This is a genomic window from Ancylomarina sp. 16SWW S1-10-2 (genome assembly GCF_009669305.1).
GTDB lineage: Bacteria > Bacteroidota > Bacteroidia > Bacteroidales > Marinifilaceae > Ancylomarina.
Genome location: NZ_SADB01000026.1, coordinates 1 through 53,621, shown reverse-complemented (window position 1 = coordinate 53,621; position 53,621 = coordinate 1). Strand labels below are relative to the sequence as shown.

Below are 53,621 nucleotides of genomic sequence, written 5' to 3'. Positions count from 1 at the left end.
TTGATGGAATAACAAATGAAAAAGTACAATGGGTTCAAGATAAACTAAATAATAGGCCTAGAAAGCGTCTAAATTACTTGACTCCAAATGAAAAATATAATTATGTTGTAAATAATCAAAAAGTTGCATTTGCAACTTGAATTCAGGACAGATTAAAAAGATAGATTACGAGAAAGAATATTTATGGAACGATTAATACGAAGCTGCACTTCCAGTGCGTATGGTAAATCCTTAACAAATCCCGAGACAAAGCCTCGAGCTAAATTTGTATGGGCTTTCAGCCCGCTAAAAAGAAAAAAATAAAAGTAGCATGCACCCTCCAGCGATGAGAAACCCGATAATTTAAACTATCGGGATTTTAATATACTGATTGGATAAGTTAGTCGTCACTTAACAAATTACTCCGAAATAATTCTATCCATTTTTATATCATGCTCATCGGTAGGAACTGATTGTAGCAGTTGAAAATCGAAACAAACACCTAATTTGTATGCTTTAAGACTTGAAAGTAACTTATCGTAGTATGCCTTACCTCTTCCCATGCGATTATTATCCACATCGAAAGCTACACCAGGTACAAGAATCAAATCGATATTTTCATAATTGGTAAACAATTCACCTGAAGGTTCTGGAATTCCAAAACTCTCACCTTCAATTAGATCTTCAACACCTCTAAACACACGTAAATCAAGATCACTGCCATTAACACAGGGTAGAATCACCGTTTTACTCGCTGCCCATCTTATTACAAAGTCAGATGTCTGCACCTCATCTTCCATAGCCCAATAAAGCATGACTGTTTTCGCCGAAGCAAACTCAGGTAATTGCTCTACTTTCTCTAATATAGCTTTCGAACGAATTGTCTTCTCTTCAAGAGACACAAGCCTCTTTAAGTCACGAATCTCTCTACGGATTCGTTTTTTTTCTTCATCAATCATCACAGAATAATAAGCTGTTGTTATTCACATTAGGCTTGGTAAGCCGATTCTCTCAATATGCTAGCATAATCATCATTTTGCATCAAATCGGGCAAACTAATTTCACCATGCTTTTCCATATACGATTTCACTATTTGTAATCCAATCCAAGTTCCAATACGCCCTGGCGAATCTGTAGGCATTCCAGCCGTAAAAGGCGCATCGTTTATATAATTACGGGCCATACTGCTATCTGTACTAAACAAATGCTTCTGTTCAATTATATAGGCCCACACGTGACTTTCATTATCTACGCACCACTTAAAATCCTCGCTACTATATTTTAAGATATCAGCTTCTCCCTTTTCGGGTAAAAGTGCCTGTAAAAAATACAAAATCTTCCCTTGATAAATCATTTGCTCCATCAGATTCTCCGATTTTGGCTTAAAGGGAAATTCTGTCAAAGCATAAGCCAACAGAATATCTTGAGCAACTCGATTTGGAGCCATATTCTTTCTCATATAAACAGGACGACCTAATAGAGCGTAAAAATCACAATCCTCACCTAAATATTTGTCTAAACTAATTCCAATTAAACCTTTATCAACAACGATAGATTGATTAAAACCAGAAATCTGTGAAAACACCCTAGGAATCTCAGCCTTAGGATAATAATATTTTAAATGTTTAAAACCACCCTCCAACTCTTCTTCTTGTACGTCAAGATTTGGGAAAACTGAGTCGACTCTATTCGCCACAAGATTCATTGTTGAATCCTTCAAAAATTTATTTAAGTTTTGGCTGTAATTCTGATCATCAACTTTCCCTAGTCCAATTACTTTTTCAGAATACAAGCCCAAAATATGAGGATATTTCTTTTCTAAATCATTAAGTGTACCTCCTTTATTAAGGTCAAAAAGCTGCTTCTCAAATCGATCTATTTTAATGTCCAAATCGATACCCGAAACATCAACTTTAAGTTTATTCGATTGGCATGCTACTAACAAACAAACAGTTAATAGAAGTAACCCAAATGTAATTTTTCTCATTCTTATCTATATAATTTAAACGAAAGCTTATTCCCCAATGTCTTGATTCTAAAATATTAAACAAAGAATTATTCGAAAATAAGATATTATCAAAATTACCAAAATAGGTAAACCATCAAAGTTAAAAGCTCATATTTATACCACAATTTTTTTGTTTAAGCATTAGCCGCTTGTACTTTAAAAGATTAATGATTTATCATTAACTTTGTCAACCGCCAAACAGTAGGCGATAAAACTTATTTGTCGTAAAATTATATAGAAATGAAAATTGCTTTAGCACAACTTAACTACCATATAGGAAACTTCGAAGTCAACGCCGACAAAATTATCGAAGCCATTAATAAAGCAAAAAGCGAGCAAGCTGATTTAGTTGTTTTTTCAGAACTAGCTATTTGTGGGTATCCGCCTAAAGATTTATTGGAACGAGAAGACTTTATAGAGAAAACGCTAAAAGCAATTGATCTTGTTGCTACGCATTGTGTTGATATTGCAGGTATTATGGGTGGTCCTTCAATTAATCCTAATTCAAAGGGTAAAAAACTATACAACTCTGCTTTTTTTATGTGCGATGGTAAAGTTCAAAGCATTCACAATAAAACCCTATTACCAACCTACGATATTTTTGATGAATATCGTTATTTCGAACCCAATACAACCTATCATCTAGTAGAATATCAGGGAAAGAAAATTGCAATTACAATTTGCGAAGACCTGTGGGAAAAACAGGCTGTTGACAATAATTTTGCAAAGGAAGAATTGTACACCATTTCTCCAATGGAGAAAATAAGCTTGTTAAAACCAGACTTTGTTGTCAATATTGCGGCATCTCCCTTTTCTCACAATCAAAAAAATATTAGAACAGATATTCTTCAATCGGTATCAAAAAAATATCATTTACCAGTAATCTACGTTAATCAAATTGGTGCAAATACCGAATTAATATTCGATGGAGATTCAATGGTTACAAACTCAAAAGGTGAGGTTGCACACAGACTAAATTACTTTGAGGAAGATTTTGGAATTATAGAATTAGACAAAATTGAAAATCAAAAGGCAGATGTAAAAGAAGTAGACTACATCGAAAAAATTCACGATGCTCTCGTTTTAGGTTTAAAAGATTATTTTGGAAAAATGGGCTTTAAGAAAGCAACTTTAGGGCTTTCGGGTGGAATCGATTCGGCAGTTACAGTTGTTTTGGCAGAAAGAGCTTTGGGTAAAGAAAACGTTCGTGTTTTATTAATGCCTTCTGAATTTTCTTCTGATCACTCAATAAAAGATGCAGTAGATTTAGCTGAAAACCTAGGTATACAATACGAGATTGTACCTATTCAAGATATTTTCAAATCATTTGAGACTAGCCTAGCACCAATTTTTGGTGACTTACCATTTAATGTTGCTGAAGAAAATATTCAAGCTCGAGTTCGTGGTACCTTAATAATGGGACTCTCAAATAAATTTGGTCATATTGTTCTAAACACCTCGAACAAAAGTGAATCAGCAGTTGGATACGGAACACTATATGGTGATATGAATGGAGGCCTTTCTGTTCTTGGTGATGTATATAAAACAGATGTATTTAAACTAGCATACTTCATGAATAAGGATGAAGAAGTCATTCCTTTAAACAGTATTGTAAAACCACCTTCAGCTGAACTAAGACCAGATCAAAAAGACTCCGATTCTTTACCAGATTACGATATTCTTGACGAAATCTTGTATCTATACATTGAAAAAAACATGTCACCTATCAAGATTATTGAACAGGGATTTTCAAAAAATATCGTCGATAAAATTATCAGGTTGGTCAACATGAATGAGTATAAAAGGTTTCAGACGTCACCAGTTTTACGCATTTCGTCAAAGGCTTTTGGCTATGGAAGAAAGATTCCTTTGGTAGCAAAATACTAAAATAAATTACAACACACTGATAATAACACCATTACATTGAAAATTCAATTACGGATAAATTTCTTTATTTCTTTTGCTATTACATTTGATTTTTATACATTTGAAGTGTTATAAAACATATTTGATTTGTAAATCCATACACCTGATTTGATCATGATAGAAAGTGATAAAAAAATTCGAGAACAAGTCTGCTTAGAGGTAATAAATAACCCTAATTCAATATTCAATTTCCTTAGTCAAGAAGAAAAAGAGAATTTGCGAGACAATATGACTTGTAGCTTTTTTAAAAAGGGTGAATTCATTTACAAAGAAGGAGAGAAACCTTTAGGTCTCATCTCTTTAAAACAAGGAAAAGTAAAAATATTTAAAGAAGGTGTTGGCGGTCGTGAACAAATTATTCGCATGGCTAAACCTATCGGATTTATAGGATATAGAGCTCTTTTTGCTGAAGAAAATAATATCGTATCAGCCATTGCTATTGAAGATTGTGTTACTTGCACAGTTAGTTATGATATGATTTTAAAACTCATCAAAACTAACCCAGAGATTTCTCTAAGCATTATTCGATCTTTTGCTGCAGAACTAGGCTTTTCGAATAGTAGAACTGTTACCTTAACTCAAAAGCATATTAGAGGACGTTTAGCTGAGTCTTTATTATTTCTTCGCGATACTTATGGTTTCGAAGATGATGAAAAAACGATTAAGGTTTATCTTTCTAGAGAAGATATCGCTAACTTATCAAACATGACAACTTCGAATGCTATTAGAACATTATCGACTTTCGCTGGTGAAGATGTAATTGCAATTGATGGTAGAAAAATTAAGATACTTGATAAAGTTAAACTAGATAGAATAAGTAAACTAGGTTAATCTCAATAAGACATATAAAAAAGGGAATTCAAAATAATTGAATTCCCTTTTTTAATGCCAACAACTAGCACTTACTTTTTGTCGCAATGTCGAGTACACTTGGTAACTAGTAAGATACTACAAAGTGCTTAAACTCGTATAAGCTCACTTAAGAAGTGAATTAGAGATTCATCCTTTTAGTATCATACCTAAAAGAAGTTAACTAATTAAAACAAAACACTTCGTGGAATATTTACAAGTCGACATGAAGCACTAAAATCAACTCAGTACTCATTTTATATAAACTCTAAATAAAAAAAACCTGAAAGGTATATTACCAATCAGGTTATTCTCAAGAGGTCTCCCTCAGTATATTTTTATTACTTAAGTAATTTTTCAATTTCAGCTTTCAACTTATCGCCAGAAATTTTCTGAGCAACAATAATGCCATCCTTATCAATAAGAACAGTAGCTGGAATACTATTTACACCATATAATTTAGCAGCTGCAGAATCCCATCCTTTTAAATCAGATACATGCTTCCAAATTAATCCATCGTCTTCGATAGCTTTTAACCACTTAGCTTCGTCATTATCTAAGGAAACGCCTAAAAATTCAACACCCTTAGAACTTAATTCATTATACATTTCAACCATATGTGGATTGGCTCTACGACAAGGACCACACCATGAAGCCCAAAAGTCGATAACTACAACTTTACCTTTAAGACTAGAAAGACTAAGAGGTGTACCTTCTGGTGTATTTAAAGTAAAATCAGGAGCTGGCTGACCAACTGCAACACTTTTCAAAATATCAAGTCTTGATTTGATAACAACACTACTTCTTGCAGCTTTTACATCTTCGCTAAAAGCATTATATATAGCTTCCATTTCAGAAACTTCAGCTTGACTTAGTAAACTTCTATAGGCAATAACAGAAGCTGCTACAGAGGTAGAATTATCCTTTATAAAAGTTTTTACAGATGCCATTTTTGCAGAATCTATAGCCTCATATTCTTTTACTGCTTTTTCGGCAGCAACTTCATCTTTATCAGCCATTGCTTTTTTATATACAGCAATAATAGGCTCTTGCTTCGTTTTATACTCAGCCATCAAAGCTTCAAAACTATTATAAACATCTTGAGATGCAGAACCTGTAATTTTAGCTTCTCTTAAATTATCCATATTAGCCTCAACAGTGATAGGCGCATTTTCAAGAAAAATAGAGATTGCACCTCTTTTATCGCCAACCTGTAAATAACATACATCAGGAACTGTTACGTTACCTTCTAGTTTAAAAACACCATTTACTATATCAGCAGAATCAATTTTAACAAGCTTTCTATCCTGTTCTATATTCAAATAGATTTTACCTTCTTGTTGACCTTCAATTTTTCCTGAAAGTTCATAAGTTTTTTTTGTATTGCAGGAAGCAAAAAGGACAGAAATTGCAACAGCTGCGAAAAGTAATTTTTTCATAATAACGACATTTTGATTAATATTCTGTTAAAGCTAATTATAAAATTTGAATTCAAAAATTTATTTCGACAAGTACACTCTATATACAATAAAGCACTTATTTAATCAGATTAACCTTTTAAACAGCTAATCATTTCCTTGCTTAACTTCGTCGTAATATGTATTTAACAACTTATAAGCAGCAACGAAAGAGCTTATTTCATCATTCAACACCTTATTTTCAAAATCAGGAATCATACCATTTATTTTACTATTATGGTAAAAATTATCGTGCAATTGTTCATGAATAGTTTCATACATCCAGTATTTTGCTTGTTCACTTCTATGCGTTTCAAAATAATTATTGGCTTTTGTATGCTTACAATAATCCATAATGTTAGTCCATATTTCAGCAATACCTGTTTCTTCGGTAGAAGAACAACTTAAAACCTTAGGCGACCAACCTGATGGTGACAATGGAAATAAATGTAAAGCATTTTCAAATTGAACTCTAGCTAATTTTGCCTTATTTATATTATTACCGTCACATTTATTAATAGCAATAGTATCAGCCATTTCCATGATACCACGCTTAATACCTTGCAACTCATCTCCTGCTCCTGCGATTTGAATCAACAAGAAGAAATCGACCATCGAGTGTACAGCCGTTTCTGACTGACCAACACCAACAGTCTCGATTAAAATTGTATCAAAACCTGCAGCCTCACATAGAAGCAAGGTTTCACGCGTTTTTCGTGCAACACCACCTAAAGAACCCGCTGAAGGCGAAGGACGAATATAAGCGTTAGGATCTATCGCGAGTCCCTCCATTCGAGTTTTGTCACCTAAAATACTTCCATTGGTTCTTTCACTACTTGGATCAATTGCCAAAACAGCAAGCTTATGTCCTTTTCCAGTGACATGCTGTCCAAAAGTCTCTATAAAAGTACTTTTACCGGCACCTGGCACGCCAGTAATTCCTATACGTAACGATTTACCAGAATGTGGCAAACAACGCTCAATAATCTCCTGAGCAATTTTTTGATGTTCAAATTTAGCGCTCTCTACTAAAGTAATAGCTTGGCTCAAAATTGTCATATCTCCATCTAAAATCCCCTTAATGTAATCATCAACAGAATATCTTTTACGCTTTCTATTCTTCATCCTTTCTACAACGTTAGGATTGATCGAAGGTGGTTGACTTATTCCTGGATTTACCTTTAAAGCTTTGTATGAATGACAATTCTCTATATGATGATGATCGTCTTTATCTACCATAATTATATTTTTTAAACAATAAGCATTTATAATAGAATGCTTATTTGAATAGGAAATTAAACAATTAGAAAATGAATTGATACAAATTTAAAAAAAACGGGCTTATCAATTCAAAAAATGAACAAAAACAATCGATTTGCTTTTATAAAAAAAAGGTTGCCGAAATTAAACTCGAACAACCTTTCTCAATATTTTCAATTATTGCAATAATTTTAATATCACTATTAAAACAACGATGTTTACTTAGGCATAACAACATTACCCATTACACGCAAATCAATACTTGAAGTTTTGGGTGCATTTGTTATTATGGTAACACGTTTATTCTGACGACCTCGTTTTCCTCTAGAATTAAAAACAACTTTCAATTCTGTCGATTCACCAGCTTTTATAATTTTTGATGCAGGAGATATAGCTGTACAACCACATGATGCTTTTGTTTTACGAATCAAAAGATCAGATTTTCCTGTATTCTTCATAATAAAGGTATGCTCAGTTTTCTCACCTTGAGTCAATTCTCCAAAATTAAAGACTTTCTCTTCTAGTTCTAACACAGGAGCATTCTCGAGTTCTTTATCAGATAATTTTGCAAAATCTTCAGTAATATTTGCACTAATAGTTAAACGGTTACGTGGCGCAAACTTTCCATTAACAAGTATATCTAAATAATCTGTTACAAAACCCCAATCATGTTTTTTAGATGCATCGTATACAGCAACTATCTTAGCTCTAGTTTTAGGAGCGATTGTTTCTGGCACAAGTTTGATATTCAAATGAGCAGGAATTCTCCTAAATCCAACAGTCATTGCACTATCTGTATCATTATATACTTCTAATTCAGCTGTTTTTATTTCATTATTTGTCACTTTAGTAAATGGCAAATGATTATTAGTCATTCGTAAGCCAGACATTAAGCGAGGAAAAGAATCTTGAACAGTTTTAACACGTGCAGTAACAGTACCCTTAATTCTAAGAATAGAAATGGCTGGATTTGTATTGGCAGTTATTGTAATTGACTTATTGAATGGTCCAGGGCGATTTTTAGGGTCATAAGTTGCTTTCACAAATCCCTTACTACCAGGAGCAACAGGTGCTTTACTCCAACTTGGAGAAGTACAACCACAAGATGAACGTACATTCTTTATAATAATAGGCGTTGTACTTTTATTAATAAATTCGAAAGAATAGACTTGTTTGCCTGCTTCCTCTTTGAAGGTTCCAAAATCGTGGACTTTTGAACTAAACTCCATTACCGGCTTCGAGTTTTGAGCACTAACTCCAAAACTTGATAACATTAGTCCAATCAATAAACAATAAAAAGATCTCATAATTTTTGTATTAAAACATTCCGATACTCATTTTAATGGGTAGTCGGAATTACAGTTGTAAAAAAATAAATTCAGATTTATCTAAATAAAGATATCCATGCAAAAATAATTAAATTTTAACGAAGCTACCATAATGTTCCGTTAAATACTTGTTAATGATTATTAAAAACAAAAATTTATGTATTAAATAACAAGCTTTTAATTACGCTGTACATAGGCTTTGCTTAATACAAAATCATATTACTTTCTATATCTCCAAATACTTTATTGCATCACATTCAATTTATATATTGATTCTTGAAATGAAATTTCTAATTTTACTTTATATATTTATAGACAATAAGCATACAAATTCTAGACCTATTACTTGTAAATAGTATTGATCTTAGTGCAAATTAGTTGGAAACGTATCGGCCTTAAAAGAAACGATGATTGCTCCAGCTCTTATGTTTTTGATGGGTATAACCAACATGTATCTCGATAAACAAACTTATATTTTTATATTACCCCTATTGGGATAATTACAGTTTCTAATTATTATAAAGAAGAACACAGTAGTATTAAAGTCAAGCTGATTTTAGAACACACATTTATTGTTGATAAGTGAATTGGCTCAAAATACCTGAAAACTATATTTAGATTCTAATATTAATTGTCGCAATCAAAATAATTTCAGAAAAACAAATACGTCATATATTAACCAGATTATAATAAAATTTATGGATCAAATCATAAATAAGATAAAAGAACTTAGCCACGAGTATCTTCAAGAAATTAAATCGATTAGAACCCATCTTCATCAAAATCCAGAATTATCGTTTGAAGAATTTGAGACATCTAAGTTTGTTCAACAAAAACTTGATTCTTATGGCATACCATACAAAAGTGGGTTCGTAAAAACAGGTATTGTAGGTAAAATTGAAGGTGTAAACCCGAGCAAAAAAATATTAGCTCTTCGCACCGACATGGATGCGCTTCCTATTTGTGAGAATGAGACTCACACAAACTGTTCAAAAAATGAGGGAGTTATGCATGCCTGTGGTCATGATATGCACATGGCTAGCTTACTAGGCACAGCCAAAATTCTGAATAAGCTAAAAAATGAATGGGAAGGAACTGTTTTACTTATTTTTCAACCAGGAGAGGAATTATTACCTGGTGGTGCCAAATTAATGATGGAAGAAGGTGCTCTTGATCCTGAACCAGATTTAATTATGGGGCAACACGTATTACCTGATATGGAATCGGGACATATAGGCTTCAGAGAAGGTATGTATATGGCATCGGGAGATGAAGTGTATCTTACAGTAAAAGGTAAAGGTGGACATGGCGCAATGCCTCACAAATGTGATGATACGGTTTTAATTGCTTCTCACATTGTTGTTGCTCTACAGCAAGTTGTAAGCAGGCACGCTGATATTAGAATACCAACCGTTCTTACTTTTGGCAGAATGATAGCCGAGGGTGCAACAAATATTATCCCCAGTGAAGTGAAGTTAGAAGGTACATTTAGAACAATGAATGAAGAATGGCGTGCAAAGGCTAAACAGCTGATTACTGACATTGCTCAAAGTACGGCAAAAGGCATGGGTGCAGAATGCGAAGTAGATATAAGACATGGTTACCCTTTTTTAGTCAACGATATTAACTATACGCGCTCTGCAAAAACGGCAGCAATCTCATTTTTAGATGATGAAAGAGTTGAAGATATGGATATTAGAATGACAACCGAAGACTTTGGTTTTTATTCACAAAAGTACCCTTCATGCTTTTACCGATTTGGTGTAAAAAAAGAGAGATCAAGTGGTTTACATACCTCTGGTTTTCAGGCAGAAGATAGCAGTTTAGAAACATCAATGGGTATAATGGCTTATTTGGCAATAGATTTCTTAAATAAATAAGAGGAAATTTATTGCGAAAAACCACGCCTTATAAGACTCAAAATGTTTACTTTATGACTGTTACATTTATATTATCACAAAGAAAAATTTGAATTACTATTTAATCTCTTTTAAAATAGTACATTTCTATCCCATTTTCTTTTTGTGTTTAAAATATGATATTACATTTGTATTAATATTAACACTATAAAAATAAAAACAATGGCTTATAAAATTAACGACGATTGTATCTCTTGCGGTTCTTGCGAAGGAGAATGTCCAGTTGAAGCAATCTCTATGGGAGATGAGCATTATGTTATCGACGCAACTCTTTGTACTGATTGTGGTACTTGCGTTGACGCTTGTCCTGTAGAAGCTATTCATCCTGAATAACCGTATATCTACAGATATTAAAAAAACCGATGATTAGATCATCGGTTTTTTTATGCTTATATTTTTAGACTTCTACTCAGGAAATTATTTACTCCTGAAAATAAATACGCTTTACTCTACGAGAAACGGTGGTTAATATTTCATAGGGAATCGTATCTAGCTTTTGAGCCATCTTACTTAAAGGATAGTCGTCTCCAAATATGGTCACAATATCTCCTACCTTGGCATCAATATCTGTCAAATCAATCATACACATATCCATACAAATATTACCAACTACAGGAGCCAAACTTCCATTAACCATTACCTCGCCCACGCCATTACTTAATTTTCGATTAAAACCATCGGCATATCCAATTGGAATAACCCCAATGCGACTTCTCCTATTAAGTATTCCTTTACGACTATAACCAACTGTTTGATCTTTCTCGACCCATTTAATTTGAGATATGTTTGTTTTAAGACTACTCACATTCTGTAACATATTCTGATTGGTTGAACTAACACCATAAAGTCCTATTCCCAAGCGGACCATTTCAAATTGGGCTTTGGGAAAACGTTCAATTCCAGCTGTGTTAAGAATATGTCTATCGATATGATATGAAAATGCCGATTGAATTTGATGACTCCACTTTACAAATTTGTTAATTTGTTCTTCGGTATATTCATCATGAATCGCTTCGTCAGCTCCAGCTAAATGAGAAAAAATTGATTTTATATGAAACTGAGGATTACCTTTAAGGTAAGCAATTAATTCCTCTAAATTAGAATCTTCGAAACCCATACGATACATGCCTGTATCTAATTTTACATGAATAGGATAATTATTCAATCCAGATTTTTTAAGGATAGATTCAAAGTTCTTTAAAACACTTATGCTATAAATCTCAGGTTCCAAGTTATAGTCAATCATCGTTTCAAAACTATGCAACTCTGGATTCATCACAATAATAGGCGTACTAATGCCACTCATTCGCAAATCGACACCTTCATCGGCTATAGCTACGGCCAAATAATCGACCCTATTATACTGAAGCAGGTTTGCTATTTCAGTAGAACCGCTTCCATAAGAAAAAGCCTTAACCATAGCCACAAGTTTGGTATTAGGCTGTAATAAAGATCTAAAATAGTTTAAATTATGCACCATAGCAGTTAGGTTAACCTCTAATATGGTACGGTGGGCTTTATATTGAAGTGCGCTTGAAATTCGCTCAAAACGAAAATCTCTAGCACCTCTTATTAACACAATCTCATCCTTAAAACCAATCGTTTCAATTTCTTTTAAAAAGCTTTCAGTTGTAGGATAAAAAATAGATTCCGTTTGAAATTTCTCAAATTGTGAAGAAATATTTTTTCCAATACCAATAATTTTATCAAGCTTATTTAAAGCTAATAATTCAGACACCTGAGTATATAAATCTTCGACTTTGAACCCCGATTGAAAAATATCTGAAAGAATAACTGTTTTCTTTCTTCCCTGGCTATGTTGATTCATCAAATCCAAAGCAATACCAAGAGATCCAAAATCAGAATTATAAAAATCGTTTATCAACAAACAATTATTTTGCCCTTCCTTCAGTTCCAATCGCATAGCAACAGACTGAAGTTTGCTTAAGCCATCTGAAATAAGTTTATCAGACAATCCCAAATGCAGCAGACATAACCAACAATGCATCGCATTCTCTATTGAGGCAATATCACAAAAAGGAAGCTTAATCTCCTTTTTCTCTCCTTTAAATAGAGCTGTTATATTCGTCGACTTTCCCTCTGATTTTTCTGATAAAATTTGTAGGCTTGCTTCTTGGGTTTTAGACCAACTTAATAATTGTTTACGCTCTTCATACATACAAACAATTTCCCTATCGACTAGGGTATTATCACTACAATAGATAATACAATCGCAGGATGAGAAAAGTTTGAGTTTTTCCAAAAGTAAAGATCTTGAATCTTTAAAATTTTCAAGATGCGCTGAACCTAAATGCGTAAATATCCCAATAGTTGGTTGTATAATATGTTGCAAGTGTTCCATTTCATTGGGCATAGAAATTCCAGCCTCAAAAATACCAATCTCATCCTCTTGACTCATTTGCCAAACAGAAATTGGGACACCTACTTGAGAATTATATGATTTTGGACTTCTAACAATACGGTAAAATGGATTTAACACTTGATACAACCATTCCTTAACGATTGTTTTCCCATTGCTACCCGTCACTGCTATAAGAGGATAAGTAAATTTCTTACGCTGATAGGCACAAAGTTCTTGTAAAGCTTTTAGTGTATCTGAAACATGAATAAAATGACAGTCTTCGAAAAGACTATAATCTATTGTTTCACTTATGACGAAAGCTCGAATACCTTTTTTGTAAAGATCCTGAATGTAATCATGACCATTATGTCGTTCGCCAACTAGGGCGAAAAAAAGTGTCTTCGAAGCTAAAACTAGAGTTCGACTATCAATTGATAATCTATCTATTTTAAAATCACCCTTACCAATTAAAGTTCCACCAATAATTTGGTTAATGTGAATCAACTGATATGCTTGAGATGAATTCAAAATTAAAATTTTAAATTAAAATTTATGTCAGTTCGATAATTAGTCGAGTTGAGCCTTATTATAACAAACTCTACACAAAGGCTCGTAAGCGTCTTTCTCTCCCAAAAGAACAAGCTTTTCTGTATCTGAAAGTCTATGTGAATATTGAGCTAAATTACCACAGCGCATACAAACGGCATGAACTTTAGTTACATATTCAGCTGTTGCCATCAGTCCTGGAATCGGACCAAAAGGTTTACCCTGGAAATCCATATCTAAACCAGCAACAATAATTCGAATACCCTGATTGGCAAGCTCATTACAAACATCAGCAAGTCCATCGTCGAAAAATTGCGCTTCATCTATTCCTATAACATCAACATCGCTAGACAAGAGTAAAATATTGGCTGCCGTTTCAACGGGTGTTGATCTAATAGCGTTAGAGTTATGAGATACAACTTCGTCTACAGAATAACGCGTATCGACCTTAGGTTTAAAGATTTCTACTTTTTGCTTCGCGATTTTAGCACGATTCAAACGTCGGATCAACTCTTCAGTTTTCCCAGAAAACATTGAACCTGCCACTACTTCAATCCATCCTCGACTACCTGAACCACTAATATCGTTTTCAAGAAACATATTTATTTTCTTTAATCATTTTTACTTCCTCACACAAAAATAAGAAAAGCTCTAAATTAATTTAGTAATTTGCAGGATAATATCATAAAAACATACACTGCTGAAAATCAAGACTTAATTAAAAAATACTATTTTTGAAAACAGGTAGGAATAGAAATTAAACAGACCTATTTACAAGCTTTTAGAGAGCCTTTTCAGATAAATAACTATATAAAAAAATCTTATTTTGAAAGAGTCCATATTAATCAGACTAAGAAAGCAAGTAAATACATTTTCTATCTAAATCAGTTGTAAAAGAGAACCGTTTTATGATTGAATATTTTTCGAAATAACTTTAAAACACAATGAACAATAAACTAATTCTTAGACTCATAAAAAATAACATAGACGAAATAAGGGACTTAATTATTCATTTTCAGGATGAAGAAGATGATTTGAAAAGTGTATTCCCTTCTCTAGAATCTCGATTAAATAGCTTAAACAAAGATATTGACGTACTAAAATCAAACCTAAGCCAACATCCTTATGAAACTAGTTCAGTAGAAGATCCAATAAAGTTAAAAAAACAGCCTATTCCTCCTATTCAAGAAAAAGAGGAAGAAGTAATAGCACTAGAAGTTATTGAAGAAATACTTGAAGAAGAAGTAACAGAAGCTAGACCATTGATTAAAGAACAAGAAAACAAGAATGAATCGCTTATCTCTGAAGAAGATCAAGGAAAAGATGAAGAAGATCGTGATACAAAAGAAGAATCCATTAAAAAGATAGATCCTATATTTTCGACTCTAAATGATAAACTTCACGAATCAAGTGGTCATAACCTACAAGAAAAAATAAAAAAATCTAAATTAGACGACATTCAATCCGCTATCGGAATAAATGATCAATTCTTATTTATTAGAGAACTTTTTGAAAATAAATCGGAAGCATACAGGTCGGCAATTAATTATATCAATTCGGAAGATGATTACACCAAAATCGTCTCATATTTCAACACATCTCAAAAATGGGACAGTGAAGATGTTAACGTTATTCAATTCTATGATCTAATTAAAAGAAAGTTCGAATAAATTAAACACGAATATCTTTTTTTCACGAGTAATCATCACAATCTACTTATCTTTGCAGATAATTAAAATCGCAATACTTTTTTTTCATGTCAAAACTTTTCTTAGTCCCAACACCAATTGGAAATCTCGAAGATATCACCATTCGAGCTATCAACGTATTAAAATCCGTAGATGTTATTCTTGCTGAAGACACACGTACATCAGGTTTTTTATTAAAACGATATGAAATTAGTAAGCCTTTAATTTCTCACCATAAATTTAACGAGCATAAAAGTTCTCAACAAATAGTTGATCGTATAAAAGCTGGCCAAACTATTGCTTTAATCTCCGATGCTGGAACACCAGCCATATCAGACCCAGGCTTCTTTCTTGTAAAGCATTGCCTAGAGAATGACATTGAAGTAGAGTGTCTTCCGGGTGCAACTGCCTTTGTTCCTGCACTTGTTAATTCGGGACTTCCAAACGAAAGATTTTGTTTTGAAGGTTTTTTACCACAAAAAAAAGGACGTCAGAATAGATTTAATGAATTGGCCGAAGAGCAGAGAACAATGATTTTTTATGAATCACCTCACCGATTAGTCAAAACATTAACTCAATTTGCCGAATTTTTTGGTGAAGATCGTAAAGCGTCAGTATCAAGAGAAATTACAAAACTTTACGAAGAAAATAAAAGAGGTACACTTTCTGAATTAATTGCTCATTTTAGTGCAAAAACAGTGAAAGGTGAAATTGTAATTGTGGTAGGTGGAAAAATAATCGAAAAAAAGAAGAAAGAATATATCAAAAAGGATAGAATGTAGTTCTCATTTTAGTTTATAACTAAAAATGATGTTTCACTCGACTTACTTCCCTCGTATCAGATTCATTTTTAACAATTTCCTAGAATGTCATTTCCAAATAACTATCGGGATTACAGGATTAATAGACTAACACATACTATTTTAATAATTATGAAAATTATGTAATTGTGTGAATTTTTTAGGGTCAATTAAAAAGAACTGAACTCGTTCGTGCCTCCTCACCTGAACGGAGCGAACTCGATGAGACCGAAAAAATTTATCTCGAATCAAACAGCATTCTGTTTTTAACACCTATTCCACCTATGGGCCACACTAACGTTGACGAGGTCCCAAATAAAAAATCATGTCATCATTTCCAGTATTGAAATACTAACACATACTATTTTGATAATTACGAAAATTACGTAATTGTGTGAATCTTTTTGGGTCAATTAAAAGAACTGAACTCGTTCGTGCCTCCTCAACTGAGCGGAGCGAACTCGATGAAACCAAAAAAAATTATCTCGAATCTAACAGCATTCTGTTTTTAACACCTTTTTCACCTATGGGCCACACTAACATTGACGAGATCCCAAATAAAAATTTATGTCATCATTTCCAGTATTGAAATACTAACACATACTATTTTGATAATTATGAAAATTACGTAATTATGTGAATCTTTTGGGATAGTTTCAAAAATTGAGTCTGAGCTTTCAAATTAATCTTCGTTGGTAAACTTAGGACACGAAATGGCTTTAGTTCCTAATTTTTTACTTTTTTTCTTACGTTCTAATCGCTTCAAATCTCTACTGTTAGAATAGTTGTAATTGTAGGTTAAAGATATTTCTAAACCACCCTTACTTGCCGAAGTAGTCTTTAAGGCAGACACATCAACATCATAGGATAAAATAAACTTAAACCTTTTCTTAAGGAAACCAACTGTTGGAATAATATCTTCCTTATTACGATACCACAGTCCGTAATACAATATAAGCCCTTTTTTTCCAGCTTCCATTGAGCAATTCGCTCCTAACATGAATTCAGTATTTAAAACCTCATCTTTATACAAAAATTGAGGTTTAATATAAATTCTTGGACTTAATTTCGTTTCAAGACCACCATGAAAATTATAACTCCTTTTAAGGTTATTGGTAATCTCATAGAATGATTCATTGGGCTGATTGATATGAGAAACAGCTACGCCAAAAAAGTATTTTGTTTTCGCTCTAAAATACGTTACGGCACCACCCAAGGAAATATCAAGATAAAATAGGGATTGTGTCTCAGGTAATTCTTCAGTAGGATCACCAAAAATTTCGCCATCCCATTGATCACCAAAAACAAGTTTATTGTAGTCAACCGATTTATTAACTAATTCAACACCTAATCCGCCATGGAAGAACAAAGTATTTCCTTTATTTAAACTTTTATTTAAAGATGTAGTTAACATAACCTGGTTTGTTTTCAGTCCACCAGTACCCGCTTTATCTGTAAAAATAACACCGCCAACACCCAACCACGAAGCACCTAAATAGGGAAAACCGAGTTTTCCATCGACATAAGCAGCTTGAGATACGAAAGGAGTCGTAACTGAATTCCATTGATTTCTGTAGTTAACTCCTGCTCTAATATTGTAATCGGAATTACCTGTAAGTGCGGGATTTAAATATATAGGCATAGCGTAAAACTGAGACGAATATACCTGCTGTGCAGAAATACTCTTCAATCCTAGAAGGGTAATAAATACGCTAAAAAGTATTTTATATTTATTCATACTCAAACTATAGAATAGCTTAAAAAATATCAGCCTTCTATAAATACAAAAGTTGAACATATAAAATTCACCAAAGCAGAAGGATAATAAGATTTATAAAAAAAAAACTAAACACTAAAGTACAACTAAATTTCAAACGAAGACTACACTTTATTGTCTATTCATAACTTAAAAAATATGTTCTATCAAAAGTATAGCTTAATTAACAAAATAATTATACAACTTATCACATATTATCTAAGCAAAGTAACCTCACCCCTTTGTATTTCGGTAGAATTATCGTCCAAAGTTACTTTCAAGTAATATATGTAGGTATCCATTCTTTGCAACTCACCTTTGTAAGTTCCATCCCAACCAATATCAATTCTATTAGATTGGAACATTCTCTGACCTCCACGATTGAAAATAATCAACGTTATAGCCTGAACATTATCATATTGTTTTACTGTAAGTACATCATTTTTATTATCGTCATTAGGTGAGAATCCAGATGGAAGATATCTTCTTCCTTTTGAATAAACATTAACGGTATCACGGCCTACACACTCATTGGTTCCTCTTACTTCAACCGAATATTTTCCTGTTGAATTCACCGCCAAAGTAGATGAAATCTCTTCTGGAGATACAATTTCATTTATTGACCAAATATAAGATACACCAGAACTTCCACCATCCAACTCAACTGTTTCACCTACATCAAGTTTTATATCGTCTCCTAAATCTACAATTGGAGCTGGCATTATAGAAACATCAACACAAACAGTTTCCTTATTACCATGATTATCTGAAACTTCGACACAATATGTCCCTTTTTTAGTTACATAAATACCACTTTCAGTTTCTCCACCTGGAATCCAGTTATAAGTTATACCGTCGCCAGTAACCGCAGGACTAATGTATCTTGTTTCACCTTCACATATATCCATATTAGTTTCAAGAGAAACGGTTAAAGTATTACCTTCTATTAAATTAATTGTATCACGGTTAATACAACCATTGGCATCGGTAATTTGAACCCAATACTCACCACCTGTTGAAACATCAATTGTTTGTGTATCAGATCCGTCATTCCATAAGTATGAAGAACCTACAGTTAACTCATCGCCAAGCGTAATATTTTCACCCTCTGGAATATTACGATCTAAACCAAGATCGACAATAGGTAGAGGATTAAATACCACCGTAGTACTTGCATAAATAGATTTTCCACCTGATCCAGTAACCGTAAGGGCATATGATCCAGCTTCGCTAACGCTTATGCTTTTATCTGTTTCATCAGTACTCCACAAATAAGTATATGTTTGGTCGTAATCAGAAGTAACAACAGGTGTTAGTTCGACACTCTCGTTTATACACGCATTGGTGGTTTCATTTAAGGCAACTTCGAAAGGAATAGATTCAACAATATTTACATTGGCATATATTGTATCTCCATAGCAATTAAAGCCAGTTTTTTCGATTAGCTTAACTTGTTTAGCCCCTAATTCTGTTCCCCATTGAACATCAAATGTTAATTCTGAATGAATATTATCAGATAATAGGGTCGTGTTTTCATTCAAGACACTTGTTCCGTCTGGAGAGAATATCTCATAACGTTTAGCACTTTCAGAAGATGAAGGTGTTATATCTGGATCATGTCTCTGAATCATAACAGTATATGTTTGCACAGTTCCTGCTATAACAATAGACTCATAATCGGTAAACTCCGTATCGGGAAGAGGATAAATACCAATTGTTTTTGAATGGTTTTCTTCATCTTCGGTAACTTTTATGCCAGACAAACTCATCGCTTCTACAATCTCGATTTTAGGATACAACATACCTCCTGTGGTATTAGGTATAGTCACTACAAAATCGAATGATAAAGTCGTTATTTCATCAGCACCTTCAGGTATTACTGCTGGTTTACCATCAATGGAGTATTTGAATGTCCATGGCAGTGGTCCATTATAATTAAGGGTACAATTTATATCGGCATCAGAATTATCGGCATTACTCTCTGCACAGACTTGTGCATCAGATAAATCGTCGAAAACAAGAGTTGGTGCATCGCCAATAACAAATATCGGGAAAGCCACGAGTTCTCCAAGACAACGAGTTGATTTATCAATAGGATAAACTCTCACCTCATAATTACCAGCTATACTAAATGTGTATTTTTCGGTAATATTCGTATCTGATCTAAAGTTATACTCAATTTCTCCTTTATCAACATTATAGACTTCCCATCGGTAATCCATTGATGTATCCTCTTCAACCTTAAAGCTCAAGGCTGATTCCTTTACTACATTATGCTGCGCAACAACAGCCCATCCCCCTAAGAGGATAGCTATTGCAGTAAGCAGTGTTTTATGTAGTAAGGTTCTCAACATTTATTTTTATTCTTTTAATGATTTAAATTAAATTTCAGAACTACTACTATTCAAAAGAGATAGTATCTGTAATAACTGGTTTAGTACGAACAGTAATTTTACGAACTAAATCAGATGCAGTAGTAGAAAGATCTACAGCAGTATTATCGGCAGTTAAAGCACTTACGATATGAATCGAAGTTTCCTGACTTGCAAGAGTTGTATTCTCAAAATCAGATAAACTGATAGTTCCAGTAACTGGGCTTGTAGCACCTGCAGTACCAAAAGATTTAGTTAATAATGCAGATTCAGTACCATCTTTATCAATGGTCTTATATGTTAACTCAAAAGGAGCAACCCCGTCTGTAAATACAACTTCAAAATCACTAACATTTGCAGTATCACCATCTAATAACGAACATGTTAACATATCAGCATTCGCAGCTGCGTCAGCAAACATAACCGAAGCTGTACCAAAAACTTTAACGCTTGTAAGCATAGGCTCAGTTAAACATAAGGTGGTTTTATCTTTTCCTTGAACTGTAATATTCCAAAGACCTACTTCTGTGAACGTAAGCTCAACACTATTGTCTTTTGCTATCGCATCAGTACTTGTTATTACAGTACCCGAAACAGAATGTATCGCAGTCCATGCAAACTCAATATTTGCATCAGCACCTACTTTTAATGTATGAGTACTATTAAGAGTAGCTAATTCCTGTGCGTTAGCACTAAATCCAAAGCAAACTACGGCTAGGATTAAAAACGATTTTGTAAGTAGATTTTTCATATTTAGTTTGTTTAATTTTCTTTTAATTCATTTCTATAGCCGTAATTACTGGCTGTTTGTAAATTGTTCTTGTATGTATATTTTGTCCAGAAACGACATTAAGTTTTCCACCATATTTATTTTTGGCGCTTACTATCGTTATCGTATTATTTGTTTCAGTAGTAATATCTTCAATTATTCCTTCAATATGGAATAATTTATCTGCAGCTGTAATTGTTGCAGTTCTATCCTCTGTTTCTCCTGTAATTCGATAAGTTACAGTTAGAGGGTAATTGGTTTCTGGCAAATCTATACCAATATCGATTTCCGCTATTAAAACAGCGGCGAAACTTGTATCTCCATCAGGACAATCTGATGATGTTAAATCTTTAAAGGCAATTGTGGCGTTTGTTCCCAATACCTCTATAGGTATAGCTCTACGAGAAGAACAAAAATTAGTTCCTGAGTTAAACTCTTCCGCAATTGCAAAATATTTTCCTTCATTTAAAAAGGTAATCTCAACTTCTGCTTTTTCAAATTCTCCTCCAACAAAGAGGAAATCATCATCCCCATCTAATCCATCATTGTTGGCCAATAAAGCATCTTTCTCATCTGCCCAATCGTTTACCTTATAAACCTTCCATTCATAAGTATTACCAACATGATTTGTTATTGTTAGTTTATGTGTACTTCCTGGCAAAATTACATGCGGACTCTGTGCCTTAGCTGAAGCCAAAGCAACCATCGTAAAAATTACGATAATCAGAATTCTATGTAGTGTACCTTTTAACAATTCTTTCTATTTTTTATATTTGAATTACCTTCCCGAACCGTAGTTCGGGAAGGATTCTATATGTAAGTCAACAAACTTTACATTAATTAGTCAATAGCAATCACACTAGTTTCAGGAGATGCTGTTATTACGAATGAATCTGGTGTGTTATTTGCACCATTTTTTGTTTCATCCTCATTTGTTGTTACTGTTCCAAGAGTAATGTAAGCATTTGAAGCAACTAAGTTCAACGTAATATCATTAGCTGGAGATTTACCAGGAGTATTAGCTGTTACAACAGTCAATATAACCTGAGAAGTTCCAGGTGCTACAGTAACACTTGAACCTGATACAGTACCACCTGTTGATGAAGATACAGTTGATGCTGGTGAAGGTGTGAAATCAAATCCCCAAGTTCCAGTTGTAAATGGCTGATTATCTGAAGTCATTTTCACAGTGAAGTAACGAGTCGTTGATCCAAAGTCATTAGTAACATTATCGATAAGAGCTCCACTACCGCCATTACAACTAGTTAAAGCAACACCAGAAACGGTTGTTCCTACAGCATCTGATGCAGACACCATTAAATCAAGAGCACCAGTCGAAACTTCAATCTCTAAACGTCTTAAAGTTGTACAAGCTCCAGCAGCATTTGCTTCAGTAACTTCTACAAAGAAAGTACCGCCTTGTAACCACTGTATATCTGCAGTATTCTCATCAACTCCTGCTCCTGCAGAAGTAAATAAATAATCTTTTCCACTTACAGCCGCTGTAGTTTTATCAGCTTTATAAACTGCCCAAGTATATATATTTCCAATATGATCTGTCAGATGCACATTACTAGCATCAACATTTACTTTAAACTTGTGTATAGAACCAACTCCGTGAATTGCATCCGCTGCGTATGTTCCAAATGCAATTAATGAAATTGCAAGAACCATTGTTATTTTTAATAATCTTTTCATATCTATTTATTTTATCAGAGTTCAATAATTAGTCAGTAAGTATACCTGTAGTTGCTGGAACAGCTTTTACAATATAAGAAGCTTTATTGCTTCCATCAGTTACGTCACTATCAGGAGTTCCTAATTCATCTTTAGCATTCAAAACAGCTAATTCCATAGTGAAATCAGTATCCTGTCCATTCATTCCAGCAGTATTCTTATTTGTACTATAGCTAATAGAGAAAGTTACCTCATTAACACCTGCAGCAACAACAACATTATTACCAGTAGCAGTTCCACCAGCTATAGAAACAGCAGTTACATCTCCTAATTTAAACGCATCAGCGATATCAGTTAAAGAATAATCAAAAGACCATGTCTTAGTAGCATCTCCACCAGTCATTTTAACTTTAAAATCACGTGATGTCGTTCCAAAAATATCAGTAGAGTTATCTCCAAGAACATCAGCATCAAGAACAGGAGAAGTAACTATTGCACATTCTTCTTTAGTAGATACAAGTTCTGCATAAACATTAAAGCTATTAGTACTTACTTTAATTGCAATTTGACGAATTGTTGGACAAGCAAACCCTATATCTGTTCTAGATTCAACTACTTGCAGAACATAATCACCTGGAGTTATCCATTCAATATCTACAGAATTTCCAGTTAATACAGAAGATACATAATTAAATTCTGATCCATCAGTACCACCACTTATAACACTCCAAGCTAGGTTTGTCGATGCAATACTACCTTTAACTACGGTATACTTATGTGTAGAACCCGCAAAAGGAGTTGTACCCGTGTTATCCGCTTGAGTATTTGTAAATACCAATACTCCAAGGGAAACCATTAAAAGTTTTAAAAGAGATTTCATATCGTTTTATTTTTTTTTGTTACGGCTTTATTAATTAAATGTAATATCTCCAGTGTCAGGAAGACCGTAGATTGTAACTATAGCAGTTTCATCATCTCCTGTTACTGTTGTGTTACCAAAACTGTCTTTTACATTTGTAATTTCAACTTTAAATGCTTGGTCGGCACCATCTGTTTTGTTAGTAAGTGAAATTTCCAAATTATGAGTAGAACCAGAAGCGGGAACGCTAGTACCTGAAATTTCTGTTTCTAAACCAACAGTTGTGTAATCAAAAGTCCAATCAGGTGCGCCATTGGTTTTGGTCAATACAAAAGTTACTACTGTGTTTGTACCTGTAGTAGAACAATCTGCAGCCTTAATTGCATCAGCAATTGTCACATCAAAGTCAGAACCAACAGTTACTGTAGCTGTTTTTATGGTAGCACAATCTAATCCACCATGAGCTTCTGTTTCAGTAAAGGTTAGAGTGTAAGTACCTGGCTGCATCCAAAGGATATCAATTGAAGCATCGCTTAAAGTCGTTGAATTTTCTAACGCCCAAGCAACTCCTTCAGCTCCGCCTCCAGTTACTGTCCATGCTAAGGTATTAGTCCCCTTCTCTGGAGCTACCTTATAAGTTTTCGTTTCTCCAACGCTCCTAGTATCCTGTGCCATAGCACCGTATCCTAGGAAAAGGAAAAAGCATACGCTTAATAGTTTTGTAAAATTTGTTTTCATGTTGACTATTTTTGATTTTTAATAATTAATTCCACTAGGAGTTGGTTTATGATTAACCGTAACCGTATATTTTTCTATATTTGAAATATTCCCACTAGCATCCAAAACTCTAAATTGAATAATTGATGTTCCTTCAGGGAAATTATATCCTGATGGATCTGATGCTGAAGTTGCTCCTGTTGCAGTTGCTCCAAATGCATTGGCAAAAGAATTATCTGGCAATTGAATACTATATTGTACTGTAAAAGTTGATGAACAATTATCTGAATATCTAGAAGCTTCCAAATTTAATCCTGTAAATGATTTCACTTGAGGAATTACACTTTCATCTTCCGCACAATCATCAATAATCAAATCTGATAGATCTGCTAATACGGGTGCAATGTTATCCGTCAACAAAACATCAAAACTACATGTCTCAAAGTTTGTACTTGCATCAGTTACCGTTAAAGTAACAGTAGTATTCGCTGTTACAACAGTTCCTCCCGTTGGATTCTGAGTCACAACTGGTGCTGAATCACAATTGTCATTCACTACTGCCAAACTTGTGTAGTCTGGTAATGTAAATTCACAGTCTGAAGTGAAATTCTCATTCTGATTTCCAGGACAAGTTATCGTTGGCTTGATATTATCATTGATAATAATATCTTGTGTAACATTGATTGTGTTTCCACAATCATCAGTTACTGAATACGTTCTTGTTATTGTTTTGGGATTATTTAATCCATCATCTGAATCTGAAACAAATGCGACTACTGGATTAGCAGTACAATTATCTGCTGCATCAGTTACAACAGAAACATCTGCTGCAGGAACATCTCCAATACACTCTACTGTTACAAGAGTTGGATTACTTGCTGTTGGTTTTACATTATCTAATACTGTAATTGTTTGAGTAACTGTTGCTGTATTTCCTCCTCCATCGGTATATGACCAAGTTCTTGTAATTATTCCATTACAATTTGATCCTACAATTGAGGCATCACTTCCTGTTACAGTTCCTGAAACATCACAATTATCTGTCCATGCCAAATCAGTCATCGTCGGTACATCATCAATGCAATCAATAGTTACATCTGCTGGTGCAGATGCAAAAACTGGTAAAGATTTATCTTCAACAATAATATCTTGTGTAACATTGATTGTGTTTCCACAATCATCAGTTACAGAATACGTTCTTGTTATTGTTTTGGGATTATTTAATCCATCATCTGAATCTGACACAAAAGCAACTACTGGATTAGCAGTACAATTATCAGCTGCATCAGTTACTACTGAAATATCTACCACTGGTAAATTAGCGATACATTCTATTGTAATATTTGATGGGTTACTCGCTGTTGGTGGAACATCATCGTCAACCGTTATATTTTGAGTACTTGTTGAACTATTGCCAGAAGCATCTGTAGCGGTCCAAGTTCGAGTTATAGAATAATGGTTAGGACAAATCACATCTGAAATATCATCATCTACACTTACAGTTACTATTCCTCCACAATTATCAGTAACAGTTACTGAAGCAACATCACCTGCAGGAACTTCTCCTGAACAAGAATAAGCAACAGGACCTGGAGTTCCAGTGATTATTGGGGCTATATTATCTACAACAGTCACATTGGCTGTACATGTTGAAGTATTCCCTTCCACATCTTTCACTGTTAAAATTACATCCTCACCAGTAGCTGAAGATAGAGAGATTGTTTGATTAGGCAAATTCTCTCCGCCAATCAAAATCTCAAAATCACCACATCCTAAAAGTTCAGGAGTGGCTATATCAGAATCAGTTCCTTCACGACTGGCAACATACGTCGTCGTAACGTAAGAACCACTAGAATTTTCCATTGGAAAACTCTGCCTTTCACCATTACACATCAAAGAGCCTTGAAGAGTATATAAGCTAGAAGGTGGGTTAGTACCAGAGATCCTAAGATCGTAAGATATCTCAACTTTATAATTATACTTCGCATCCCATACTCCAGTAGGAATTATTCGAACAGCCTCCATATTAACAAACACGGAATAATTACCAGAATTATCTGGGACCTCTAGAGTACCACTTGCAATATCATCACAATCAAAATCTGTCTTCGATAATGACATTGATGCGATACCACAGTTATCGCTTGATCCATTATCTATTTGCGAAGGAGTTATGCTAGCATTTCCGGTTGCATCCAATTGTATTGTAATATCTTGACAAACTGCAATAGGATCAACTAAATCTTCTACTGTTACAGTACTTTTATCATCAAGTTCCACACCACACGACGAAACCGAATTCTCAGCGTATACTTTATACACCGTCGTAACTGCAGGGCTTACATCAAAGGTTATATCACTACCTGTACCAGAAACTAAAGCTCCAACATTACTATCATCACTATCTAAACGCAATTGATAATTAACACCTAATTCACTATTGGAAAGTAGTATTGATGCAGTTTCCGTAGGACAAATAGAAGGATCATTTAAACTAAGAGCTTGGTTAGGTAAAGTGCTTACAACAACAGTTAAATGCGTTGTATTCCCTCCCTCACATCCAGAAGAAGTTTTCTCTCTTATCTTAACAACAAAAGTACCAGCTTTAGTCCATACATAATCCTCTTTCTCATACTTGTAATACAAGTCTGCTCCTGAAACAACAGTGACTGAAGAACCAACAAGGGTAAGAACATTACCCAACGAAACAACCGTTATTCCATCACTTTCATAAATATCAAAAAATAATTGAGAGCCATCAAGTCCATACGCAGAATAAGTCACTGCTTCGTCTACACAAACATTTTGTGTAGCTACAAAATCTGGAAAGCTTTGCCCAAATGCAGAATGCCCGAACAGAATGCTCAGGCTAAATAGTAGTAGGAGTTTAATGTGTAAAAATTTAATCAAACACTTATGTTTTAATTATAAATAATCACTAAGGAATCTCTTATTCCCTCTATATTAGACATGTTTAATGTATGCAAAATAACATAAAAATCAAACAATTAGTCAAAATAATATTTTTTTTCACAAATCAAATTGATCTTTTCACTTTTCTTAAAAAATATCAAAATGACGACAAATATATACATTCAATACTTACTGGCAATTATTTTCATCAAAAAAAGCAGTAAGTACACAAGCTATACTTCAAGTCTTTAGGTCGATAAACAGCCTCTTATTAAGAGAAAAATTCAATACAAACACGACATATTCATGTGGTATCAAAAACCCAACAACCTGAATATTAAACACTTGTGCCGTATCAAAAAAGCTCTTCACAAAAAACCTAATTATTTATTTTTTAGGAATCTAAAGAGTTATAAACCAACTAAACAAGAGTTAGCCATGCTCCAAATTTAAACTTTTTTAACACTAATGCAAAGAAATCGCTTCATCTTTTAAAAAAAACCACTTATCAATGTTAATTCTGCGTTAGTCACAATAATAAGCATTAAAAATAGGAATCACCGTTTTTTTCTAAAAAAACATATCCCTTGTTTCAAACCCTCGGCACAAATAACTAATAATATGACATTAATTGTACGAAAGACATATCTTTGAAAAAAAAATTCTTCAGCATGAAATACAAACATATATTCTTTGACTTAGACAGAACACTTTGGGATTTTGATAAAAACTCCGAAAAAACGCTTAAACAGCTGTATCGAGATTTTGGCTTACAAAATACTTTTGGCAATTTCCTCTTTTTTAAAGAACGGTATGAATATCACAACAAAAAATTATGGATTGCTTACTATCAAAAACGAATTGAAAAAGAAGAATTGAGCTACAGAAGATTTTACATTACGCTTAAAGAAGCTGGACAGGATGATATTGAACTTGCGAAAGAGATTGCTCAAGAATTTTTAGATCTAAGTCCTTTACAAACTGAAATTTTCCCCAACACACATTCTTGCTTAGACTATCTTAAATCGAAAGCATATAAGCTTCATATTATTACAAATGGATTTAACGAAGTGCAAGGACGTAAACTTCAGAATTCAAAATTAGATTCTTATTTCACCAAGGTGATTACCTCGGAAGATGCTGGAGCCAACAAACCTCATGCACAAATATTCGAATTTGCTTTAAACCAAACAGGAGCAAAACCGGACGAATGTATTATGATTGGTGACGATTTAAACACCGATATTAAAGGTGCACGCAATATGGGAATGGATAGCATCTACTTTAATCCTAAAAAAATAAAACACACTGAGAAAGTAACCTTCGAAGTTGAAAACTTGAAAGAACTTATAGACATACTCTAAAATTAATCGTAGACTATATAAATAAACAAGTCCAAACTGTAAAATTTGGACTTGTTATATTTAAGACAAATAATCTTCTGAATTTACGTCATAATCAGCAAGCTAAACTGTAGCTTGGTATCCTCTATTTGCTCCTAATTGTAGGACAATAAAACCAATAGATAATCAACTCTTATTCAAAAAAGATACCTATTGGTTTAGGGGTGGGATTAATAGTAATTTCTTGAGTTGAACTACCTCCACATTCTCCATCAATTGTATATGTTACAACATAAGTGCCAGCAGTGGATACACTCAAATCAATTACACCAGTTGTACTATCAATCGATAAACCATCTGTTGATGTAAAAACTCCGACAGCAGTGGTAATGCTAGGTGCAGGATCTAGTTCATTAGTACAATAAGCAGATTGAGTATAACTAAAATTCATATCAGATATATTTTCTAATTCTAGAGTCACGTCACCCAAATCTATCGGGCATTCATTATTACCCCATATAACCGATAAATCATAAGTACCAGCAACTAAACCTGTAAATGTAGAAGATGTGATATTATCACTAACACTCGAATAACTTACACCACCATCTATACTAAGCTTTATATTGGACCTATTGCTATGATCAGGAAAACTAAAGGTAATACTACCACTACTTAAATCAGGACAAGATGGATTTGAAGATGTAACTGTAGTTATAGTAGGAAGTGACAAGATAGTAACTCTTATCACATCAGTTGATGAACAAGATGTAGCTAGATCTGTAGCAGTCACTTCATAATTAATGTTTAAATTTAAATCAGGGTCTCCAACTGCATTAAAAGTATAATCTTTAGTCGATGCTAATATATCTGTCTTACCCTCTATACGCCATTGATATGAATAAGTGCCAGCTGCTGGGCTAACTGTCGGTGATAATGTAACTGACTCCCCTTGACAAATTCTTTTATCCGAGCCTGCGTCAACAGTAAATGAAGGATTTACTGTTACAGTGAAACTCACTTCAGTATCATTCCCTACATCATCAGTAGCAGTATAGGTTACAGTAGTAGTTGTTCCAATAGGAAAAGTATCTCCAGAATTATGTATACTTGTTAAAGTAACGTTACAATTATCAGTTGCAGTTGGAGCAGTCCAATTAACTGTATTATTACATGCCTCTACAGTAATATTCTCCGGGCAATTACTAATTATGGGATCCAGATTATCATTTACAGTCACATCAAAACTTGAGGTAGTTTCATTGGTACCATCAGTAGCAGTATAAGTCACTGTAGTTTTCCCAACAGGGAAATCATCTCCACTATTGTAATTAGAAATCAAAGTAACAGTTCCACAATTTGATGATGCTTCAGGATCTGACCAATTAGCAATTGCTGAACATTTACTCGGCTCTGCATCAAGCTCAATATCGGCTAAATCACTTCCCATAACTTCGACTTCAGCCAGAGAAAGGAAATTTTGTCCCGTAAGTTGAATCTTCACATATCGAGCATTGTTTCCCGAAGTTAATATTCGTTTTAAATCCCCAGGATCACCTTCAACATAATAACTTTCTACATTAGGATCTACTAATGCATCTGCAAGCGTAGTAGCTTGGAGATCATTATTCGAAAGCAACACATAAAAATTCACCAAACGGTCTGTACAACAACCTGTTCTTCTATATACATTAATATAATCTACAGTTTCCTCAGCCCCCAAATCAACTTGCCACCACGATTGAATATCTTTTTGGGTATGAGTTACAGAATGATTACCCCATACTCCATCTGTATTGCCATCCACCGCAGCAGCAGCTTTTCCTTCAGCGTAGTTATCACTAGACTGTATCGCCGTTTTATTAAAAGCATAATTATAATAAATAGTAGGACCAGAATTATCTATCATCGAATTCTTAGCTGATAATGTAGGAGCAACTTGACAATTTGAGTCTCCATCATTAAAAGCTACACTTTCGATATTGTATGTTGCATCAGTAGTAATTGAACCAGCTGCAAAAGTACAATTACCAGACACATCTGTAGTTATAAGTTGTGTCTTAGACGTTCCATTATCATTATAACCAATTGTATAGTTAGTACCTGCTAGTAAACCAGTAACAGTAATATCTGGCGATGTATTAAGACATACAGGAGAAGAAACTGAAAAATTAAGGCTTGAGATATCAGGTAAAGGATTAACGGTTACCTCTAAAGGCTCACGATTTGGACTCAAACAAGATGCTGATTCCCCTTCGGCAACATAATATGTGTCTACTCCAACAACATCCGTATTAGGAATCAAACTAACTAGCGGTGTACCTCCGGTTTCTTCAGTATAATAATACAATTTATAAGTAGACACACTTGGTGTTGCTACAAGTTTACCAGCAAAACTTCCTTGACAATAAGTCTCATCTGATACTAAAGGAACAGAGCTAATATTCTTAACAGTTATTTTAAAAGTATAATAACAAGACGTGTACCCAGGAGGGACAGCGTAATAAGTTTTTGTTCCCTCATCAGCAAGAAAATCATTAGAAACTGTAAACTCTTCAGTTGTACCGTCAATAATAGGATAATCAGCATAAAAACGACAACCCGTAGGAAAGTTATCGCTAACCTCACCTATAGGTATAGATCCTGAGGCACCCAAATTACAGAAAAAATACTCCTGACCTGAGTCAATTTCTTCTGTAGTACAATTCGCTTTTACGTAATCTTCAGCATCAATTTGTATTTCGATAGGGGTCGTAATAGGTTCACCAACACACTCCCCATCAGTGACATATCCTTGAATAATACTAAAACCCGTAATAGATGTTCCCGAGTTAGCACCTATACCAGTAGAACCTCCACCTCCACCAATACCAACCGAAGGACTACAATTGGGATTTCCTAAAATAGAACAATCTTCGGTAACTTTAACAGTATAAGTGAGCGAACCCAAAATTTGATCGGGACCTTCCGAGGGTACAGGCAAATTACCAATTTCCCAAATAATAGAGCCAGTTGCCCCCTCCGTTGGGTCGTAATAATAATTGTTTACAGCAGGTGAGAAATCTACCGTAGCATCAGAATCAACAAAATCGGTAGTATACGCAATAGGAAGTACAATGCGTAAATCATTAACTACTTCGGTACCTCTATTTCTGATATCCAACTGATAAACTATTTCTTGACCAGGCAAAACCATGGATCCATCAGCAATAGGTGCTCCATTAATAGTCATGACTGCGTTGGTAGCCTCTGCCTCTGGCACATAAGCATCTACAGCCATTGCCAAGGCAAAAATTGCATAAGCATCCTGATTTGTTCCATATCTGAATTTTGTACGAGTTTGTTCGTTAGCAATATTTAAATTTCCAACATTAGGTACATCAAACATAGAAATATCAAGCCCTGTATTATTGGTTAGATTTGGATTACGATCATTCCCTCCTGTAATAATCGAGCTATTAAAAAAGTTATTTGTGGTATTTCCATCATGACTTAAACTAGTCCATTTGCTTTTATCGGCACTCTCAATTTGTATAAAATCTCCTGAAATACCAACATCACCTTCACTGGCCATTAAACCTAACTTGATGTTTACATCACCACTCTGAACAGCCTTAAAACCAGAAATTGGGAAATCATAAGATGTATTTCCACCACCTGAATGACTTACATAAGCATAACCATCGTAAAGCGTAACATCGCGCCATTTCATTTTAGAATTCTTATAAACTACAACCAAGCCCCAACCACCACAAAAACCGGTACTTCCACCATTACCATCACTTAAAGCCATATCTGCAACGAAATACTCTCCAATTCCATTTGTTTGTACATAATCAGTAACTTCTGCATAGGCTGCATAAATATTTGATCCAGATCCATTCGGATAATGAATATCTTCATCTCTCGCAGTCACTGTCTGATACGCTTCTCCAGCATGTTTAATCAACACCTTCCGTTTATCCAGTGTTTTATTAATTCCACTTATCCGTTCAGTAAATGTTATAGAACCAGAATTAGCCCGACCTGTCCAATACAAGCCTGCATATATAATGTCAGAACATTGTGGCTTTGCTCCATTTTCTTCCGAAAAAGTCAAAGTCGCAGAAGAAGAATTAAATGTCGAAGCATCTGAATCTACATCAACATACTCCATGTCATAATTACTATTGTTACGATCTGAGCGATAATTATTTAAGGTGAGATTCGTATTACCAATCATGGTAAAATCGCCCTTAATATTATAAACTTTAGTTTCAGGTGAATTTTGAGACGTTCTTTGTTGAAAAGGAATTTCAATTTCTGAAAGTTCATCATCATCAACGATTGTAATCGTTTTCCTTTGTGTTCCACTTTCTACCCCATTATCTACCGAAGTGATTTGAACCAATACGTCTCGATCTCCATCAACATTATCATTATCTACTGCAGATAAAGTAATACTAGCAGATAAGTCACCTGCAGGAATCACAATTTGACTAACGGCAGAATAATTGGAAGCATCTGCTCCTGAATAATTTAAATAAACAGTTACTGCAGAAGTTTGAGCTTCGACTAAAGAAGCAGTAATATTTGAAGTTCCGTCATATTCATCTATAGAACTAGGACTCACACTTAAACTAACAGCATCAGACCTCTTCGCCTCTCCTGTAACAATAACATTATCGATATAATAATATTCATTGCTATGATTATTTTTCATTATCACCTTAACGGTTAACTCGTCACCATCTGGAATATTTGTACAAGAAGTTTGAGCAGATATATCGTTTGTATGCGTCCCATTGACTAAAAACTCAACATCATCTCCTCCATCAACAGAATAATAAATCCTCAAGTAATCATTATCATCCAATTGATTGCCCCAAGACCCAAGATCCATAGAAACCCGAATATCTGTGAAATTTGAGATATCAATACTATTGGTCACCCATTCTTCAGTATTGTCAAGATTTACCCCTACAATTCCATTGCCTCCAGAACCATATGCAGGATAAGTCGTTTTACTTATTCTACCTGTCTTAGTCCAGCCCTTATTTATGCCTTCAAAATCCTCACTCCAAATAGGGCTAGAACCTTTAGAACATGGACTTGTTACTACCTCTATTGTAGCTTTCCATCCTGATTTTGTAACGGATATATCAGAATCAAAATTAAAAGTTATTGAATTTCCTGTTGAAGTAACCAAGACATTAGAAGTTGCCGTTCCTGAATATTTAGCTATTTGAGATACACCTGTTCCAATTCCATCATAAATTGTCAAGAAATCATAATCATACTCAATCTCAAACTCAGTAAAAGTCACCCTAATTACTGATCCCTCTGCACATTTAAAAGTTATCGATTCATCCTCATAATTTTCATAGTTGCCAGTACTTCCACCCGTATCGTAGAAAAAATCCCCAGTTTGAACAAAAGTCGTAGGAGATGGATCATCTATTTTATAAGTAGTTTGCCCAAAAAGAGAACCACTTAGGGAAAGGAAGAAAACGAATAAAGAGAATTGTATGTAGAAATGTTTCATGCAGTTAGTGTTTTTAAGAAAAAAGAACAAACCAATTGATTCAAAAGTAAATAATTTCGGAATAAAATACTAACATATAAAATATGTTTTATAGATAGCGATGCAAACACTTTACGATCAGCATGATAAACACACAACCAATAAGATTATATTAAGGTTACAGGTACTATCTATCATTAGGTGTTGAAAAATTGATGTAAATTCTATCTCACAACGATCCTCTTATTTATTCGAAAAATATACCAATGGGTTTGGGTATTGGATTTACTATAAGCTCCACATTTACTGATCTATCACAACCATCATCATTACTCACTGTTGCAGTATAAGTGGTTGTTTCGGTAGGATTCACATTAATACTAAAAGTAGTAGAATTCTTTGGATCGTCCCACACAATAGAAGATTCATAAACAGGTCCATCAATAGAAGACTTATCAACAGGTCCACGAATATAAGCAGATCCAGCAGAACCTGAATTAGCCACCGATGAGGAATTTCTATCGTTGTAATCATCAAAATTGTAATCGAGAACAACGTCAGAAACCAATGCATTTACAGCACTTAATTCTAATATAATTTGGTCTTGGCTCAGTTCGGAAGTCCAAAGTTTAAAATTATCTATATTCCCTTTAAAGTAATATTTTATTGGAGCATCATTTTCATATTTATAATCAACATCTGGGAAATGTACATTAGATCCGCCTGCTATTGAATTACCAGTTTGGTTCTTTCCAAATATTTTAGCTTCAGTAAGCGTATCAACTAAATTCCCATTCAGGTAAGCTTTACAAAGCTGACTTGCATGATTCCAAGTATAGGCAAAATGATACCATTGATCAGGAGCGGTAAGCACCGCATTGGTTACAGACCAAACTCCACTCGTTATACCATAAGCATAAATAGTATCTGATTTAATGTAAATAACAAAGCCTGCAGATGAATTTCCTTCTTTATAAAGAACTTGTCGACTGGTAATATCTTCAGGTTTAAACCAAAGCATCACCGTTCTCTCTAAAGATAAGTCAGCATGATAATTAAGAATACTATCAGTACTTACCGCAAGATAATCATCAACACCATCAAAGTGCATTGAATAATCAGTAAAATGGGTAGAATCGACACTTATGGTGGTTGTATTGCCCGCACAAACCGTGTTATCCGAATTAATCGATCCATCTTCAGCACTTACAATAATCGATGGCGTTACAGGCAATGCTCTTACAATAATGGTACCCGTAATGGTATCGCTTTCACAAACCCCACTTGCAATTACTGAATATAGAAAAGCACCAGATTCACTTGGCGTTCCACTTAAGGTAAACGTTCCACCATCATACTCTCCACTTACACCTGCTGGTAATCCACTTACCGTAACACCAGTTTCATTTGTTACAGTATAAGTAATATTTGTTATGCCGGTATTTATACAAAGCAATTGATTATCTGTTCCTGTATCTGATGACAAACTAACACTGGCATCGACATTGCCTACAACAATCACATTAAAGTTACATTCTGAAGAATTTCCATTTACATCGGTAACGGTAAGTGTTACCGCATTCTCACCAATATCATCACAAGTAAAATCCGTTTTACTAAGCACGCGAGTATCTATTCCACAAGCATCGGTATAACCCGGATCTGCCTCATCAGCAGTAAGCGTATAAGACCCCGTATCGCTTATATCAATAGTTATATCGCTACAAGCACCAATCCCCTCATTTTCGACATACTCTCGATTCCCATCAGGATCCTTCCATTCTAGTTTAATAACAGCTTGCCCACCTTTCTCATAATATTCGAGAACGATGGGTATTGTTTGTCCTGCACTTAAAGTAATTGTACCCGTATTAACCGTTGATGCATGATCTGTCCAATTATTTATAATTTCATCACCATTTACCCATAGACGAACCCCATCGTCAGAAGTCGTATAAAAAGTATAAGTTCCAGCTTTATCGGCCTGAACAGTTCCCTTAAATCGAACCGAAAAATAATCGGTACCCACCAGAGAGGATTCTGGAGCTCCACTACTCCATGAATAATTCAGATCGCCATCAACTTCAATTTCTTCTTTTAAGGTATCAAAATCTATCCCATCATAATAATAAGCTGTTAAAGCAGATATTTCTGGAGCTGTCACATCAGTTACCTCAACATTGAAACTATAGGTAGCTGTATTTCCTGCATTATCCGTCGCCTCGTAAGTATTTTTTGTTGTACCTACAGGGAAAGTAGAACCTGAAGTTAAACCTGCAGTTTGAACAACATAACAGGGCTGAAACTCGATAACATAGCGTAATGAATGGGTGTCGTTAAAATCGTTCCACAATCCGCTAGTAAGCATCTCTACATAATCTTCATCACTTGAATTATTGGGTTCTCCACTATTCCAATTTGTGTAATCAACAGTCTCGCCATTAGTCCAAACAAAAGTATTTTCTTCTGCTAAATCGTTAATACCAATCCAAATTTCACCTACCTGATTGTTAATAAAATCATTTTCTTCCTGACTATTAATAGCAAGTAGGTTTCCCCCCTCATCAATGGCATTTTGCATAGCCGTAGAAATAGAAACACTTGCACTAGAGTAATAATATGTATGTTCATTGAACACACCTAAATAGGTATACCCATCTATACTACCTTCAAAAGCACTACATTTATCAGTAGCGATAGGATAATCGAAAGTGACCATTTGACCACAAGAAATATCGGAAGCATTCACGCTCATATCCTCTTGAGTATTTTCGAAAACTGGAGCTGTTGTATCATCCACGCCCACATTGAAAGATTCACTGACAGAACATCCATTTAAATCAGTAACGGTTAACTCATAAGTTCCAGCAGATAAATCAGTCAGATCTTCATCTGTAGAAACAAAGGAATCAGGACCTGTCCATGAATAAATGTAGACGGGATCTGTACTAACCAAACTGGCGCCACTATTTAAAATCCCAACAGTTGCCCCTGTTCCAATTCCATAAACATAACTATCATCATCAGGAGGTGTATCCATCTTATAAACAGCGATTAAATTATCCTCATCACCATTCAAAGTTTTATTCATGTTAGTCTGTATCTCAGTTGTAGTTCGGGCATCGCTCCAAAAACGGACATCAGCAAAAAAGCCATTAAATGGATCTTGCTCATCTGCATTCCAAACGCCTGCTCCTATCTTAACATTGTACGTTTCATCACTTCCGTAAGTAGAGGGATTAATACTCTGAGTTTTAGTTCCAATAATTTCACCATCAACATAAAGCGTTAAGCTGGTTCCCGAACCTACCACTGCCACATGATGCCATTTTTGATCATCAGGATAATTTGAAAGTGCACTAGTTACCGTTTCTCCTTTAGCAGTCCAACAAGAAATATTACCTGCATTAATTCCAAATTCAATTACGTTATTCTGTCCAAAAAAGCTTACTTTCTTTTTACCCGAAGAGTAGGCACTACGATCAGCGTTCATTTTCATACATCCTTCCATGGTAAATGCATTTAAACTAGATAAAAAACTAGCTTGTAAATCAGCCATACCTGTAAAACCATTAGTCTGCATACTACCTCTTCGTCCTCCAGCAACTGTTACATCAATACTTCCGTCTACTTCTCCACAATTTTCATTGGTTATTGAGCTTTCGCTTATAGTAGGTGATGAAGCATTTCCTACACTTAAAGGATAATCGGCGGAGTTTATGCCGCCACCCGTTTCTCTAATTCTTAAATTATAATCTCCTTGGGATAAACCTGTAAATATGCTTGAAGTTTGCCAATGGACTCCACCATCGATACTAAAATCAAAACCAGAATCTATGGCCGGTGTTGTTTCGTAAAATTGAATAACGCCATCATTAGCTCCGGAACAAGATATGGCGAAGGCTTTGGCAGTAATTACCGCATAAACTTGAAAGTATTCATCATATAAATAAGAAACGTCACCTTCCGATTGTAAATCTATTAAAGATCCATAATTAGCGCCAGAATCAGTATGAGGACTATCATTATCTTCTAATACTGACATATCAAATTTATCTGGTACGGTAACCGTTCCCCCAATATAAACTTGAGCCAAGTCGTCAACACTTTCAAAGCTTGCTCCTCCACCTCCATTTCCTGTTCCTGGTACAACTTCAAAGTTATCTTGAACAATAAAAACTCCATTTGCCAGGACCTCTACTTTCTTCGTACTCTGAACGCTCCCGAAGACAATAAGTATCCCATTTTCTCCTATTTCTAAATTAGCATCTTCTTCTAAAAAAAGATTTCCATGAATAACGAATGTACCTTCTACAGCCAAAGTTCCTGAACTTATAGTAAGACTTTGATCTTCCTCATCTGTTCCCAAAACTATTTTGTGACCAGCAACAACGGTAATGAAATTTTTCTTATCAACAGATACTATAGTACTTGGACTTGTCCCACTATACCAACTAGAACCATCAATCCAACTACCTGAAGAGACTGTCTTCAAATTAGGATCTTCATTCTTTTTTGCTGCTAAAAAATAGTCAGACGAATTCACGGAAATAGGCGTTTCAGCCCAACTAATGTTCGTGTAAATAGGCATTTCAAAATTGCCAGCAAGCTCATCCTGCCCCAAGACAGAACCACTCAGGGAAAGAAGGAATATTAGTAAACAGAATTTTATGAATATATTATGGGTAGAAATTTGCATCATATAATAATTTCAGAATTTTAAAAGGACAAATAAATCGGTTTCAAAAGTAGTAATTATGAACACAATAAACTAGTATATAAAAAGCAGAATTTAAAGTACTTTTAATTAACACAACACCCCATACACAACAAGAATACCAATGAGTTTACAACTGCTATCTGTCATTAAAAGTTAAAAATTAATGAAAATTCTACCTCACAACGATCCTCTTATTTATTCAAAAAATATGCCGATGGGTTTTGGTATTGGGTTAATCACAACGGTTGCAGAATTAGTAAGGCTTACTTCGCAAGAACCATTAGTTGCACTAAAATTGATTGTATTATCACCAATTACAAAACTTATTGTTGGGATGGTAATGCTTATATCTCCACCATTACCAGTGACCGAACTCCCTATATAAACACCATCTTTATAGGCAGTATAAAAAGTAACACTTTTACGTCCTTGATTACCAAACTTAATTATTAAGCTACCAACATATCATAAAAAAGCCTAAGATAAATTACCTCAGGCTTTTAATTCTATATTTTTTTATTGGGAACACCCCCTTGTTCAACTCATTAGAATACAAATGAATTATTCTACTCATCGAAGAAAACGCCTATTGGCTTTGGGGTTGGACTGACACTTAAAGTAACCATTTCTTCTACAGGACAACTACTAATATTTGGACCAGATACTTCTACTCTATATTTATTACCATTCATAGCATTGGTAACCGCTGATAATGAAAGTGTCCTTGTATTTGCAATACTTACAGTATTAGAATTAAGATACCAATTATATATTAAATCATCACTTGTATCTCCTGACGTGACTGTTCCATCTGCATCTAAAAACATTGTTGTATCATCAGTTATGGCACCAGTTGAACCAAAATCGGTAACTCTGAAACCACTAGCATTTGCTGTAAAAGATATATCAGTACCTTCACAAATAGGTAATGTTGTATTTGCTGTTATAGATACAATTGTTACTGTTTCGCTAGTAGCTACTGCAGCTGTTCTAGCTTGACCTGTAGTCTCAGTTCCATTTACAGTGCCTAATGGCAATGGAATTCCATTATCATTTGATACAGTTCCTAAATTACCTGAACTTCCACCATTACTACCACCAGTTAATGTACCTGTTGTTGCTAGTTTGTTTGCTCCTTCTGTTGCATCTGGACAACCATCATTATCACTATCTGTATCTTTTGAATCAGCTATACCATCATTATCGGTATCATTAAGACGACTTATACCTGAGCCTGTTGCATATAAATAGGTTGGGCCATCTACTTTTTGGCTAATCTGGACAGTATTTGTACCTGTAGCATTCCATGTAATTGTATTAAACTGAGGGTATGAAGAATCTATGATCAAATTTTCTAATTCTGAAGTTGGTGTTCGAATACCTTTAAAAGAAATATTGCCAGTAGCATCTATCGTAATTTGCACTGAAATTATTGATGGATCTTTAGAGGTATTTAAATTATATACTTGAGAAACACCTGAATATCCAAAATCAGCATTATCCGATTCGAAACGCACAAAAGAATCGGTATCATCAATTGCATTTCTTTGAAATTGAAGTTCACCCGGCACAAGTTTAACCCCATTAATAATCATATTAAAGCTATTATCCAACGAAGTTATGTCAATTGTAAAACCTTCACTTGCAGAAGGAAGTTCAAAAACTTCACTATTACCATTCACAACAGAAAAAGGATCAGCTTGTACTTGACGATATTCATCAACATCTAAAATACCATCATTATCATCGTCTAAATCATCTGAATCAATGATACCATCACCATCGGTATCTAGCGTTTCTACAGAGGGAGTATTTAGATATTCTACGCAAAGACTTGGATCTATTTCTGCAGTTCTTTCTCCCGTTCCTGTAATAATTAAGCTAATTGAATTTCCAGAGGAATAGCCAGGTCGATTAATAATTTCTTGAATAATAGTTGTTAAATCAGGAGTTTTTTGATTTGCTCCACTTTCACCAACAATGGTCCACTTAGGTGGAGACCAATTAACAGAAGCAGTAGTAGCAGTTCTCTTAGAAACATCATTAATTGTTGTTGTAAAAGCAGGTGAATTACCAATATCTTCACCCACAATGGTTAAGCTGCAAGCCCCAGTATTTATTTCGTCCGTTGTAAATTGTAAAAAAGCATTAGATATTGTTACTCCTGAAGGAATGCCTAAGCTTGTGTATCTTAATCCAATAATTTGATCCCCTCTGCTACCATCATTTACTAATTCTATGTCAGAACTACTTGTTGAGATGGTACCATCGTTTCCATTTTCTTCAACAACATTTATACTACTTGCTATACTTTCGCAAGTAGCTGCTGTGCTGGATGTATAAGTAACGCAAAGCTGTGCTGCTGAAGAAGAAGATCCATCAAAAGACTCTGCAGTTCTTTCTCCCATACCCGTAATAATTAAGCTAATTGAATTTCCAAAGGAATAGCCAGGTCGATTAATAATTTCTTGAATAATAGTTGTTAAATCAGGAGTTTTTTGATTTGCTCCACTTTCACCAACAATGGTCCAGTTAGGTGGAGACCAATTAACAGAAGCAGTAGTAGCAGTTCTGTTAGAAACATCATTATTTGTTCTTGTAAAAACAGGTGAATTATCAATATCTTCACCCACAATGGTTAAGCTGCAAGTCCCAGTACTTATTTCGTCCGTTGTAAATTGTATAAAAGCATTGGATATTGTTGCTCCTGAAGGAATGCCTAAGCTTGTGTATCTTAATCCAATAATTTGATCTCTTCCATCATCTTTTACTAATTCTATGTCAGAACTACTTGCTGAGATCTCACCATCACGTTCTTCAACATCATCCATACTAGACGAAACTCTAGTGCATACAGTTGTTGTTGATGCATTGTCTACTACGTCTGCTATTGGAGCAATAGTTACGACAACTTCGGCCGCATTAGCATAAACATCCCAAACATCTGGAGCTTTGGCTTCAAGTGCACTGATTACACTATGCCCACCATCCTGAAGTACAGTTGGTAACGTACTACTAAAATCATCAGTTACAATATCGATATATACATTAGAATCATCTCCTTTTTTAAAATCGGCCTTTTTTTGATCTGGAACATAGATATTTTCAGCAATTAAATAACCAGTATTTCCATGCTTTTCATCAATAGTAACGTCCACCTTTTTTCCCATAATAAGCGTGCCAAAAACAATCAGCATGCCATTTTTATCAATTTTCAATTCACCTTCTGAAGACATAGTTAAATTACCATACACAATCAGAATGCCATTTTCCTTGACTTTCAATTTATGCTCTCCAGACATTGTCATATTACCCCCAACAACACATTTAGAATCAACAGTCACATCCCCTTTGGGATTATAATCTCCAGAGTAATTCTCCCCCAAGACAGAACCACTCAGAGTAAGTAAGAGAATTAGTAAAGAGAATTGTATGTAGAAATGTTTCATATAGATTTCAATTTCATGAACTACTTGTAAAATAAAGAGATACGAACTTAAAAGTAACAAAAATACTCATAAAATAGCATAATGTGGAAGCACAATTCTTAAGGCTTTAACATATTAATCAAGTCAAAAAAATAATTTGTTAATTAAATAATCAATTATAGCTTTTTTAAACCCACCATCTTAAAACAAACACGTTAAATATTATGTTTACACAGATTCTAAATAAAAACTTAGAAAACATCCACTCATGTACGTGAAATATCCTTTTATCAACAAAGAAACAATACATACAACAAAATATTAATATTTATGACAATCTATTAAACACCAAAATATAAACAAATACGACATCGGATGTTTTAATAAGCTCCATTGGAAATAAAAGAACCCGAACGGTGGTTGAAAACCCCGTTTCTGGTTTTAATTTGGTATTAATAAATGCCATCGGTATTTAACAAGTGCCATAGGGGGGGAAATAAAACCCGCCGATGGGCAGTAAAAAAAAACACCGATGGTGGTTATAAAAATAAAATATTGGTTTTAAGTGTTAAAATGTTTAAATTAATTGAAACTTATACTTCAATAAAATGCGATTTATCACACCCTTGGAATATGGAAAGTTCTATCATATTTATAATCGGGGAATTAATGGAGAAATATGCGGTAAAACTCTGAATAACACTATTTCGCAACAATGATAACTATGAACATTTCCTACGCTTGTACGATAAATATATGGAAGTCGTTGTCGATACTTACGCCTGGTGCCTTCTGGGAAACCACTTTCATTTGCTAGTACGTGTTAAGGAAGAGGAAGAAATCGGACATATGCCTTCAAAAAACGAATCGTCTTTTAAGTTGACACCACAGTCGGGACAAAAAGCCACCGACGGGGTTTACAAAAAATATAAACCATCCAACCAATTCTCACATTTGTTTAATTCTTATGCGCAAGCCTTCAATAAACAAACCAAACGCCATGGGAGTTTATTCGAAAGTCCTTTCAAACGTATACTTGTCGATTCAGAAAGTTATTTTCAGACTCTGATTTGCTATATTCATAACAATCCGGTTCATCATGGGTTTACAAACAATGCCACAGATTATCCTTGGTCGTCGTACCACACAGCCATATCATTAAAGCCCACAAAATTGAAACGTTATCAACTGTTAGGTTTGTTTGGGTCGACGGAAAACTTTGTGAAGTACCACCAACAAAAACAAAATTATATCGCCATCGAAAAACTCATAATCGAATAAAAACCGGACATTAGCAAGCGCCATAGGGGGAAAATAAAACCCACCGAAGGGCTCAACTCATTAATATTTATTAACAAAATAAATATTGTCATAACACAAACAAACTATACATTTACATGAATAAAAAACTTGAATTTGGCCACATACCAAATTCATGGCACCAAGTGATACCAAAAGTTTCGTAAACAATTCTAAAGAATAGTGAAGTAGCTAAGGTCAATAAATTTGCGAATGGTTAACAATATATTGAGCAATTTGGGAATCACATACTGGTGTATAAAGGCTGAGCTTAAAAGCTTGGCCTTTTATCTTTTTTATCCCATCACGCTTCGACTCCATTAGTTAGGCAATAGGCAAATGGCGCTCTTCTAAGTCATACTATCAAAACACAAAGAATTAGGAATTATGATCCCAACATCTATCGAAACAACATCCTTCGACTTGGCTCAGAACAGCGCATCAACATTTTGACTCCGCTTAATGCTCATCACACTCATCAACGTCTCAGTATAGAATCAAGTCTTTCGTTTTTTCTTTTTAGCAGCTGGAAACAAAACATTATTTAGGATTAATCGGTATCCTGCAGAATTCTTTTTTAGGTTTAAGTCGGTAGGTGGATCGCCAACCAAATGTTGGTAATCTTCTGGATCGTGTCCGCCATAGAATGTCCACGTTCCTTTTCCAAAAGTTCCATGAATATATCGCGCTTCTCCTGCAGCTTTATTCTCGCCCATTATCAACACATTGGGTTTAATGTAGTCCGAATTAAAGGCTGTCGTTTGCCCCATAAATCCTTTAATCAAGTTATTATGATTCTGACACAGCATACTAGGTATAGGATCCCACTTGGCAGAAAAATCGAAAAGGGTGAAGTAATCTTCGTCTTGCCTTAATTTACGCGTTTGAGTCACATCGATATTCGAAAATTCATAAACCGACGGATTCGTTTCTAGGGTGAAATTTTGGAAGGCAAAAGTCTGGCTAAAATCAAGTTCTTCCTGAGCATTTTTATCCATAGGATCACCATCGAACTCCTGAGAACAAATATCGGCATGTTCTGCTGCCAATGCAATGTCAAACGTATCCGTTGCAGAGCACATGGCAAACAAGAATCCACCAGCTTCTACAAAAGCTTTAATTTTTTGGCTAACAGCCAATTTCAAATCAGAAATTTTAGAAAAACCATACAGATTGGCTCTTTCAAGGTTTTCTTTAACGCCATCCTTATACCATTTAAAGTTATGATAGCTGGTATAGAATTTTCCAGATTGACCCGTAAAATCTTCATGGTGTAAATGCAACCAATCATACTTCGACAAGTCGCCCTGCATCACTTCGTCGTCATAAATAAGCTCATAGGGTATTTCAGCATACGATAAGGCTAAAGTAACTGCATCATCCCAAGGTTTTTTTCCTTTAGGCGAATAAACTGCCATGCGGGGTGGTTTTTGAAGTTTAACAGCGTCCATATTAACTTCAGGTCGTGCTATCTCATCAAATATAAGTCCCGATTGCGCGTCACTGAGCACTTCAAAGCTGACACCACGAATTTGACATTCCGATTTTATTTCTGGACTAAAGGGCAAAAGAAAACTGCCTCCACGGTAATTCAATAACCAATGAATATCTTTATCCTGTTGCAATACCCAAAAAGCGATTCCGTATGATTTGAGATGATTCTTCTGCACATCATCCATAGGAACAAGTATACTTGCAGAAAAAGACGGTAGCGCATAAAGAAATATAAAGAAACAGATAACTCTCTTTGTAAAACTCATAAACGCAAATATTAAATTAGTTGTGATTTATTCTCTATCAATTAAATCTAAAAAGGCGGCGCATCGTTAAAATCTCCTCCACCATGCAAACCAGCATTAGGATCATCAAATCCAACAGGCTCCTGATTCATACTAGAACCAAAAGTTTGTGCAGCTGCATCGCCAGTAACCAAGGCATCTGGACTCTCACCCTCAAGATCCATAAATTTAGCCAACTGATTTCGGAATCGTAACTGAATCTCACCAACGGCACCATTACGATGTTTGGCAATTATAATTTCGGCAATACCAATCAAAGAGTTTCCTTCTGCATCTTCTGTCAATCCATAACGCTCTGGTCTATGAATAAACAACACCATATCCGCATCCTGCTCAATGGCTCCAGATTCACGAAGGTCAGACAGCATCGGTTTTTTTGCATCACCGGTACGTTGCTCAACTCCACGATTCAACTGAGAAAGGGCTATGACTGGAATATTTAACTCCTTAGCAATAATTTTAAGCTGACGCGAAATCAACGAAACCTCCTGCTCTCGATTACCTCTCATGTCAGAACCTGCTGTCATCAACTGCAAGTAGTCAATAATAATACAACTAATATCGTGTTTGGCTTTTAATCGACGACATTTTGATCTCAATTCGTAAATGGATAAACCCGGTGTATCATCCACAAAAATTGGTGCTTCAACTAAATCTTTAATTTTATTGTGTAAAATTTCCCATTCGAATGCCTCAAGGTGACCACTTCTTAATTTTTCTGATCCCAATTCTGTTTCAGAAGAGATCATACGTTTCACCAACTGGTCGGCACCCATCTCAAGCGAAAAAATAGCAATAGGCGCTTTGTGATCAATGGCCATATTTCTAGTCATTGATAAAACAAAAGCCGTTTTACCCATAGATGGACGAGCTGCAATAATGACCAAGTCAGACTTTTGCCAACCCGATGTAATCCTGTCAAGTGCAGTAAAACCCGAAGGGACACCACTCAAACCATCCTCACGTTTCCCTGCCTCAAGAATCTGATTAATAACTTCATCGGCCAAAGGACGAATATGTGACGATTCTTTTTTGATATTACCTTCTGCAATATCAAAAACATCCTGTTGTGCTTGATCCAACAAATCTGCCACATCAATACTTTCGTCGAAAGCTGAACTCTGAATTTCGGATGAAACACGAATTAATTCGCGCTGAATATATTTTTGAGCAATAATACGAGCATGATGCTCAATATGGGCCGCACCAGCAACTTTTGAAGTTAATTGAGAAACATAAAATGGTCCTCCACAACTTTCCAAATCACCTTGACGCTTCAATTCCTCAACAACAGTAAGAATATCAATAGGTTCTTCCTTTGAGGAAAGACTCATTATAGCCTTATATATTTTCTGATGAGCAGGTTTATAAAAGCTATCAGCTTTCAATAAATCTCCCACATCAATAATGGCATTTTTCTCCAACATGATGGCACCCAAAACCGCCTCTTCTAGCTCAATAGCTTGAGGTGGAACCTGTCCATGTTCTGACAACTGATTCTTTTTTTGTTTTGGAGGATATTTTTTTGATTCTGCCATGCCTATTTCTAAAGAATATTCAACTAATTGAGATAAATAATTTATCCATACAAATGAAAATAAACAACTTAACGATTACTGTTTAAATTCAAATTATTAAAGTGACTTCATTTTACAGATGACAAAGATACTTATAGAAAATAAAAATATAGCCTTTGAATTCCAAATTTATATAAAAGCTGTATTTTTGTCAACAATAGTTATTAACAAAATCTTCTAGCTTGTGCTTATCTACTCGAATGCAAAAATAAATATCGGTTTAAATATTGTTGAAAAAAGAAATGATGGCTTTCACAATATCGAAACAGTCTTTTTTCCTATTGATATGCGCGATGCCATCGAAATAGCTGATTCTAAATCTGCTAATCCATATATTTTCTCGGCTTCAGGAATTCCCATAAACATAGAAGCCAAAGATAATATCGTCGTAAAAGCATACGAGCTTATCAGAGCAAAATATGATTTTCCATCTCAGAATATACACCTTCACAAAAGTATACCCTTCGGCGCTGGACTTGGTGGTGGATCGGCCAACGCTGCCTACATGATTAAACTTCTGAACAAAAAATTTAATTTGGGAATGAGCACCGAAGAAATGAAAAATGAAGTAAAAACGCTGGGAAGCGATTGTGCTTTTTTTATCGAAAACAAACCTGCATTTGCAATTGAGAAAGGTGAAAATTTAAATACCATTGATTTGAATCTTTCAGGCTACCATCTTCTTCTTATTAAACCCAATATTCATATCAGCACAGCTGAAGCCTACGCCAACATTAAACCTCATAAACCAGAGGTATCTTTAAAAGAACTGATTAAACAGCCCATTGAAACTTGGAAAACATCAATTAAAAATGATTTTGAAGATAGTATTTTCCCAAAGCATCCTTTATTAAAGGAGACAAAAGAAGAACTTTACGCACAGGGTGCTATTTATGCCGCCATGTCTGGTAGTGGTTCTAGTCTGTTTGGAATTTTTAAAGACCAACCCAACATTCTTCCTCAATGGGAGAAGCATTTTTGCTGGAAAAAACAATTATAAATCAACAATTCATTCAAAGCAAAAAGGCTGTTCTTAATTAAAAGAACAGCCTTTATATACTTCGTTAAAAGAAAAGTAATTAAGCTTTAAGCTCAACCATAACCGTACGATTAGGTACTTTTTCTTCAACTGCTACATTTATTTTCTCTATTACTCCATCGAAAGGCATCAGAATTTTATTTTTCATCTTCATTGCTTGAAGAATCATAAGGCATTCACCTTCTTTAACTTTCTGTCCTTTTTTTACGAAAATTTCAACAATCGTTCCTGGAATAAAAGATTTAATGTGGTTCGGATTTGGTCTTTCCCACTTTTTTCTATTAGCAACATAGTCAGGAACCTCTGTTTTATAGATCGTTCCTTCAACATTGAACTCTTTAAATTCACTCATAGTAAGTTCGATTTAAAATGGAGGAATACCATGTTTCTTACTTGGTCTTCCATCAACTTTATTCATAGATATCTCAAGAGCGTGCAATAACATTTTCCGAGTCTCTACAGGCTCAATTACTGAGTCAATATAACCTTTAGCTGCAGCTACATAAGGGTTAGCAAATTTAGCTTTATATTCAGCTACTTTTTCCTTACGCATAGCATCAGGATCTTCTGCAGCCATAATCTCTTTTCTAAAGATAATGTTAGCAGCTCCTTCTGGTCCCATTACAGCAATTTCGGCCGTAGGCCAAGCAAACATAAAGTCAGCTTTCATATGACGAGAATTCATAGCAATATAACCTCCACCATACGCCTTACGAACAATTACAGTAATTTTAGGCACAGTAGCTTCACTGTATGCATAAAGAATTTTCGCACCATGACGAATAACACCCGCATGCTCTTGATCAACACCTGGTAAATAACCTGGCATATCTTCAATAGTAACCAAAGGAATACTAAAGGCATCACAGTAACGAATAAATCGTGCAGCTTTATCAGAAGAGTCACAATCAAGAACACCAGCAAGTACTAGTGGTTGATTAGCAACAAAACCAACAGTTTCACCATTCATTCTACCGAAACCAATAACAATATTACGTGCGAATCCTTCCATAACTTCAAAGAAGTCAGAATCATCACTAATTGCTCTAATTACGTTACGGATATCGTAAGGTTGAGTTGAATCAAGAGGAACAATTTCTTCAATCTTATATTCAGCCTTAGGTGGTTTTGGAGGGAAAGGACGTGCTTTCTTTCCATTGTGCCATGGAATAAATGTAAGTAGTTTCTTGATTTGCTCAAAGCATTCAAGTTCGTTTAAAGCGTAGAAATGAGCATTACCGGTAATCTCGCTGTGTACTTTCGCACCACCAAGTTCTTCCATACTTATTTCTTCACCTAAAACAGTTTTTATTACCTCAGGACCGGTAATAAACATTTTGGAAATGTTTTCTACTACAAACACAAAGTCGGTAAGGGCAGGAGAATAAACCGCTCCACCAGCACAAGGGCCTAATATAACTGACAATTGAGGAATAACTCCAGATGCCAACGTATTACGGAAAAAGATTTCACCGTAACCAGCAAGTGAATTAACACCTTCTTGAATACGAGCTCCACCCGAATCATTAATACCAATCAAAGGGACACGCATCTTCAATGCATGATCCATTATTTTTGTAATCTTACGTGCATGCATAAGACCAAGAGAACCACCAGCTACAGTAAAATCCTGTGCGAAAAGACATACAGGTTGACCATAAATTGTTCCAGTTCCAATGATAACTCCATCACCTTGGAGTTGTTTCTTCTCCATGCCAAAGTCGCGGGCTTCGTGCTCTACGAACATATCGTACTCATGAAAAGAATCTTCATCTACAATAGATCTGATTCTCTCACGTGCAGTCAATTTACCCATTGCAACTTGCTTCTGAATAGCTTTTTCACCACCACCCTGAAGCACTTTTTCTTTTCTCTTTCTAAGATCAAGAATGTTTCGTTTCAATGACATATTACGTACATTTAGTTAAAAACCGTATACTATAAAGTATACATTAAATTGTATTTCAAGTTTGTCCAAACTTTAAATTACACCCATATAAACACAATACAAACCCTATTCATTTTCTCTACTTTAAAAGAAAATAAACACAGACTATTTGTTCAATAAAGGTAAAGGTTCACCATGCTTCGGCTAACCCTAATCGTTATATTCGAATGATTAATAAATTGTGAAAACGAATATCTTATATTATTCCACAGTACAAGGTTACTAATAGTTTTTTGATCTACAAAAAAAACAAACACCTCTAACATAGAATAGCAAGTCACAAAACAACACCTAAACCAATAGGCAAAGCTACTCTAGAACATATCTTATTTAGAATATGCTTACTTAGGTGCTGCCCGATAAAGAAAAATAGCAACTACTAAAAAGACAATATTGGGAAGCCAAACCGCTAAAAGAGGATTCATACTACCATTGGTTGCAAAAACGGTTGATATCTGCATGAAAAGGATAAACGAAAAACTTAATCCCAGTCCAATACCAAGATGCAGTCCCATACCACCCCTCACTTTTCTACAGGCCAGTGATACACCAATTAAAGTAAGTATAAATGCAGAAAATGGGTTTGCTATTCTACGATATTTTTCAATTTTATAGGCACTAATATTACTATCACCCCGCATAGTTTGTTCATCTATAAAATCATCGAGTTCCATCATATCCATGGCTTCGACAACATCTGTACGACGACTAAACTCATCGGGTTTAAAATTTAAAAGCGTATCTATTGACTTGCCCTTTTCAAAGGTCTCCTTATCCCCATCAATTCTTCGGATCATATAATCCTTTAACGTCCATTTTTCTTTTTCATCATTCCATTTAATGGAGCGAGAGGATAACTTGGAGATAAGCCGTTTCCCTTCAAATTTTTCAAGAGTAAATTTATAACCTATATTACTTGATGTCTCGAAATTCGTCATATAAATAAACAAGCCAGGCTCAATTTGACGATGAATATTTCGTTCTTTACTTACAAAACGCTTTTTAAGATAGGTTTCAGTAAAATCTAGCCGTTTAGCATTGGCAGGTGGAATCACAAAATTACTTAGGAAAAAAGAAAAAACACCAATTATTAAAGCAGATATAAAATAAGGAAACATTAACCTTCTAAAACTAACTCCCGAACTAAGGATGGCAATAATCTCTGTATCAGCTGCCATCTTAGATGTAAAGAAAATCACCGAAATAAATGTGAATAATGCGCTAAACAGATTCGCAAAATAGGGAATAAAATTGACGTAATAATCAAATATAACAGCCCTTAAAGGCGCTTCCTTATCAATAAAATTATCAATCTTCTCTGAAAAATCAAAAACGATAGTGATACTGATTATCAAGACAATTGCAAAGAAGAAAGTTCCTAAAAACTTTCGAATGATATATAAATCTAATTTTCCGAACATTCTCTATCCCAGTTTTTTATTTATAGCTTTTCATCATAATTAATATCAATTTTAACCATACAAAAAGCAATTTTCGAGTCTCAATTTAGATCTTCTTGGTCAAACGCCAAACTTATAAGCTCATTATCAAGCTTTTTTAACATTATTCTATAAACGTCTACCTAATTTTTCAACCATAATATTCTTCCATTCGTAGAAAGTTCCATCTTCAATTTTTTCTCTAGCTTCGCGAACCAACCACAAGTAAAAGGCAAGATTATGAATACTACATATCTGACCGCCCAATAATTCATTTGCACGAATCAAATGTCTAACATATGCTTTTGAATAAAAGCTATCGACATAAGATGTTCCGTTAGAGTCAAGTGGAGAAAAATCATTTACCCATTTTTGATTCCTCATATTCATAGTTCCTTCACTGGTAAATATCATTCCATTACGCCCGTTACGAGTTGGCATAACGCAATCGAACATATCAACCCCACGCGAAATAGCTTCTAGAATATTAATTGGCGTTCCTACGCCCATCAAATAACGAGGCTTATCCTCAGGTAAAATTTCATTAACCACCTCAATCATTTCATACATATCCTCGGCAGGTTCGCCAACAGCTAAGCCTCCAATAGCATACCCTTCACGATTTAACGATGCAGCATGCTCAGCAGCCTTTATCCTTAAGTCCTTATAAACACATCCTTGAACAATTGGGAATAAGGTTTGAGAATAATCGTATTTCGCTTTTGTGCTATCAAAACGAGCAACACATCGGTCTAACCATCGCTGAGTTAGTCCTAAAGAATTTTTAGCATATTCATAACTTGCTGTTCCAGAAGGACACTCGTCGAATGCCATAATAATATCAGCACCAATAATACGCTGAGTATCCATTACATTTTCTGGCGTAAACATATGTTTTGAACCATCAATATGAGATCTAAAAATCGCGCCTTCTTCAGTCAACTTTCGATTTGCTGCCAATGAAAAAACCTGAAATCCACCACTATCGGTCAACATGGGTCTATCCCAACCGTTAAATTTATGTAATCCGCCTGCTTGTTCGAGCACATCCAAACCTGGACGCAAATACAAATGATAGGTATTCCCTAGAATAATTTCAGCATTAATATCCTCTTTCAATTCACGTTGGTGTATTCCTTTTACGGAACCAAGCGTGCCCACAGGCATGAATATAGGTGTTTTAATTTTACCATGATCAGTTGTAATTTCGCCTGTTCTAGCGCCTGTTCTGGTATCAGTATTGTGTAGTTTAAAATCCATATCAACTTCAGTTAAAGTGGGGAAATAAATAATAAATGTAAAGCTATCCCCATTAAAAACAGTCTGCAAATATAGATAATAATATTGGCTTTAAGGCTCATTTTTAAAAGTGGAACATAGGCTACGTTAAATTTCATCACACAAGTTTTTGCTAAATATTTAACGAACCTTAAGTTTTTATCGCATAAAATATAAAATTCAACTTAATAAAGTATCTTAGAGAAACACTGTTGGTAAGCTATGCCAAACTAGTTTTAGCTACTTATATCATTTATAATATTGTTTACTTAAAAAAGTGGGGACATTATTAATTAAACTATAATCATCCACAAGCAACTTATATGAATCAGAATTCCAACTTATCCGATAACGCAAAAATAGACTTGCTTAATGTACAAGCAGCACTTAAAGGTAATCAAAAGGCTTTTGAGAAACTTTTCTTGAGATATAAAGATGCTATATTCTATTTTTTACTAAAAAACATAAAGAATAGAGCCGATGCCGAAGATTTAACTCTTGAATGTTTCGGGAAAGCTTTTCGAAACATAAACCAATACTCAAGTAAATATGCTTTTAGTACTTGGTTGTTTAGAATTGCCTCCAATACAAGTATTGATTTTTTCCGAAAAAAGAAAAAAGACCTTATAAGGCTGGAAACTAAAGATGATGAGAATATGGAATTAGCCACATTTAAAAGCAAAAATCCTTCTCCAGAACAACAAATTATAAACAAGCAGAATGCAAAATATATGCGATTAAAAGTTAGCCAACTTAAAGATCGATACCGTATTTTAATCGAATTAAGATATTTTAAAGAGTATTCTTACGAAGAGGTTGCTAAAGAAATGAATCTTCCCATAGGGACAATTAAAGCGCAACTTTTTAGAGCTCGAAAACTTTTATTTATGAATATCCAAAATGATGAATTTTAAATATCTTAGATTCAAGTCACAAATGCAACTGATGGAATTTTAGATGAAAAAAGGAGGTGTATTTTTCAAGACAATGAGGAGAAGTAGTCTCACCCATTGTCTATGTGGAATAAAAGTCTTTTTTTTACCACTAAAATCGCCAAACTAAA

35 protein-coding genes are annotated in these 53,621 nt (G+C 34.6%); 11 read left to right on the top strand and 24 right to left on the bottom strand.

What is annotated here, in order from left to right; genetic code table 11:
• Positions 1 to 398 precede the first annotated feature (398 nt).
• Together EMN46_RS16605 and gldB are read right to left on the bottom strand one after the other, a co-directional pair.
• On the bottom strand, positions 399 to 938 hold the full coding sequence (locus tag EMN46_RS16605; RefSeq protein ID WP_154201942.1) for a 5-formyltetrahydrofolate cyclo-ligase: 540 nt from the start codon (positions 936 to 938) through the stop codon (positions 399 to 401).
• 29 nt (positions 939 to 967) lie between these two features.
• The gene (gene gldB, locus EMN46_RS16600; protein ID WP_154201941.1) at positions 968 to 1,966 is read right to left on the bottom strand and encodes a gliding motility lipoprotein GldB; all 999 of its coding nucleotides are present in this window, start codon (positions 1,964 to 1,966) and stop codon (positions 968 to 970) included.
• A 261-nt stretch (positions 1,967 to 2,227) separates the two neighbouring features.
• Here gldB and EMN46_RS16595 point away from each other — a divergent pair, with 261 nt between their 5' ends.
• Together EMN46_RS16595 and EMN46_RS16590 are read left to right on the top strand one after the other, a co-directional pair.
• Positions 2,228 to 3,874: an NAD+ synthase gene (locus EMN46_RS16595; RefSeq protein ID WP_154201940.1), complete on the top strand. Its 1,647-nt coding sequence runs from the start codon at positions 2,228 to 2,230 to the stop codon at positions 3,872 to 3,874.
• 153 nt (positions 3,875 to 4,027) lie between these two features.
• Entirely contained in the window at positions 4,028 to 4,744 is a 717-nt protein-coding gene (locus EMN46_RS16590) for a Crp/Fnr family transcriptional regulator (protein ID WP_154201939.1), read from the top strand.
• A 359-nt stretch (positions 4,745 to 5,103) separates the two neighbouring features.
• On the opposite strand, the gene EMN46_RS16585 is transcribed toward EMN46_RS16590, so the two are convergent.
• From EMN46_RS16585 to EMN46_RS16575, 3 genes are all read right to left on the bottom strand, one after another.
• A complete protein-coding gene (locus tag EMN46_RS16585) occupies positions 5,104 to 6,201 on the bottom strand; it encodes a TlpA disulfide reductase family protein (protein WP_154201938.1) in 1,098 nt (365 codons plus the stop codon).
• A gap of 126 nt (positions 6,202 to 6,327) precedes the next feature.
• Positions 6,328 to 7,458: a methylmalonyl Co-A mutase-associated GTPase MeaB gene (gene meaB / locus EMN46_RS16580; protein ID WP_154201937.1), complete on the bottom strand. Its 1,131-nt coding sequence runs from the start codon at positions 7,456 to 7,458 to the stop codon at positions 6,328 to 6,330.
• A gap of 239 nt (positions 7,459 to 7,697) precedes the next feature.
• Positions 7,698 to 8,786, bottom strand: coding sequence for a DUF1573 domain-containing protein (locus tag EMN46_RS16575; protein ID WP_154201936.1), 1,089 nt, complete (start codon positions 8,784 to 8,786; stop codon positions 7,698 to 7,700).
• A 719-nt stretch (positions 8,787 to 9,505) separates the two neighbouring features.
• On the opposite strand from EMN46_RS16575, the gene EMN46_RS16570 reads away from it, so the two are divergent.
• Both EMN46_RS16570 and EMN46_RS16565 read left to right on the top strand, forming a co-directional pair.
• Positions 9,506 to 10,687, top strand: coding sequence for a M20 family metallopeptidase (locus EMN46_RS16570; RefSeq protein ID WP_154201935.1), 1,182 nt, complete (start codon positions 9,506 to 9,508; stop codon positions 10,685 to 10,687).
• 201 nt (positions 10,688 to 10,888) lie between these two features.
• A complete protein-coding gene (locus EMN46_RS16565) occupies positions 10,889 to 11,059 on the top strand; it encodes a DUF362 domain-containing protein (protein WP_154201934.1) in 171 nt (56 codons plus the stop codon).
• Between the two features lie 88 nt (positions 11,060 to 11,147).
• Here EMN46_RS16565 and EMN46_RS16560 read toward each other — a convergent pair whose 3' ends face one another.
• Complete coding sequence (locus EMN46_RS16560; RefSeq protein ID WP_229130401.1) at positions 11,148 to 13,616, bottom strand: bifunctional UDP-N-acetylmuramoyl-tripeptide:D-alanyl-D-alanine ligase/alanine racemase; 2,469 nt, start codon at positions 13,614 to 13,616, stop codon at positions 11,148 to 11,150.
• Between the two features lie 39 nt (positions 13,617 to 13,655).
• Positions 13,656 to 14,234 carry a thymidine kinase gene (locus EMN46_RS16555; protein WP_154201933.1) on the bottom strand — a complete coding sequence of 193 codons (579 nt, stop codon included), beginning with the start codon at positions 14,232 to 14,234 and terminating at the stop codon, positions 13,656 to 13,658.
• Between the two features lie 344 nt (positions 14,235 to 14,578).
• Here EMN46_RS16555 and EMN46_RS16550 point away from each other — a divergent pair, with 344 nt between their 5' ends.
• Together EMN46_RS16550 and rsmI are read left to right on the top strand one after the other, a co-directional pair.
• Complete coding sequence (locus EMN46_RS16550) at positions 14,579 to 15,304, top strand: hypothetical protein (RefSeq protein WP_154201932.1); 726 nt, start codon at positions 14,579 to 14,581, stop codon at positions 15,302 to 15,304.
• Positions 15,305 to 15,390: 86 nt separating this feature from the next.
• Positions 15,391 to 16,104 carry a 16S rRNA (cytidine(1402)-2'-O)-methyltransferase gene (gene rsmI, locus EMN46_RS16545; protein WP_154201931.1) on the top strand — a complete coding sequence of 238 codons (714 nt, stop codon included), beginning with the start codon at positions 15,391 to 15,393 and terminating at the stop codon, positions 16,102 to 16,104.
• 700 nt (positions 16,105 to 16,804) lie between these two features.
• On the opposite strand, the gene EMN46_RS16540 is transcribed toward rsmI, so the two are convergent.
• From EMN46_RS16540 to EMN46_RS16505, 8 genes are all read right to left on the bottom strand, one after another.
• Positions 16,805 to 17,860: a PorP/SprF family type IX secretion system membrane protein gene (locus tag EMN46_RS16540; protein ID WP_195715294.1), complete on the bottom strand. Its 1,056-nt coding sequence runs from the start codon at positions 17,858 to 17,860 to the stop codon at positions 16,805 to 16,807.
• Between the two features lie 233 nt (positions 17,861 to 18,093).
• Positions 18,094 to 20,232: a gliding motility-associated C-terminal domain-containing protein gene (locus EMN46_RS16535; RefSeq protein ID WP_154201929.1), complete on the bottom strand. Its 2,139-nt coding sequence runs from the start codon at positions 20,230 to 20,232 to the stop codon at positions 18,094 to 18,096.
• 46 nt (positions 20,233 to 20,278) lie between these two features.
• Positions 20,279 to 21,001, bottom strand: coding sequence for a hypothetical protein (locus EMN46_RS16530; RefSeq protein WP_154201928.1), 723 nt, complete (start codon positions 20,999 to 21,001; stop codon positions 20,279 to 20,281).
• 22 nt (positions 21,002 to 21,023) lie between these two features.
• Positions 21,024 to 21,773: a hypothetical protein gene (locus EMN46_RS16525; protein WP_154201927.1), complete on the bottom strand. Its 750-nt coding sequence runs from the start codon at positions 21,771 to 21,773 to the stop codon at positions 21,024 to 21,026.
• Positions 21,774 to 21,859: 86 nt separating this feature from the next.
• Entirely contained in the window at positions 21,860 to 22,717 is an 858-nt protein-coding gene (locus EMN46_RS16520; protein ID WP_154201926.1) for a hypothetical protein, read from the bottom strand.
• Between the two features lie 28 nt (positions 22,718 to 22,745).
• Positions 22,746 to 23,576: a hypothetical protein gene (locus EMN46_RS16515; RefSeq protein WP_154201925.1), complete on the bottom strand. Its 831-nt coding sequence runs from the start codon at positions 23,574 to 23,576 to the stop codon at positions 22,746 to 22,748.
• A gap of 30 nt (positions 23,577 to 23,606) precedes the next feature.
• Positions 23,607 to 24,293, bottom strand: coding sequence for a hypothetical protein (locus EMN46_RS16510; protein WP_154201924.1), 687 nt, complete (start codon positions 24,291 to 24,293; stop codon positions 23,607 to 23,609).
• An 18-nt stretch (positions 24,294 to 24,311) separates the two neighbouring features.
• On the bottom strand, positions 24,312 to 27,182 hold the full coding sequence (locus tag EMN46_RS16505) for a hypothetical protein (protein ID WP_154201923.1): 2,871 nt from the start codon (positions 27,180 to 27,182) through the stop codon (positions 24,312 to 24,314).
• 674 nt (positions 27,183 to 27,856) lie between these two features.
• Between EMN46_RS16505 and EMN46_RS16500 the strand changes: the two genes are divergently transcribed.
• Positions 27,857 to 28,549, top strand: a complete 693-nt coding sequence (locus EMN46_RS16500) for a YjjG family noncanonical pyrimidine nucleotidase (RefSeq protein WP_154201922.1) — start codon at positions 27,857 to 27,859, stop codon at positions 28,547 to 28,549.
• A gap of 172 nt (positions 28,550 to 28,721) precedes the next feature.
• On the opposite strand, the gene EMN46_RS16495 is transcribed toward EMN46_RS16500, so the two are convergent.
• Both EMN46_RS16495 and EMN46_RS16490 read right to left on the bottom strand, forming a co-directional pair.
• A complete protein-coding gene (locus EMN46_RS16495) occupies positions 28,722 to 34,052 on the bottom strand; it encodes an HYR domain-containing protein (RefSeq protein WP_154201921.1) in 5,331 nt (1,776 codons plus the stop codon).
• A gap of 226 nt (positions 34,053 to 34,278) precedes the next feature.
• On the bottom strand, positions 34,279 to 38,733 hold the full coding sequence (locus EMN46_RS16490; protein WP_154201920.1) for a LamG-like jellyroll fold domain-containing protein: 4,455 nt from the start codon (positions 38,731 to 38,733) through the stop codon (positions 34,279 to 34,281).
• A gap of 181 nt (positions 38,734 to 38,914) precedes the next feature.
• On the opposite strand from EMN46_RS16490, the gene EMN46_RS16485 reads away from it, so the two are divergent.
• Entirely contained in the window at positions 38,915 to 39,136 is a 222-nt protein-coding gene (locus EMN46_RS16485; RefSeq protein ID WP_154201919.1) for a hypothetical protein, read from the top strand.
• Positions 39,137 to 39,317: 181 nt separating this feature from the next.
• On the opposite strand, the gene EMN46_RS16480 is transcribed toward EMN46_RS16485, so the two are convergent.
• The gene (locus EMN46_RS16480) at positions 39,318 to 42,200 is read right to left on the bottom strand and encodes a hypothetical protein (RefSeq protein WP_154201918.1); all 2,883 of its coding nucleotides are present in this window, start codon (positions 42,198 to 42,200) and stop codon (positions 39,318 to 39,320) included.
• A gap of 735 nt (positions 42,201 to 42,935) precedes the next feature.
• Here EMN46_RS16480 and EMN46_RS16475 point away from each other — a divergent pair.
• Complete coding sequence (locus EMN46_RS16475) at positions 42,936 to 43,460, top strand: hypothetical protein (RefSeq protein WP_229130400.1); 525 nt, start codon at positions 42,936 to 42,938, stop codon at positions 43,458 to 43,460.
• Between the two features lie 515 nt (positions 43,461 to 43,975).
• Here EMN46_RS16475 and EMN46_RS16470 read toward each other — a convergent pair.
• Entirely contained in the window at positions 43,976 to 45,238 is a 1,263-nt protein-coding gene (locus tag EMN46_RS16470; RefSeq protein WP_154201917.1) for an asparagine synthetase B, read from the bottom strand.
• Between the two features lie 47 nt (positions 45,239 to 45,285).
• The gene (dnaB, locus tag EMN46_RS16465; protein ID WP_154201916.1) at positions 45,286 to 46,815 is read right to left on the bottom strand and encodes a replicative DNA helicase; all 1,530 of its coding nucleotides are present in this window, start codon (positions 46,813 to 46,815) and stop codon (positions 45,286 to 45,288) included.
• A gap of 223 nt (positions 46,816 to 47,038) precedes the next feature.
• Here dnaB and ispE point away from each other — a divergent pair, with 223 nt between their 5' ends.
• Complete coding sequence (gene ispE / locus EMN46_RS16460; protein WP_368667567.1) at positions 47,039 to 47,854, top strand: 4-(cytidine 5'-diphospho)-2-C-methyl-D-erythritol kinase; 816 nt, start codon at positions 47,039 to 47,041, stop codon at positions 47,852 to 47,854.
• A gap of 79 nt (positions 47,855 to 47,933) precedes the next feature.
• On the opposite strand, the gene EMN46_RS16455 is transcribed toward ispE, so the two are convergent.
• The 4 genes from EMN46_RS16455 to tgt all read right to left on the bottom strand — a co-directional run bounded on the left by EMN46_RS16455 (position 47,934) and on the right by tgt (position 52,540).
• Entirely contained in the window at positions 47,934 to 48,245 is a 312-nt protein-coding gene (locus EMN46_RS16455; protein ID WP_154201915.1) for a biotin/lipoyl-containing protein, read from the bottom strand.
• A 12-nt stretch (positions 48,246 to 48,257) separates the two neighbouring features.
• Positions 48,258 to 49,802 (bottom strand): acyl-CoA carboxylase subunit beta, encoded by a 1,545-nt coding sequence (locus EMN46_RS16450; RefSeq protein ID WP_154201914.1) that lies wholly within the window; start codon positions 49,800 to 49,802, stop codon positions 48,258 to 48,260.
• Positions 49,803 to 50,182: 380 nt separating this feature from the next.
• Positions 50,183 to 51,262, bottom strand: coding sequence for an LptF/LptG family permease (locus EMN46_RS16445; RefSeq protein WP_154201913.1), 1,080 nt, complete (start codon positions 51,260 to 51,262; stop codon positions 50,183 to 50,185).
• A gap of 147 nt (positions 51,263 to 51,409) precedes the next feature.
• Positions 51,410 to 52,540: a tRNA guanosine(34) transglycosylase Tgt gene (gene tgt, locus EMN46_RS16440; RefSeq protein ID WP_154201912.1), complete on the bottom strand. Its 1,131-nt coding sequence runs from the start codon at positions 52,538 to 52,540 to the stop codon at positions 51,410 to 51,412.
• Positions 52,541 to 52,881: 341 nt separating this feature from the next.
• On the opposite strand from tgt, the gene EMN46_RS16435 reads away from it, so the two are divergent.
• Positions 52,882 to 53,472 carry an RNA polymerase sigma factor gene (locus EMN46_RS16435; protein WP_154201911.1) on the top strand — a complete coding sequence of 197 codons (591 nt, stop codon included), beginning with the start codon at positions 52,882 to 52,884 and terminating at the stop codon, positions 53,470 to 53,472.
• Positions 53,473 to 53,621: the final 149 nt, after the last annotated feature.

Excerpts from the sequence above, each read along its gene's own strand:
- tgt (WP_154201912.1), bottom strand. The coding sequence starts at position 52,540 with ATGGATTTTAAACTACACAATACTGATACCAGAACAGGCGCTAGAACA.
- EMN46_RS16510 (WP_154201924.1), bottom strand. The coding sequence starts at position 24,293 with ATGAAAACAAATTTTACAAAACTATTAAGCGTATGCTTTTTCCTTTTC.
- EMN46_RS16485 (WP_154201919.1), top strand. The coding sequence starts at position 38,915 with ATGAAAATTCTACCTCACAACGATCCTCTTATTTATTCAAAAAATATG.
- EMN46_RS16585 (WP_154201938.1), bottom strand. The coding sequence starts at position 6,201 with ATGAAAAAATTACTTTTCGCAGCTGTTGCAATTTCTGTCCTTTTTGCT.
- EMN46_RS16445 (WP_154201913.1), bottom strand. The coding sequence starts at position 51,262 with ATGTTCGGAAAATTAGATTTATATATCATTCGAAAGTTTTTAGGAACT.
- EMN46_RS16480 (WP_154201918.1), bottom strand. The coding sequence starts at position 42,200 with ATGAAACATTTCTACATACAATTCTCTTTACTAATTCTCTTACTTACT.
- meaB (WP_154201937.1), bottom strand. The coding sequence starts at position 7,458 with ATGGTAGATAAAGACGATCATCATCATATAGAGAATTGTCATTCATAC.
- EMN46_RS16570 (WP_154201935.1), top strand. The coding sequence starts at position 9,506 with ATGGATCAAATCATAAATAAGATAAAAGAACTTAGCCACGAGTATCTT.
- EMN46_RS16595 (WP_154201940.1), top strand. The coding sequence starts at position 2,228 with ATGAAAATTGCTTTAGCACAACTTAACTACCATATAGGAAACTTCGAA.
- EMN46_RS16455 (WP_154201915.1), bottom strand. The coding sequence starts at position 48,245 with ATGAGTGAATTTAAAGAGTTCAATGTTGAAGGAACGATCTATAAAACA.
- EMN46_RS16530 (WP_154201928.1), bottom strand. The coding sequence starts at position 21,001 with ATGAAAAATCTACTTACAAAATCGTTTTTAATCCTAGCCGTAGTTTGC.
- EMN46_RS16590 (WP_154201939.1), top strand. The coding sequence starts at position 4,028 with ATGATAGAAAGTGATAAAAAAATTCGAGAACAAGTCTGCTTAGAGGTA.
- EMN46_RS16470 (WP_154201917.1), bottom strand. The coding sequence starts at position 45,238 with ATGAGTTTTACAAAGAGAGTTATCTGTTTCTTTATATTTCTTTATGCG.
- EMN46_RS16520 (WP_154201926.1), bottom strand. The coding sequence starts at position 22,717 with ATGAAAAGATTATTAAAAATAACAATGGTTCTTGCAATTTCATTAATT.
- gldB (WP_154201941.1), bottom strand. The coding sequence starts at position 1,966 with ATGAGAAAAATTACATTTGGGTTACTTCTATTAACTGTTTGTTTGTTA.
- EMN46_RS16515 (WP_154201925.1), bottom strand. The coding sequence starts at position 23,576 with ATGAAATCTCTTTTAAAACTTTTAATGGTTTCCCTTGGAGTATTGGTA.
- EMN46_RS16575 (WP_154201936.1), bottom strand. The coding sequence starts at position 8,786 with ATGAGATCTTTTTATTGTTTATTGATTGGACTAATGTTATCAAGTTTT.
- EMN46_RS16565 (WP_154201934.1), top strand. The coding sequence starts at position 10,889 with ATGGCTTATAAAATTAACGACGATTGTATCTCTTGCGGTTCTTGCGAA.
- EMN46_RS16495 (WP_154201921.1), bottom strand. The coding sequence starts at position 34,052 with ATGAAACATTTCTACATACAATTCTCTTTATTCGTTTTCTTCCTTTCC.
- EMN46_RS16475 (WP_229130400.1), top strand. The coding sequence starts at position 42,936 with ATGGAAGTCGTTGTCGATACTTACGCCTGGTGCCTTCTGGGAAACCAC.
- EMN46_RS16540 (WP_195715294.1), bottom strand. The coding sequence starts at position 17,860 with ATGAATAAATATAAAATACTTTTTAGCGTATTTATTACCCTTCTAGGA.
- EMN46_RS16550 (WP_154201932.1), top strand. The coding sequence starts at position 14,579 with ATGAACAATAAACTAATTCTTAGACTCATAAAAAATAACATAGACGAA.
- EMN46_RS16490 (WP_154201920.1), bottom strand. The coding sequence starts at position 38,733 with ATGATGCAAATTTCTACCCATAATATATTCATAAAATTCTGTTTACTA.
- EMN46_RS16555 (WP_154201933.1), bottom strand. The coding sequence starts at position 14,234 with ATGTTTCTTGAAAACGATATTAGTGGTTCAGGTAGTCGAGGATGGATT.
- EMN46_RS16535 (WP_154201929.1), bottom strand. The coding sequence starts at position 20,232 with ATGTTGAGAACCTTACTACATAAAACACTGCTTACTGCAATAGCTATC.
- EMN46_RS16435 (WP_154201911.1), top strand. The coding sequence starts at position 52,882 with ATGAATCAGAATTCCAACTTATCCGATAACGCAAAAATAGACTTGCTT.
- dnaB (WP_154201916.1), bottom strand. The coding sequence starts at position 46,815 with ATGGCAGAATCAAAAAAATATCCTCCAAAACAAAAAAAGAATCAGTTG.
- EMN46_RS16450 (WP_154201914.1), bottom strand. The coding sequence starts at position 49,802 with ATGTCATTGAAACGAAACATTCTTGATCTTAGAAAGAGAAAAGAAAAA.
- rsmI (WP_154201931.1), top strand. The coding sequence starts at position 15,391 with ATGTCAAAACTTTTCTTAGTCCCAACACCAATTGGAAATCTCGAAGAT.
- EMN46_RS16605 (WP_154201942.1), bottom strand. The coding sequence starts at position 938 with ATGATTGATGAAGAAAAAAAACGAATCCGTAGAGAGATTCGTGACTTA.
- EMN46_RS16500 (WP_154201922.1), top strand. The coding sequence starts at position 27,857 with ATGAAATACAAACATATATTCTTTGACTTAGACAGAACACTTTGGGAT.